We start from the raw sequence: 54,622 nt of genomic DNA on the forward strand, positions 1-54,622 counted from the left end.
CGATCGTACCAATGTTGCAATGCGGTTTCGTACGCTCAAACTTTGCCTTGGCCATCGCTCTATTCCTGTTGTCCGACCAGTTTCTGGCCGAAGTCCCCTGCGGGACCCCGGGTGGGTTGACGGGTGGCACCCGATCCTGCGCCGCGCCATTTCAGCGCCGTTCGCGTGACCGTTTGCCGCAGGCGGACCTCGCTTTACTCAACTGCGCGTCCGCCCAACAAGCTGGAGCGGGTGAAGGGAATCGAACCCTCGCAACCAGCTTGGAAGGCTGGGGCTCTACCACTGAGCTACACCCGCCGCTTCGCGTTACTCCTCAAGACACTCTACTAACCCTTTGACGCCTAAGCGTTTCCTGGTCAGCGCGGAGAATGGTGGAGGGGGCTGGATTCGAACCAGCGTAGGCGTACGCCAACGGATTTACAGTCCGTCCCCTTTAGCCACTCGGGCACCCCTCCAACCGGGCCCCCCGACTACCGAAGGGATATCCGCATGTCAATGGATAAACGCGACAAAAGCACCACCATCGCCCCCCAATCCTCAAACTTTTGAGGTGGGCGGCAATGTTGTTGCTTCTACCGCACCAAACTATAAGGGGCGCCATGTCTAGACGCAAGCCGGACGCCCGGAACCCCACCCGCCCCGCCGCCAAAGGCGGCTCCTCTCATTCCAAATCCCGGGACAAGCGCCCCGGAGCGGGGTCCGGCGAGCCCGGCCGCGCGAATCAGGCCCACGGCAAGGTCGCCTCCAAACCCGCCGGTTCCAAGCCCTATGGCGCCAAGCCCCGCCCCTACGGGTCGCAGGGCAAGCCGACCCGGGAAAGCCGCCCGGAAGGTCGGCCGGAGGGGCGCTCTGACCGCAGGGATGAGCGCCGGGACGACCGGCGCGAAAGCGGAAAACGGGACTTTGCCCCCAAACGGCCCGAAGGCCGCCCGGAGCGAGATTCGGGGCAGGCTACAGGACGGGATGCCGGCCGTGGCCAGGAGCAGCGTCATGGCGACCGCCATGGCGCCCATACCTCGGGCTACGGCGGCGATAAATTCGCTCCGCGCAACCGGGAATACCGCGGCGACCTGCCGGTCTGGCTCTATGGCAGCCATGCGGTGCTGGCGGCCCTGGAGAATGAGGAGCGCCTGATCCGCCGCATCCTGCTGACTCGCGAGGCCCGCGAGGCTTTGCAGGACCGCCTGCCCCGGCTCAGCCAGCAGCCGGAAACCGTCGACAAGCTGAAGCTCGACAACCTGCTGCCGCCCGGCGCCGTGCACCAGGGCATCGCCATGCTGACCGATCCGCTGGACGATCCCGGCGTCGAGTCGCTGAAAGAGCCGCTCGATGAAGAAGGTGGCCGCGAGGTCGTGCTGCTGCTCGATCATGTCACCGATCCGCGCAATGTCGGCGCCATCCTGCGCTCGGCCGCTGCTTTCGGCGCCCGCGCCGTGATCGTCACCGACCGCCATGCGCCGGAAGCCACCGGTGCGCTGGCCAAGGCGGCCTCGGGCGGCCTGGAAGTGGTGCCGCTGATCCGCGTGACCAATCTGTCGCGCGCGCTGGACCTGCTGGCCGAATACGGCTTCTGGCGTGTCGGCCTGGAAATGGAAACCGAGAAGAGCCTGGCCGAGGCGGTCAGCGACATCAAACGCGTGGCACTGGTGCTGGGCGCCGAGGATGAAGGCCTGCGCCGGCTGACGCGCGAGAAATGCGATTTTCTCGCCAGGCTGCCGATGACCGGTGCGGTGGAAAGCCTGAACGTGTCGGCCGCCGCGGCCGTCGCGCTCTATGAATGCGTGCGCGGCTGATCGCTACGCCAGGCGCAAGCCTGCCGCAAACAAAAAAAGGCCGGAGATCATCTCCGGCCTTTTTCATGTCCGTCGCGCCGATGTTACGACGGCGAGCCCTCGCCCATCTGCGACTGCAGGTAATTCTGCAGGCCGACCTTGTCGATCAGATCGAGCTGGGTCTCCAGATGATCGATATGCTCCTCGGTATCGTCGAGGATTTCGGTGAGGATTTCGCGACTGACGTAATCCTGCACGTTTTCGCAATGCGCGATGGCGGCGATCAGATCGACGCGGCCCTTGCGCTCGAGATCCAGATTGGCCGACAGGCCTTCCGGCACCGTCTCGCCGATCTTCAGCTTGCCGAGGTCCTGCAGGTTGGGCATGCCGTCGAGCAGCAGCACGCGCTCGATGATCTTGTCGGCGTGCTTCATCTCCTCGATCGATTCTTTGTATTCGTGATGGCCGAGCCGCTCGAAGCCCCAGCTCTTCCACATGCGGGCATGCAGGAAATACTGGTTGATCGCGGTCAGCTCATTCTTCAGCACGCCGTTGAGATGCTGGATGACCTTCTTGTCGCCCTTCATGGGAGGCTCCTCATGCTGAAAGGCGCGACTCGCTAACGAGCGCGCGGACTGGCACGAGGCTTACGCCCGGGTTTTCAAAGGCTCAAGAAAAATGCGTGAAATTACGAGTTAGTCGCAAAGAAAACCGCGATGCCCTCAGTATCTCTGCGACTTCCTCTCAATCGCTGCGCGACTGCGCATCATGCGCAGGACGATACGCGTGGAGAGCACAATGCCAAGGCTGGCTGCGGCAAACAGAACGAGTTCCAGCATGCTGCTGCCCATCAATCCGCCCCTTCCATTTCGGCAAAAGCACCGGCGGGGATCAGCGCGGCGGCGCCGTGCTGGGCCTCGCGATGTTCATGCAGCATGCAGCGCACGTCGGGCACGCATTTGCCGCATTGCGGGCGGTCGGCGAGATGACGATAGACCGCCGCCACCGATTTGCAGCCGTGCTTGATGGCGCCGCGCACATCGCCGTCCGTGAAACCATGGCAGAGGCAGATATACATCGGTCGCCTCCGTCAATGCAGACGCATGGCGACAGGCCGCGACAGCTTGGTCGTGCCGCGCGCCGCATTATTTGGACGCGTGCGGTACGGCAGGTCGTGGCCGCTGCCGGTCAGGCAATCGGCGAAATCTTCCAGGGCGGCGGTGAAACCGTCGACGCCCTCGCCGCGCATCAGCCATTGCGCCATCGCGCGGGCGGCGGCAGTGGCATCGTTCTGCAGGGCGGCGACGATGGAGATGATGCAGACTTCATCGGCGCCGAGGCAGGCGCAGCAGGGCTGATGATAGACGATGGTGCGGCGGGCATGCCGCGTCAGGCCGATCAGGGCGGCATCCAGCGCGATCAGGGCCGGACGAGCTTCCACCTGACGGAACTGGCGGTCGAATTCGCGCGCCAGCATCGGCAGGTGCTCGTGGCCGGACACCCAGCGCCGGAAGGCCCAGAGCACCAGGCGCTCGCCTTCGCTCAGTTCCTGCACGCTGGTCGGCCAGTGGCCGGATGCCTTGTGCTCGATCTGACTCTCGGCCCCGACAAAATCACGCATTGACACGCGGCACCCCATCGCAAATCAGAATCGTCTTGCAACTCATTCGCAGAGACAGTTTTAGCTTTATTGCGAGTGATTATCAAGTGCCTTGTGCAGCCCGGAAACCGCCGTTTTTCTCCCCGGGCCCATGTCAGAAGCCGGTTTACCAGACTCCGAACAGCATGCCGCGCGCCTTGGCCGTGCCGGTGCGCTTTTCCACCTCGGCATCCGACAGCGTGGTACGGATGCGGCGCTGGCGCAGCCAGTCGAACAGCCGGGCGGCCAGATCCGCGCGGATCGCCGCATGGTCTGGGCTCTCGCCCAGGTCGGTGTATTCGCCCGGATCGTCCCGCAGATCGAACAGCTGCGGCCGGAAACCGTCATAGGCGATGTATTTCCAGCGGTCGGTGCGCACCATGTAGGCACGCGCGCGGTCGGGCGGCAGGTTCAGGGTTTGCCGCGCCGGACGGAAGGCATAGTCGCATTCGCTGAAAGCAGCATCGCGCCAATGCGCCGCGCCCTGTCCGAACAGGCGCGGCAGCAGCGAGCGGCCCTCCAGCCGGTGCGGCTGCGGCGCACCGCCGGCCGCTTCAAGAAAAGTGGGAATCAGGTCGATGGCCTCGACGAAGGCATGATCCACCCTGCCCCGCGTCGCATCGGCAGCGGCGTCGGGATGACAGACGATCATCGGAATGCGCACGCTTTCCTCGTGGAACAGTTCCTTCTCGCCAAGCCAGTGATCGCCAAGATAGTCGCCATGGTCGCTGGTCAGCACAATCAGCGTATCCTGCATGCGGCCGGAAGCTTCGAGGAAAGCGAACAGGCGGCCGAGATGGTCGTCGAGTTGCTTCACCAACCCCATATAGGCCGGGATCACGGTCTCGCGCACCTCGTCGCGGCAGAAATTCACCGACTCCTCATGCTGCATGAAAGCTTCGACCACCGGATGCGGATTCTGCCGCTCGGCCTCGCGCCTGTGCGCCGGCAGAATCTGGTCGATGCCATACATGTTGTGATACGGCGCCGGCGCGATATAGGGCCAGTGCGGCTTGATATAGCTGAGATGCAGGCACCAGGGTCTGTCACCGGACTCGCGGATGAAATCGATCGCCCGGTCGGTCATGTAGGGCGTTTCGGAATCCTCCTCGCGGATTCGCGCCGGCAGATTGGCATTGCGCATGTACCAGCCGCTGAGGATTTCGCCATCCGGCCCTTCGGCGGCATTGGCGAAATCATGCCAGGGATTGTCCGAGACATAGCCCTTGTTGCGCAGCCAGGTGTTATAGGCCAGGTCGGGATCGAGCAACTGGTTCGGATGCAGGCCGTCGTCGCGCTCGACAGGCTCGAATCCGCATTCCGAGATCAGCACGCCGAGCGAGGACTTCGGATCGACGCCGAGCCGCTTCATCCCCTCGTCGTCACTTTTCATATGGGTCTTGCCGACCAGCGCCACGCGATAGCCGAGCGGCCGCAGATAGTCGCCCAGCGTCAGTTCCGTGGCACGCAGCGGCACGTTGTTGTAGGTCGCGCCATGGCTCGTCATGTAGCGGCCGGTATAGAAAGACATGCGTGACGGACCGCAGACCGGCGCCTGGCAATAGGCGCGGTCGAACAGGACGCCACGTTTCGCCAGTGCATCCATATGCGGTGTCTGTAATGTCGGATGCCCCGTGCATGAGAGGTAATCGGCCCGCAACTGGTCGGCCATGATGAACAGGATATTACGAACGGCAGCCATGATCTCGCACGCGTGATACTGGATATGAAGGCAGTGGCGCCGGTCAGTTCTCCGGCTTGAAACCCGATGCCGCCACGGCCGGAGCCCAGGCGGCGGAATCGCGCTGCAGGATCGTGCGCAGTTCCTCCGCGCTGGTGCCGGTGGGCTGCAGGCCGAGATTGGAGAGTTTGTCTCGTAGTTCGGGCGTCTTCAGGGCGGCGATGAGAATGTCACTGAGACGTTTGATAACCTCGACCGGCGTACCCGCTGGCGCAAACATGCCATACCAGGTATCGCCCTGGATTTTATAGCCGCTCTCGATGAAGGTCGGCACATCGGGCAGGAAGGGCGACCGCGCTGTGCCGGAGGTGGCGATGACGCGAATCTTGCCCGCCTTGTGCAGACTCATCAAATCGGGCGTGGTGCTCAGCACCATCGGCAGCTGGCCGCCGGCCAGGTCAGCGATGGCGCCGGCCGAGCCCTTGTAGCTGACATGCTGCAGGTCGATGCCCGCCGCCTGGCCGACCAGCACCATGAAGAAATGCGGCAGTGTGCCGGCGCCGGGCGTGCCGTAATTGGCCTGCGCCGGATTGGCCTTGCACCAGGCGACCAGCTCCTTGACCGATTTCACCGGCAAGGAGGGGCCAACCGCCAGCGCGAAATCCATCGTGCTGACCTGTGAGATGGGCATGAGATCCTTGATCGGATCATAGCCGAGGTCGCGATAGACATGCTGGTAGACCGCGACCGGCGCGATCGGCGTCAGCAGCAGCGTCTTGCCGTCGGGCGCCGCCGATTTCACCGCCTGCACACCTATCCTCCCTGCCGCGCCGGTACGATTGTCGACAAGCACCGGCTGATCGAGGCCAATGCGCAGCTTGTCCGCCAGCAGGCGTGCCAGCGCATCGCCGGAGCCTCCCGCGGTAAAGGGAAAGACGATCCGCATCGGCTGCGCCGCGAGCTGGGCCATGGCGCGGCCTGCAACCGATACAGTGGCCGCAGCAGCTGCCGTATAGGCCATCAAGGATCGACGGTTGATCATGGTTATTTCCTCCCTGTCATGCCGTCTCGCGCGGCTGTGGCGAAAGAGTGGACCCGGCTCCGGAGAAGCGGAACCCTCTTCCACCGGAGTTTCACCTGGTGTAACACTGCAGGAAACAAAATAAGGGAGGACTTGTGCAGGTTCGGGTGAAATCAGTGCGCGCACTCGCGCGCGGGCTGGATGTGTTCAAAGCGCTGCACAACCATCGCAGCGCCAGCCTGCAGGACCTGCATGACGAAACAGGGCTGGCCAAGCCAACCCTGCTGCGCATCCTGAAAACACTGGAGGAAGGCGGCGTTGCCCGCCGCTCGTCCAGAGACGGCCGTTATCGCGTCAGTGCCAGCGTGCGTTTCTTCGGACAGAATCTCGGCGTGGAAGACGCCATCGCCGAACAGGCCGCTCCGGTGCTGGACCGGCTGTGCCGCGACATGCTCTGGCCCTCGGACATCGCCGTCTACAAGGATGGCGCCATGGAGATCCTTGAAAGCAGCCGGCACCAGACACCTTTCATGGTGAATCGCGACCGCATCGGTTTTCGCGTCCATATGCTGATGAGCGCCATGGGGCGGGCCCATCTCGCTTTCAGCCCGGCTGCCGAACGGCGCGCGATCCTCACGCGGCTGAGCCGCTCAGGCGACCCGTATGACCATGCCGCCCGGAATCCGTCTGCCGTGCTGGCCGATCTGGCGAATGATCGCACGCGTGGCTATGCCGTGCGCGAGACCGGCTATGGCCGCTGGGGCATCGCCGAACGCAGCCAGGCCGATGCCATCGCCGTGCCGGTTCTGCAGGGCAGACGCGTGCTGGCCTGCCTGAGCCTGGCCTGGGCCGCCGGCGCCACCACGCGGACCGAGATGGTGGCCAGGCATCTTAGCCGATTGCAGGATGCCGCCGCCGAAATCGCCGGCCGCATTGCCGCCCCGGACCAGTGACCGGCACCACGAAGACGACGGAATTTTGCGATTTTCCCGCCACTGCCGCCGGATCGGCTTGCCCGCCGCCAGCAGCTCACGTAAACAGTCGCCGGACGCAGTGTCCGGGCCGGATTAGCTCAGCGGTAGAGCAGCGGTTTTGTAAACCGAAGGTCGGGGGTTCAATCCCCTCATCCGGCACCATTTTCCGCCAAATCTTCAGCATCCAGCACTGGCTCGCCCATGACGAACCAGGCGCGGGCGATCTTCGGCACCGGGTCGCTGCCGTCCCCGACCAGCTCATAGATCGCGATCACATCCACCCTGCCCGGCCCTTCCGGAAATGTGCGGCTCACCACCTCGCGGTCGACCACGGTATTGCCGACCACCATGCGCTGGAGCAGCCGGCCGAACAGGTTGGGTTCCTGGAACCGCAGCACATGCCGCGCGCGGATCGCAGCCGCACCATCGGCCAGCAGGGTCGCAGGATGGACATAGACCTGCGCATCGCCAGCCCAGAAGGCCATGAAGGCGTCGATATCCTTCGCGTTATAGGCATCGAGTTGTCCCTGCACCACGGCTTCGGCGACGGCGGGATCGATCGGCAATGTCATCGGGCGGTCCTGGAATCGAGGTCGTCCGTATTGTAGCGATGACGGCGAAGCGCCAGAACCGATGAATTGTCGGCATGCAATCATCGTCGCCGAAATGCCACATTGCATTGCTTAGCTGTCGGCATGCCGGATCGCGCGCATCTCACTGCTCTGTCGATTACACTGCTGCTGGCGTCGCTGCAGCCGGCAGCAGCGTCGACGCCTGCCGCCTGGCAGGGCCTGTTCGCCGAAGCCGGCCGGCGCTGCGCCGCCGCCAGCGGTCTGCTGGATGCGGCGGCCCTGGCACAGCCGGCGGATTTCGGCGACGAAGTGCTGGTTCTGGTCGGCGGGATGTGTGGCCGCAGCCGCATATGAAGCAGGCGCCGGCGCATCTGCTCTGCCGCTACAGCAAGGCCAGCGGCGAAGCGACGCTGATAGAACTGCCGGCCGACTGGCGCGTGCAGTTGCGCTGACACGGCGCTAGTCGCCCAGCAGCAGGTCCTTGGCGCGGTTGATCTGCGCCGCCAGGAAGGTCGAGCCGCCCTGGTCGGGGTGGAATTTTTTCATCAGCCGGCGATGCGCCGCGCGGATCTCGGCGTCCGCAGCGCCCGGCTGCAGGCCCAGCACCTCCCAGGCCTGTTCGCGGGTCATGGCGCCATTGGCAGCCGGCGATGCAGTTTCGCCGGCATCACCGCTGGCGGCGCGTTCGCGCCAATCCTCACCGATGCTGCGATCCAGATAGGCCTCCAGCAGGGCGGCAGCCTGATTGTCGCTGCCGCGGCAATCGCGCAGCAGCAGAATCAGTTCCTCAAAACCCAGCGACGACAGGCGCCGCCCGGCATGGCGGCCCTGCAGCACATCGCCATCCATGCGGCCGGTGGCATGATCGAGCTGCATGCGCAGCCAGCCGGTTTCCACCGTCGACTGCTGGCCGGAGCCGCTGCTGCCCCGGCCATCGATATCGTCCTGGCCGGTCCGCGCTTTCTGCCAGCCGCTGCCCAGGCCGCGACCGCCGAACAGGTTACTGAAAGGCAGAAGGCTGCGCGGCAGATAGCCCAGCGCGGCGGCCGCCACCGCCCCCAGCATCATCGCCATGTCGAAACGGCCGCGGACGAGAAAAAACACTGCCAGCCCGCCACAGATCACAGCGGCAGCGATCTTGAGTATCCTGGCGAGGAATTTCGGATCGGCATTGACGAAGCCGCGCGCGCCCAGCAGCAGCAGGATCACACCGACGACGCCGAGCGCGAGATAGGCGATCATGGCTACCGCATCTGTCCGATCAGGGCCCGGACTTCGCGACCCGAGCCGGCGGCAAAATTCTCCAGCGCGCGATAACCGCCGGCGGCATAGACCGCCACAGCCGAAAGCAGTTCGCGCAGGGTTGCGGCGCTGGAGGCATCGAAGCTGCAATAGGCACCCCGCGTCAAACGGGCCATATCCTGGAAGCAGGCCCTGGCGCGCGGTTCCGCCCCTTCCTGGAAGGCGAAGATCGGCACGCCGAGCAGGCCCAGTTCGCCGGCCCGCATGGCGACATCGTCCGGGCTTTCCTCCAGGCAATCGCCGACATAGACCAATGCATTGATCCGGCGCTCGCGCCCTTCGGCCAGGGTGTGCTTGAGCACGCGCTCGACCTGGGTATGGCCGCCGACGCATTCGACCTGACGCATCAGCCGCAGCATGGCATTGGCTTCCGACACCCAGGCAGACGCCTTGCATTCGCCGAGGCCGCGGAAAAAAACGAGCTGGATATCGAGACCGCCAAGCGCCGCCGTGGTGCGGAACATCTCGGCCTGGATACGCTGCGCTTCGTCCCAGGTGGCGCGGCGGCTGGCGGTGGCATCCATGGCAAAGACCAGCCTGCCGCGGCCATCGGCCGCCGGCGCTGCCCGCGGGCTCAAAGCCACCTGGCGCAAAAACGCCTCGACCTCATGGGTCGAGGCCCGGGTCGGCATGCGATTGTCCTTGTCCATAGCCCTCAGGATATAGGGTGCGTCACGCTAAAGCAAAACACCCCGTAAACCGGCGCCGGGAGGTTTATTTGCTGGCGGGCCCGAACAGCAGGTCGGGCAGCCAGGTGGACATGATCGGGACGTAGGTCGTGATAATCAGGAAGACCAGCAGAATGGACAGCCAGGGCAACGCCGCACGCACCACCTGCAGGATCGGCATTCCGGTGATTCCGGAGGTGACGAACAGGTTCAGTCCGACCGGCGGCGTGATCATGCCGATCTCCATATTCACCACCATGATGATGCCCAGATGCACCGGATCGATGCCCAGTTCCATGGCGATGGGAAACAGGATCGGCGCCAGGATCAGGATGATCGCCGAGGGTTCCATGAAATTGCCGGCGATCAGCAGCAGGATGTTGACCACGATCAGGAAGGTCCAGGGCTGTAGCCCCCAGGCCACGATGGTTTCGGTGATGGCCTGCGGAATCCGTTCGGTGGTCAGCACATGAGCAAAGAGGAAGGCATTGCAGATGATGAACATCAGCATCACCGTGGTCTTGCCCGCCTCGAGCACCACACGCGGCACGCGCGCGAAGGACATGTCCTTGTACACGAACACCGCCACGATAAAGGCATAGACAGCCGCCACTGCCGCTGCTTCGGTAGGCGTGAAGATGCCACCATAAATGCCGCCCAGGATGATGACGATCAGCATCAGCCCCCAGCTGGCGTCGCGGCCGGTGCGCAGCCGTTCCGCCCAGCTGGAGCGCTGCTGACGCGGCAGATCGAGAATCCGGGCCGAAACATACACCGCCGCGATCAGCATCAGCCCGAGCAGAATGCCCGGGATCACACCCGCCATGAACAGGCGACCGACCGAGGTTTCAGTGGCGGCGCCATAAACCACCATCACGATCGAGGGCGGGATCAGAATGCCGAGCGTGCCGGCATTGCAGATCACGCCAGCCGCATATTCCTTGCTGTAACCCGTACGCACCATGCCGGCGATCACAATGGAGCCGACGGCCACCACGGTGGCCGGCGAGGAGCCGGATACGGCGGCAAACAGCATGCAGGCGATCACCGAAGCGATGGCCAGGCCGCCATAGGTATGGCCGACGCAGCTGATGGCAAAATCGATCATCCGGCGCGCCACGCCGCCCGTAGTCATGAAAGCGCCGGCGAGAATGAAAAAGGGAATCGCCAGCAGGGTATACAATTCCATCGTCGCAAAGAATTTCAGCGACAGCGAGGCCAGCGAATCCTGGGCGAACAGCATGATGGTCAGCACACTGGACAGGCCGAGCGCGATACTGATTGGAATACCGAGCGCCATGAAGACGAACAGGGCGACGAACAGGAAAAGCGTGGTCATCGGCCGGGCCCCTCGTCTTTCTGGCCCTCGTCCTTCAGCCGGGCAGCTTTTTCGGCTTCATATTCGGCGGCATGGGCGCGCAGCACTTCCGCCGCCTCATCGCCCAGCAGCTCCGTCTGGTGTCCGCGCAGAATGCGCCAGGTCGTCTGCAGCAGACGCCAGCCGAGCAATCCGAAACCGATCGGCAGGATGATGGCCAGCAGCCAGCGTTCGACCGCGATATCCTCGGCCTCCACGCCCAGCATGTGCATGGTATCGACGTAGCGATAGCTGCCGATCAGCAGGATCACGGCATAGGCCAGGCAGAGCAGGCTGGCGAGCAGCCCGATATGGCGCTGCGCCCGTGGCGGCAGCAGCTTCACCACCACATCGATGCCGATATGGAACCCGACCTTGACGCCGTAGGAGATGCCGATCAGCACCAGCCAGGCGAACATATAGGTGGTGACTTCCAGCGCCCAGACGAAGCCGGAATTGAACACATAGCGCGCCACCACCTGGGCGAAGGTAAGCAGCGTCATAGCGGACAGGAGGAGGATGATCATCCCCTCCTCCAGCCGGTTCATGATTTTTTCAATCACAGCTTATTCCCGGTCCCTGCATGCCGAATCGCGGTGTCGCATCCCCCCGGGCGACACCGCGTCGGAATCAGCTTGCCTTGTTGGAGGCGAGCGCTGCGTCCAGCAGGTCCTTGCCGATATCGGGCTCGAACTTCTGGTAGACCGGCGTCATTGCCTTGCGCCAGGCGAGCTGCTGCTCCTTGGTCAGGGTGACGATCTCGGTTTTGCCGGAATCGATGATACGCTTCTTGTCCTGCTGGTTGATGTCTTCCGCCAGCTTGTTGGCAAAGACGGTGGCATCCGCCATGGCCTTTTCGACCACCGGCTTGACGTCCTTGGGCAGGCCATCCCAGAACTTGGTATTGGCGACCACCATATAGTCGATCACGCCGTGGTTGGTTTCGCTGATGTATTTCTGCGCTTCGTGGAATTTCTGTGAATAGATGTTCGACCAGGTGTTTTCCTGACCATCCACGGTGCCGGTCTGCAGCGCCTGATAAACTTCGGCGAAGGCCATCTTCTGCGGGTTGGCGCCGAGCGCCTGGAATTGCGCCAGCAGCACATCCGACGGCTGGATGCGGAATTTCAGGCCCTTGGCATCCTCCGGCGCCCGCAGCGGCTTGTTGGCCGACAACTGCTTCATGCCGTTATGCCAGTAGGCCAGGCCGGTATAGCCCTTGCTCTTCATCGAGCTGAGCAAATCCTGCCCCATCTTGCCCTTCTGGAACCGATCGATCGCGCTAATATCGTCGAACAGGAAGGGCAGATCGAAGACCTGCAGCTTCTTGGTGAATTTGTCGAATTTGGACAGCGACGGCGCGATGATCTGCACATCGCCGAGCAGCAGGGCTTCCATCTCCTTGGCGTCGCCGAACAGCTGCGAGTTGGGATAGACCTCGACAACGACCTTGCCCGGCAGCCGCTGTTCGACCAGACGCTTGAATTCCAGCGCGCCCTTGCCCTTCGGGGTGGCATCGGCAACCACATGGCTGAACTTGATCTTGATCGGATCGGCCGCCTGGGCCACACCGCTTGCCGCACCAACGGCCAGCACTGCCATCATGGCAATTGCGTATCGCATCCTGTTTCCTCCCGCTTTTCACGCGGCATGGCCGGCGTGAAGCTCTCGCTGTTGGCGATGATTTGCGCTCCCTGACACCCGGGTCACCCGGTGCGTCGGGGCAACAATACCAGATGGAGAAGCCCGGGCAACCATACTAATTATGCTTGGTCTCCATGCTGCACATGCACAGGCCTGGCCGCATAAAAAAAACGCCGCCGGGATCAACCGGCGGCGTTGGTGACGTTGCAGAAGATCGCGCTTCAGCCCTCTTCGGTAAAGGCCTCGTCGCGTTTTTTCCGGATCGAGGGCAGCAGCACCACGATCAGGCCGATCACGGCCATCGCCAGCATGGTGGCGCTGATCGGCCGCTCGATGAAGACCATCGCATCGCCGCGCGACAGCACCATGGCGCGGCGCAGGTATTCCTCCATCATCGGACCCAGAATGAACCCGAGCAGCAGCGGTGCCGGCTCGCAGTCCAGCTTCGACAGCACATAACCGAGCACGCCGAACACCGCCATCAGGTAAATGTCGAAGCCGGAATTGTTCAGCGAGAACACGCCGATCGCGCAGAACACCAGGATGGCCGGATAGAGCAGGTGATAGGGCACGGTGAGCATCCGCACCCACAGCCCGATCATCGGCAGGTTCAGCACCACAAGGAAAAAGTTGCCGATCCACATCGACACGATGATGCCCCAGAACAGTGCCGGCTGTTCGGTCATCACCTGCGGACCGGGCTGGATGCCCTGGATGATCATGGCGCCGATCATCAGTGCCATCACCGGATTGGACGGAATACCGAGCGTGAGCATCGGGATGAAGGACGTCTGCGCGCCGGCATTGTTGGCCGATTCCGGCGCCGCGACACCTTCGATGGCGCCCTTGCCGAACATCTTAGAGTTCTTTGAAACCTTCTTCTCCAGCGAATAGGCTGCAAAAGACGCCAGCATGGCGCCACCACCGGGCAGGATACCGAGCGCCGAGCCCAGTGCAGTGCCGCGCAGCACTGCCGGCGTCATCTGCTTGAAGTCGGCCCATGTCGGCAACAGGCCGCTGATCTTGCGGGTAAAGACGTCGCGAACCTCTTCGTTCTCCAGATTGCGGATGATTTCGCCGAGACCGAACATGCCCATGGCGACGATCACGAAATTGATGCCATCGGCCAGTTCCGGCACATCGAAGGTGAAGCGCGGCGTACCCGAGGTTACATCGGTGCCGACCAGGCCAAGCAGCAGGCCGAGCAGGATCATGGCAATCGCCTTGGGCAGCGAGCCGTGGGCAAGCACCACCGAGGCAACAAGCCCCATCACCATCAGCGAGAAGTATTCGGCCGGACCGAATTTCAGCGCGACCTCGGCCAGCGGCGGCGCGAACAGCGCCAGCAGAAAGGTCGCCACCGTACCGGCGAAGAAGGAGCCAAGCGCTGCGGTCGACAGAGCAAGACCCGCCTTGCCCTGTCGCGCCATCTGATAGCCATCGAGGGCTGTCACCACCGAGGATGCTTCGCCCGGCAGATTGATCAGGATCGCCGTGGTCGAACCGCCATACTGGGCACCGTAATAGATACCGGCGAGCATGATCAGCGCCGAAACCGGCGGCAGGCCGAAGGTGACCGGCAGCAGCATGGCGATGGTGGCGGTCGGGCCGAGACCGGGCAGCACACCGATCAGGGTGCCGACGAAGACGCCGCCCAGGCAGTACAGCAAGTTGATCGGCGTCATCGAGACTTCGATGCCGATCATCAAATTGGAAAGCAGTTCCATGGCTCGTTCTCCTCAACCACCAAGCCACGGCCCGCGAACCGGCATCGGCAGGCCCAGAGCGTAGACAAAGACAACAACACAGAACACCGCCATGCCGATGGCCAGCACCAGTGTCGGCTTCCAGTTGAAGCGCTGGCTGGCAAAGGCGCTGATGGCGACCAGCAATGCCGTCGCAAGCGGCACGCCGGCATTGCGCACCAGCAGGCCGAACAGCAGCGTGGACGCGATCACCAGCACCAGGCCTTTGAGCGTAAAGCCGCGCATCGGCTCCTCGGCAACCGCGATACCGCGCGCAGCGATGAAGATGCCGATGGCGATCAGAATGCCGGACAGGATGATCGGGAAAAAGGCCGGGCCCATGCGGCGCGCCGTGCCGAAACCATAGTCCTGCGCGATCCACATAAAGGCCGCACCGAATACAATGAACAGCAGACCAGAGTAGAAATCCTTCTGGTTGCGTATACTTAAACCCGACATTCCTTCCCCCTGTACCGGCAACTGCAGTGGCGGATGTTGTACAAGGGGCGCCCTGCCGCAGAAAGGCAGGGCGCCCCAAGTTTTACGCGAATGCTATGCGTCGATCAGTCGGCGTATTCGCCAGCCGCCTTGATGACCGGCGCCCATTTGGCAATCTCGGCCTTGAGATGCGCACCCAGCGCCGCCGGGGTCGCACGATCCTGCGCCACCGGTTCGGTGCCCAGTTCGGCAAACCGCTTCACCACAGTCTCATCTTTCAGCGCCACCTTCAGGGCTGCCGACAGCTTGTCGATGGCGGCCTTCGGGGTGCCCTTCGGCGCGTATACGCCATGCCAGATGGAGACTTCGAAGCCCTTGATGCCGGCCTCGTCCATGGTCGGCAGATCGGGCAGCGACGGCACACGGGTCTTGGTGGTCACCGCATAGGCCTTGATCTTGCCGCCCTTGATCTGACCGGTGGTGTTGGTGGTCTGGTCGCACATCAGGTCGATCTGGCCGCCGAGCAAATCGTTCATTGCCGGGCCGGTGCCCTTATAGGCCACGGTGGTCATCTGGGCCTTGATGGCGCTCATGAACATCAGGCCGCAGAGATGCGAAGCGGCGCCGATGCCGGCATTGCCATAGGACACCTTGTCCTTGTTCTGCTGCACGTAAGCGACGAGTTCCTTGAAATCCTTCGGCGGCAGATCCTTCTTCGCCACCATGGTCATCGGCACGTCGGTCACCAGACCGACCGGCTCGAAGTCGTTGATGGTGTCGTAAGGCAGCTTGCGATACAGCGTGGCGCTGGTGGCATGGCCGATATGATGCAGGAGGACAGTGTAGCCATCCGGCGCGGCGCGGGCTACCCGGCCGGCACCCAGCGTACCGCCGGCACCGCCGACGTTTTCAACGATCACTTGCTGCTTCAGCGCAGTACTCATCGCCTGGCCGACCAGGCGAGCGACAGTATCAGTCGGACCGCCGGCGGCGAACGGCACCACGATGGTGACGGTCTTGTTCGGAAAATCCTGAGCATGGGCGGTGGCGCCGGTCAGCATCAGTGCGGCACCGGCAAGCAGCGATAGTGTCGTCTTCATAGGTTCTCCCCGTAAGAACTGCGTTCGGAACACGTCCCGAATTGATCGCTGTATAAAGCACAGATCGGGTACTTCCTCCAAGGGAAAGCAAGGCGTTTTCTATATCTTGTGAAGCCGAATCCCGTCGCTTGTGCAGTGCAGCATGCCGCTGTTTAAGGCAGATCAGTCTTCCGTGATCAGGTTGAGGCCGAGCAGCAAAGCTCGCACTTCCTGCCGCGCAGCTGCCTGCGCCATGTTCAGCCCCGCCGCGGTGCCCGAAAGGCTGGCGCGATCGAGGTCCATCAAGGTCAGGCCACTGAGAAAAAGTTCGCGGAAAATCACACGTTCCGACAGGCCGGGTAAAAAGCGGAAACCGATCCGCTTCTCCAGCGCCTGCAGCACATGACCGACATTGCGCTTGTTGCGGGCATCGAGATGCGACAGGCGGTTGCGGATCACCACCCAGTCGACGCTCTGGCGATCACGCGCCAGGCGCTGCTTGCGCTGTTCCCAAACCATCACGGCATACCGGCTCGGCCTGATCACCTTCAGCGTGTCGGGATCGACACTGGCCAGCAAATCCACATCAATGAAACTGTCATTTACCGGAGTCACCAGCAGATCGGCATGGGAATGGCCGACCCGCGCCAGATTGGTATCGCTGCCCGGGCAATCGACCAGGATGAAATCATGCCGGACCGACAATTCCTCGATCGCGGCAACGAACCGCGCGGCTTCGTCTTCGGCCGCCTCGGCCTTCAGCGGCAGATCGCTTTCCATGATCACCCGATGCACAGGCATGGCGAGCGGCAGGTTGTGCCTGGCAATGAAGGCCTGCCGGTTTTCCAGGTAGCGGGTCAGGGTGCGCTGCTTGCCATCCAGATCGATGGCGGCAATCCGCCCGCCCTCGGCCAGCACGGCGATCAGGATATGCATCGCCGTGGTCGACTTGCCCGAGCCGCCCTTCTCGTTGCCGACAACAATAATGCGCGGCCGCTGAGCGGTCATGGCGACTCCGGAACTGACAAACGGGACGCTTTGATATTACAGCAGGCCGAGATCGCGCAACTCGGCCAGAAGTTTCGGCGGCAGGTCGGCGGCCCCCTTGCCGGCATCGGCCACATCGGGCGGTGCGTCTTCCGCCTCCAGGTAGCGCCAGCCCTGATGCGGCCGGCGCGGCAGCGGCAGCACCGGAATCAATTGCGTCTTCATCACGATGCCGCAATGCGGCCCCTTGTTCTCCAGCACGGCCTCTTCCAGCCGCACGATGGGGCAACGCACCGCAATGGCGCCCTTGACGATCCAGTAGAGCGAACCGCCGTCCAGCACTTCGGCCGCGCGTTTGGGCATATGGCGGGTGTAATGCGTGAAGGTTTTTCCGGCCTTGCGGCGCACCTTCATGCGCTCGCGGAAATGCTCCAGGCTTTCGATGCCGACGGCGATCTTGAGAAGATGGACTGGCACCAGACACTCACAGGCATTTGGATTTGAGCGCGCGCGCAACGCGCGACACCGGCGGGCGGCCCAGCCGATCGGAAATCCACCAGGCGGTCTGCACCAGTTTTTTCAGATCGACGCCGGTTTCGATACCCATGCCATCCAGCATGTAGACCAGATCCTCGGTGGCGACATTGCCGGTAGCGCCCGGCGCATAGGGGCAGCCGCCAAGGCCGGCCACCGATGCGTCATGCCGCGCGATGCCGCATTCCAGCGCCGCCAGGGTATTGGCCAGTGCCTGACCATAGGTATCGTGGAAATGGCCGCCGAGTTTGTCCACCGGCACCAGTTTGGTGCAGGCCTCGATCATCGCCTTCACCTTGCCCGGCGTGCCGACGCCGATGGTATCGCCGAGGCCGACATCGTCGCAGCCCAGATCGATCATCTGCTTCGTCACCTTAGCCGTCTGTTCCGGCGCGATATCGCCCTCGAAGGGACAGCCGACCACGACCGAAACGAAACCGCGCACCTTGACGCCATCGCGCTTCGCCGCCTCGACCACCGGGCGGAAACGCTCGATACTCTCATCAATGCTGCAGTTGATGTTCTTCTTCGAGAAGCTTTCGCTCGCGGCGGCGAATACGCCGATGGCTTCGGCCCCGGCGGCGCGCGCACCCTCGTAGCCTTTCATGTTGGGCGTGAGTACCTGATAGATCACGCCGGGCCGGCGCGTCATCTGCGCCATCACCGCCTCATGGTCGCCCATCTGCGGCACCCATTTCGGCGATACGAAGCTGGTCGCCTCGATATGCGTGAGGCCGCACTCGGCCAGGCGGTCGATCAGTTCGACCTTCACCTCGGTCGGCACCACGCCCGGCTCGTTCTGCAGCCCGTCGCGCGGCCCGGCTTCCCACAGAATCACTTTGGGCGGCATTGCCATCTCAGCTCTCCGCCTCGATCTGCAGCAGCGCGGCACCTTCCGGCACCTGTTCGCCGGCGCGGAAATTCACCTTGGCGACCACGCCCTTGCCCGGTGCACTGATGGTGTGTTCCATCTTCATCGCTTCAAGGATCATCAGCGCCTGGCCCTTGTCGACTGTGGCGCCCTCTTCGACCAGCACCTGCACGACCTTGCCCGGCATTGGCGCGGTCAGCTGGCCGCTGCCTGCCTCGTCCAGATCGCCGGCCGCACGCGGATCGACAATGGTGAGCCGATGCGTCTCGCCCGGCAGCAGCACGATCACATCGTCCTCCTGCCGCACGATGCCGGCACGCAGGCGGCGGCCGTCGATCACGGCATCCAGGCTGCCATCGCCGTCAAGATCACCCTGCACCAGCACATGCCCTTCGGGGCCATGCACACGCAGGGCACCGCCGGCCAGATATTCGATGCGGCAGACGATATCGGTATCGCGTTCGCGCACCGCCAGTTCATCCCAGCCCCGGTCATTCAGACGCCAGCCATCGACGGCGGCCCAGGGCGACCAGGGATCGCCGCTCTGCGTCGCACGGCGGGTCACTGCCTCGCGGCGCTCCAGCGTCACGGCAAGGGCCGCGAGTGCCAATATAGCCGTCGAAGCCTGCGTCGGCGGCGGCAGCAGGTCGGCACGGAAGCGTTCGATGAAACCGGTATCGAGATCGCCGTCAACAAAGGCTTTATGCCCGGCCAGCGCGATCAGGAAAGCCGTATTGGTGGCAACGCCGGCGATCTGATACTGCGCCAGCGCCTGGCGCAGACGGCGCAGCGCCGCGCGGCGGTCGGTATCCCAGACGATCAGCTTGGCGATCATCGGGTCGTAATACGGCGTGACGGAATCGCCCTCGCGCACGCCGGTATCGACGCGCACATGGGCATCCTCGGCCGGCGCGCGCAGGCGATGCAGGGTGCCGACCGACGGCAGGAAATTCTTCTGCGGGTCTTCGGCATAGATGCGCGCTTCGACCGCATGCCCGCTGATCTCCAGCGCGTCCTGGGCCAGCGGCAGCCTGCCGCCGGCGGCGACATCCAGCTGCCAGGCAACCAGATCCTGGCCGGTGATCATCTCGGTGACCGGATGCTCGACCTGCAGACGGGTGTTCATTTCCATGAAGTAGAAGCGGTCGGGCCGAAGTCCATCCGACACATCGGCGATGAATTCCACTGTCCCGGCGCCGACATAGCCGATCGCCTTGGCCGCCGCCACGGCGGCCTCGCCCATCGCCTTGCGCATGGCCGACGGCATGTCCGGGGCCGGCGCCTCCTCCAGAACTTTCTGGTGGCGACGCTGCACCGAACAGTCGCGCTCGAACAGATGCACGGCATTGCCGTGGCTGTCGGCGAAAACCTGGATCTCGATATGCCGCGGCTTGATCAGATACTTTTCCAGCAGCACCTTGTCGTCGCCGAAGGCATTGGCGCCTTCGCGCTGGGCGCCGGCCAGCGCGGTCGCGAATTCCTTTGCGCTGTCGACCCGGCGCATGCCCTTGCCGCCGCCGCCGGCCACCGCCTTGATCAGTACCGGATAGCCGATCCGCTCGGCTTCCTTCGCCAGCAGCTCGGGCGACTGGTCGTCGCCGTGATAGCCCGGCACCACCGGTACCCTGGCTTTTTCCATCAGCGCCTTGGCGGCGCCTTTCAGGCCCATCGCCTCGATGGCGGTCGGTGGCGGGCCGATGAAGACGATGCCCGCCTCGGCGCAGGCGCGGGCGAAAGCGGCATTCTCCGACAGGAAGCCATAGCCGGGATGGATCGCCTGCGCGCCGGTCAGCCTGGCCGCATTGATGATCCGCTCGGGCAGCAGGTAGCTCTCGCGCACCGGCGCGGCGCCGATATGCACCGCCTCGTCGGCCATGGCGACATGACGCGCATTGGCATCGGCATCGGAATAGACCGCCACGGTGGCGACGCCCATCTGGCGGGCGGTGCGGATCACCCGGCAGGCAATCTCGCCACGATTGGCAATCAGGATCTTGCGGAACACGATACGATCGCCCCTCTTATGACTGCGCCCAACCGGGCTTGCGCTTGTCGAAGAAAGCCGCCAGCCCTTCCTGGCCTTCCGCGCTGGCGCGGCGGTCAGCGATATTCTGCGCAGTGAACTGCATCAGCTCTTCGTCCACGCTGCGGCCGGTCACGCGGCTGACCAGTATCTTGCTGTCGCGGATCGCGCCGGGCGCCCCCTGTAGCAGCATGCCGATCAGCTCGACGCCGCGGGTTTCCAGCGCGCCTTCGTCGGCGACCACCTCATGGATCAGGCCGATCCGGCAGGCGTCGTCGGCGCCGAAGCGCTCGGCGGTGAGAAAATAGCGCCGGGCCTGGCGCGGACCGATGGCAGCCACCACATAAGGCGAGATCGTCGCCGGGGTCAGGCCGAGCCGCACTTCGGTGAGCGCGAACTGCGCGCCCCTGGTCGCCACCACCATATCGGCAGCCGACGCCAGACCGGTGCCGCCAGCCATGCAGTTACCATGCACCAGCGCCAGTGTCGCCTGCGGCAGGTCGTTCAGCTTTTTCAGCATGCGCGCCATGTTCATGGTGCTGGCGCGGTTCTGTTCCGGCGTCGCCTGGCCGGATTTGCGCATCCAGTCGAGATCACCGCCGGCGGAAAAGCTCTTGCCCGCGCCCTTCAGCACCACGACCCGGACATCCTTGCGCACGGCCAGATCGTCCCAGATCCTGGTCAGGCCGAGGATCACATCGTCGTTGAAGGCATTGTGTATCTGCGGCCGGTTCAGTGTCACGGTGGCGACACCGCGGCCGTCGATATCGAACAGGATGATCTGGTCGGTCCCGAGTTGATCTGTCATGGGCGCGGCCTCACATCCGGAAGACGCCGAACTTCGTCGGCTCGATGGGCGCGTTATGCGCGGTGCTGAGGCCGAGCGCCAGCACGGTGCGGGTATCGACCGGATCGATGATGCCATCGTCCCACAGCCGGGCCGAAGCATAGTAGGGATGGCCCTGGCGGTCGTACTGGGCGCGGATCGGATTCTTGAAGGCCTCTTCCTCGTCCTTCGACCAATCGCCGCCACCGGCCTCGATACCATCGCGCTTCACGGTCGCCAGCACGCTGGCCGCCTGCTCGCCGCCCATCACCGAGACGCGGGCATTGGGCCACATGAACAGCAGTCGCGGGCTGAAAGCCCGGCCGCACATGCCGTAATTGCCGGCGCCGTAGGAACCACCGATGATGACGGTGAATTTCGGCACGCGCGCCGTCGAAACGGCAGTCACCAGCTTGGCGCCGTCCTTGGCGATGCCACCGGATTCGTATTTCTTGCCGACCATGAAACCGGTGATGTTCTGCAGGAAGATCAGCGGGATGTTGCGCTGACAGCACAGTTCAATGAAATGCGCGCCCTTCAGCGAGCTTTCCGAGAACAGGATGCCGTTATTGGCGATGATGCCGACCGGGTAGCCGTGGATACGGGCGAAACCGCAGACCAGCGTGGTGCCGTACAGCTTCTTGAATTCATCCAGTTCGGAATCGTCGACGATGCGCGCGATGATTTCACGGACGTCGAAGGGGATGCGGCCGTCCTTCGGGATCACGCCATAGAGTTCTGCCGGGTCATAGCGCGGCGGCAATGGCGCGCGCACATCGCCCGACACCTGCTTCACGGTGTTGAGATTGCCGACGATCTTGCGGGCCAGGCCAAGCGCATGGGCATCATTCATGGCGTAGTGATCGCTGACGCCAGAGGTGCGCGCATGCACATCGGCGCCGCCGAGGTCTTCGGCCGACACCACTTCGCCGGTCGCCGCCTTCACCAGCGGCGGACCAGCCAGGAAGATGGTGCCCTGGTTGCGCACGATGATCGACTCATCCGACATGGCCGGCACATAGGCGCCGCCAGCGGTGCAGGACCCCATCACCACGGCGATCTGCGGGATACCGGCCGCCGACATATTGGCCTGGTTGTAGAAAATACGGCCGAAATGCTCGCGGTCGGGAAACACCTCGTCCCAGGTCGGCAGGTTGGCACCGCCGGAATCGACCAGGTACAGGCAGGGCAGCCGGTTCTGCAGCGCGATCTCCTGCGCCCGCAGATGCTTCTTCACGGTCATGGGAAAATACGTGCCGCCCTTCACGGTGGCATCGTTGCAGACGATCACGCATTCGCGGCCCATCACCCGGCCGATGCCGGTGATCACCCCTGCCGCAGCGATATCACCGCCATACATGTCATAAGCGGCGAACTGGCTCAGTTCCAGGAAGGGCGAGCCGGGATCCAGCAGCGTCCGCACGCGGTCGCGCGGCAGCAGCTTGCCACGGGCGAGATGCTTTTCGCGGGCCTTGTCGCCGCCGCCCTGCTTGATCTGGTGGACTTTGGCTTTCAGGTCGTCGACCAGCGCCTGCATCTGGGCGGCATTGTCGCGGAAAGCGGCCGAACGGGTATCGAGTTGGCTGGTGAGCGCGCTCATGGCAAGGCGTCTGATTCTCGTTCTCGGGCGGTGATGGCAACGACCATGCCAGCGCCCCCGCAGGGCTGCAAGGGGTGCCGGCCGAAAAGGATGCGCGGTGCAGGACAACCTGTTAATTTCACCACTCTATCTATTGGCTGCATCGATAAAAACTATGGAGGAACCATGGCCGGCAAAGGCTTCGATCTCAGCGGCAAGGTTGCGCTCGTCACCGGCGGCAATGGCGGCATCGGTCTGGGGATGGCCGAAGGGCTGGCGCAGGCCGGCTGCGGCCTGGTGATCTGGGGCGGCAACCCGGACAAGAATGCGGCAGCCGAAAAGAAACTGAAGGCCTATGGCCACCGCGTGCTGGTGCAGAAGGTGAATGTCGCCGACGAGGCACAGGTCGAGGCCGGGTTCGCCGAGGCCCTGAAGCAGATGGGCCGCATCGACGGCTGCTTCGCCAATGCCGGCGTCAGCCAGAAACGCGCCGCCTTCCATGAACTCAGCACCGAGGAATGGCGTCGCGTTCTGTCGGTCAACCTCGACGGGGCCTTCTTCTGCCTGCGCGCCGCCGCCCGCCACATGGTCGAGCGCAGCAAGAATGGCGACACCGCCGGTGGCCGCCTGGTCGGCATGGCCAGCACGGCTTCCGTGCATGGCGCGGCCCGGGCGCAGTCCTATGCCGCCAGCAAGGGCGCGATGGTATCGATCATTCGCGCACTGGCGGTGGAAATGGCGCGTTATGGCGTGACCGCGAATTCCATCCTGCCCGGCTGGATCGAAACCGAGATGACGGCGGCCGGCGTGGCCGATCCGAAATTCAGCGGCAATGTGCTGCCGCGCATTCCGGCGCGGCGCTGGGGTCAGGGGTCGGATTTCGCCGGCATCGCCACCTACATCATGAGCGAGACCAGCCAGTATCACACCGGCGACAGCTTCGTGATCGACGGCGCCTACACCATCTTCTGAGCGGCTGCCTTCTGACGGGCCTGGGCGGCCTGCACGCCCAGCCACTGCATGCGGATCACGCCGGCGAGGATCAGCACCCCGCCGGCGACCTGCTGCAGGGTGATTGTGCTGCCGAAAAACAGCGCTGCCACCACCACCGAGAAGACCGGCGCCAGGCTGGTGTAAAGCGTCGCCACCGGCACGCCGACATGGCTGACGCCGTAATTCCAGAACAGAATCGCCAGCCCCGCCCCGCCGATGCCGACCCAGGCCAGCATGCCGAGCGCCGCGGGCGATGGCATCTCGGTCGGCAGCCGCGCCGGCGTGATGGTCGCCAGCACCACGAACAGGCCGCAGATCAGCAACCCGCCGGCCAGCGAGGTCAGGCAGGTGATGCGCATGTTGCTCCAGCCCAGCGGGGCGAGCCATGCCTGCACCTTGAGCGAATAGAAACTCCAGCTTGCCATGGCGCCGACCAGCATGGCCTCGCCCAGGTAGCTGAATTCACCCGGGCCGCCGGCTTTCGGGCGTACCGCATCCAGCGCCACCAGCGCCGCGCCGATCACGGCGCAGATCGCGGCCGGCCAGAAACCGCGTGCCAGCGGCACCCGCAGCATCAGCTTGGTCATCAGCGCCGCCACCAGCGGGCCGCAGCTCATGGCAATCGCCGCCCGCACCGGCTCTGACAGCATGATGCCGACGGTATAAAAAATGGAGAAGCAGGCCATGACGAAGCCGAGCTTCGCCACCACAGCCCAGGGCACCGGCGCGCGGAAGGGCGAGGCGCGGTCGAAGACCAGAACCATGCCGATCAGCAGCGGCGCCGGAATCAGGTAGCGGATCGCCGACATGAAAAACGGATCGATATGCTTCGTCGCCAGCACATGCGTCATCGGGATCATCGCGCCCCAGAGCAGCGCCGTGGCGATCAGGCCGGCGACGGCGAGCGCGCCGCCGGCAGCTTTGTCTGTCATCGTCAGGGTTACTTCTTATGGGCCTGCGTCAGCCAGCGGTCGATATGGTCGATGCGATCCGAACCCCAGAACATCTCGTCATCGACAATGAAGGTCGGCGTGCCAAAGGCCTTGAGTTCAATCGCCTCGGCGGTGGCATCCAGCACCGCCTGGCGTGCGTTGGCGTCTTCGGCCGCCTTCGCGATCTCGGCTTCGGGCACACCGGCCACATGCACCACGGTCTTGAGGTGTTCGGGCGTGGCGATGTCCTTCCCCTCGCCCCAGTATTGCTTGAACGCCGCCTTGGCGAAGGCCACCGCCTTGGTCGGATTCTGCTCCTTCAGCCGATAGAACAGCAGGCGCGGCAGCTTGGCATCGGTGGGAAACGGAGTGGGCGTGGTGACAATGGGCAGGCCGGCGAGTTTGGCCGAGCGCGTCCAGTCATGCTCCATGTAATCCATCTTCACCTTCGGAAACGGCGTGCGATCCGGAATCGCCTTCCACAGATGGCCGATCGAAACCGGCCGCCAGTCGACACTGCGATTGTGCTTGCGCGCCACCGCCTCGATCAGGTTGGCGCCGATATAGGCGTAAGGCGAGGTGAAATCCCAGTAGAAAATGATCTGCTTGGCCATGGCGAGGTTTCCTCTGTTTTCTTTGTTATGGGTTACCAGCCGCCGCGTGACAGCCAGCGGTCGATCTGGTCAAGACGGTCGGCGCCCCAGAAGGGTTCGCCGTCGACAAAGGTATAGGGCGAGCCGAAGACACCGCGATGCTGGATCGCGTCTTCGGTCACCTCGCGCAGCTTCGCCTTGATCTCCGGGCTTTCGATCCCGGCCAGGAAAGCCTTGCGGTCGATGCCGAGTGCGGTGGCGATATCGGCCAGCACCTCCGCCGAGGAAATATCCTGCCCCTCCACGAAATAGGCGGCATAGACCGCCCTGGCAAAGGGCACGGCCTTGTCCGGGGCCGCCTGTTTCAGCCAGTAGGTGCCGCGACATGCCCCCTGCGTGGGCAGCGGAAAGACCGCCGGCATGTGGAAGGCGATACCATGTTCGCGCGCACTGCGCTTGAAATCATGCGTCGAGTATTTGCCCTTGAGCGGATAGTCGGTGAGCGGCTGGGTGCCGGCGACCTTGAACACGGCACCGAGCAGCATCGGCCGCCAGTCGACACTGCGGCCATGCTTGGCTGCCAGCGCATCGATGCGCTGCGCGGCGATATAGCCGTAGGGCGAGGAAAAATCGAAATAGAATTCCAGTGGCGCGGCCATCCGGGCCTCCCTTGCGTTTTTTTTACAATTCAGTCGAACCCGAAAGCCCGGCGGAAGCCGCGCAGGATCGGATGCTCCTCGGGTTCCAGTTCGATGCCGACCGAGGTGATGCGGTCGTTACGGATTTCGCGCACCACCAGTTCCACCGGGCCCCAGCGCAGGCGGTCGCCGACCACCGGCCGGTGGCGCAGGCGACGGCGCACATAGGCGCCGACCGGCTCGTTGCGATCCTTCTCTTCCACCGGCAGGCCGTAAAGCAGGGCCACCTCACCCAGCAGCGTATCGCCGGTCAGCACGAACTCGCCGAACACCTCCTCGCCGCGTTCGCGCCGCTTGCGCTGGCGTTTCGACGGCTCGCGCGCGGTGAACAGGCGGTCGAGCGAAAAGAACTGCTCGGCCGGCGCCAGCACCAGCAGGTAGTCCCCGGCCTCCAGATGCTCCAGCCTGTTACGGTCCATCACGGTGCCGTCGCGGATCACGGTGATGATGCGGCAGCGTCGCGGCAGCGGGATCTCGTTGAAGCGATAGCCCAGTGCCGGCGCTTCCGCCTCCAGCCGGTAGCTGGCGACATCGCGGTCGGCGGTGGAGCCGAGATCGAGATCGGTGCGGCTGACGGCCTCCGGCTTGGGCGGCAGTTCAAGACCGAAGAAGCGTGCCACCGGTGCAATCGTCCAACCCTGCAGGGTGAGCGAGGCCAGCACGCAGACGAAGGCGGCCGTCACATACAGCTCGGAATTGGGCAGGTTGGCCAGCACCGGAATGGTGGCCAGGAAAATCGGCACCGCGCCGCGCAGGCCGACCCAGGAGATGAAGCCGATCTCGCGCATGGTGTAACGGAACGGCAGCAGACAGAGCAGCACCGCCAGCGGCCGCGCCAGCAGAATCAGAATGCCGGCAACGACGCCGCTGCCGGCGGCATAGGGTTTCATATCCTCCGGCGTCATCAGCAGGCCGAGCAAAAGGAACATGACGATCTGGCTGAGCCAGCTCAGACCGTCGTAAAAGCGCAGGATCACCTGCGCGCCGCGATGGCGCCGGTTGCCCAGCACCAGGCCGGCGACATACACCGCGACATATCCGGAAGCATGCACGAAATACGCGCCTGAGAAGATCAGCAGGGCCGCCGCCATGGCGACGATGGGATACAGGCCGCCGGCGACCGACACCCGGTTGAACAGCGCCACCAGCAGGAAACCGCCGACCAGGCCGACGAGCAGACCGCCCAGCATCTCGGCGACGAACTGCAGCAGCAGTTGCAGCGTGTCCGGCGGCTGGCCGTGCCGCAGCAGCTCTACCGCCATCATAGTGAGGAAGATCGCCATCGGATCGTTGATGCCGGACTCGACTTCCAGCGTGCCGCTGACGCGTTTCTGCAGCGCCAGGCCCTTGGTGTTGAGCAGGAAGAATACGGCCGCCGCATCGGTGGAGCCGACGATGGCGCCGACCAGGAAGGATTGCAGCAGGTTCAGGTCGAAGGCGTAATGCGCCGCCAGCCCGACGATGGCAGCCGTGCCGACCACACCCACGGTGGCCAGTACGAAGGCCGGCCCCACGACCAGCCGCACGGTGGCGAAATGCGTACGCAGCCCGCCATCGAACAGGATGATGCCCAGCGCCGCGGACCCGACCGAGTAGGTGAGCTGGTAGTCGCGAAAGACGATGCCGCCGGGTCCGCCCTCGCCGGCCAGCAGACCAAGGCCGAGGAAGACCAGCAGGAAGGGAACGCCGAAACGGCTCGACGCCGACCCGGCGAAGATGCTCACCAGGACCAACAGGGATGCGATAAACAGAATCTCGTTGGCCTGGTACAACTGTCCTCTTTCCCGTTCCCTAGCTTCCGGCGGCGTTTCCGGCGATGGCGCGGCTGATCACCAGCCGCTGCACATCGCTGGTGCCTTCGTAAATCTGACAGACACGGACATCCCGGTAGATGCGCTCGACCGGAAAATCGGCCAAATAGCCGTAACCGCCGTGAATCTGGATGGCGTCGGAGCATACCCGTTCGGCCATTTCAGACGCAAACAATTTGGCCATGCTGGCCTCTTTCAGGCAGGGCTGACCGGCATCCTTCAGCCGCGCGGCGTTCAGCAGCAGCTGATGCGCCGCCTCGATGCGGGTCGCCATGTCGGCGAGCCGGAAAGCCACCGCCTGGTGATTGATGATGGCGGTGCCGAAAGCCTCACGCTGGCCTGCATACAGCCGCGCCGCGTCGAAGGCGGCCCGCGCCATGCCGGTGGCCTGGGCGGCGATGCCGATGCGACCGGATTCCAGGTTTGCGAGTGCGATGCGATAGCCCTCGCCCTCGGTGCCCAGCAGGGCATCCTCGGGCACGGTCACATCCTCCAGCACGATCTGGCAGGTATCGGAGCATTTCTGGCCCAGCTTGCGCTCGATACTGGCCACGCGGTAGCCTGGCGTATCCGTCGGCACCAGGAAGCAGGAGATGCCACGCTTGCCCTGGCCCGGATCGCTGACGGCGAAGACCAGCGCCAGTTTGGCGATCGAGCCCGAGGTGATGAACTGCTTCACCCCGTTGATGATCCATTTGCCGCCCTCGCGCCGGGCGCGCGTCTTCAGCGCCGAGGCATCCGAGCCGGCCTGCGGCTCGGTCAGGCAGAAGGCGCCGATCCATTCGCCGCGCGCCAGCGGCTTCAGATAGCGCTCTTTCTGCTGCAGCGAGCCGTAGCGCAGCAGGGCTGCGCAGACAGGGGAGTTGTTGACGGACATGATCGTGCTGACGGCACCATCGCCGGCGGCGATCTCTTCCAGCGCCAGCACATAGGCGACGAAATCGGCCCCTGCCCCGCCCCATTGCTCCGGCACGCCCATGCCCATCAGGCCAAGCTCGCCCATGGCGCGCAGCAGGGCGACCGGGGGGTCTGCCGTCTGGTCGCGCGCGGCGGCACCGGGCGCCAGCTTCTCCTGGGCGAAATCCCGCGCCATGTCGCGGATCATCTGCTGCTCTTCGGTCAGCATGATGTCTCTCCCTTATGCCTGTCTGCGGGCGGTCACTTCGATTTCCAGCTTCATCTTCGGATCGATCAGCTGGCAGAGCAGCGCGGTGGCTGCCGGCAGCGCCTTGGCGAAATGCCGGCCGCAGATCGGGGCGATCAGCTCGAAGATGCTCGCATCGGTCAGGTAGTAATGCACCCTCACCACATCATCCAGGCTGCTGCCGGCCTGGGCCAGTGCGGCGGCGATATTGCGGAAGATCTGTTCGCACTGCGCCACCGGATCGTCGCTGATCGTCATGGTGGCGTAATCGTAACCGGTGGTGCCCGAAACATGAATCCAGTCGCCGTCGACCACGGCGCGCGAATACCCCATGGTCTTTTCAAACGTCGATCCCGACGAAATGCGGCGCCGTTCGCTCATCTCTATTCCTTCCGTAATACCAGTTTCACGCCGGCGGCATAGACCAGCACCTGTTCCGCGGTCAGCGGCCGGCCCGCCGCGGCGCAATAGACGCCGTCGAGGCGCTGGCTGCCCTCCGTCAGCGGCTCGTCCTTGGCCAGTTTGGCCTGACTGCTGGCGACCTGCGGCTGCGCATAGAAGCCAAGCGCCACGCATTGCCGCGTGCCGAGATCGAAACGCCGGCTCAGCACCGCACCATTCGGCGTCGCGATTTTCGCGTCCTGTGCCTGACTGGCTTGCGGCTTCGGCGCTTCCAGCCCGTTCAGCACCGTGGTGGCGAAGCGGATCAGGTCGACCGGGCCACTGAGGAAATGATCCTCCTCGCTCAGGTCGCGCAGCACCGCGATGGCGAAACTGCCGGCCGGCTTCTGCGCCTTCCACAGATAACGCTCCAGCCGGTATCCCAGCGGCGAAGAAAAGGACTCCGCAATCTGCGGCGCCGCAGTCAGGCCTTCGGCCTCCCAGCGCACACGCTGTTCTGCGGCCCCGATAGCCTCCCAGCGCACATCGGCTTCATCGGACGCCCGGGCAGACAGTGGTGCCAGGGCCAGACAGGCGACAGCAATACGGTAAAACAGCTTCACTTCGTCTCCTCGAAGATTTCGCGACCGATCAGCATCCGCCGGATTTCCGAGGTGCCGGCACCGATCTCATACAGCTTGGCATCGCGCAGCAGGCGGCCGGTCGGATAGTCGTTGATATAGCCATTCCCGCCGAGAATCTGGATCGCATCCAGCGCCAGCTTGGTGGCCTTTTCGGCGGCGAACAGGATGGCACCGGCGGCATCCTTGCGCGTGGTCAGCCCGCGGTCGCAGGCTTTCGCCACTGTGTAGACATAGGCACGCGCCGCATTCATCTCGGTATACATGTCGGCGACCTTGCCCTGGATCAGCTGGAAGCTGCCGATCGACTGGCCGAACTGCTTGCGCTCGTGGATATAGGGCAGCACCACGTCCATCGCCGCCTGCATGATGCCGAGCGGCCCGGCGGCCAGCACGGCGCGCTCGTAATCCAGGCCGCTCATCAGCACGTTGACGCCCTTGCCGACCTGGTTGAGTACGTTCTCTTCCGGCACCTCGCAGTCCTGGAATACCAGTTCGCCGGTATCGGAGCCGCGCATGCCCAGCTTGTCGAGCTTCTGCGCCGTCGAGAAACCCTTGAAACCCTTCTCCACCAGGAAGGCGGTGATGCCGCGGGCGCCGGCGGCCGGATCGGTCTTGGCATAGACCACCAGCACATCGGCGGTCGGTCCGTTGGTGATCCACATCTTGTTGCCGTTCAGGATGTAGCGGTCGCCCTTCTTGTCGGCGCGCAGCTTCATCGACACGACATCCGAGCCGGCATTCGGCTCGCTCATCGCCAGCGCGCCAAGATGCTCGCCGGAGATCAGCCTGGGCAGGTATTTCTTTTTCTGCGCCTCGTTGCCGTTGCGGCGGATCTGGTTGACGCAGAGATTGGAATGCGCGCCGTATGACAGCCCGACCGAGGCCGAGCCGCGGCTGACCTCCTCGACGGCAATGCAATGCTCCAGATAGCCCAGCCCGCTGCCGCCGTATTCCTCTTCCACGGTGATGCCATGCAGGCCGAGATCGCCCAGCTTGGTCCACAGGTCGCGCGGGAATTCGTTGGTCTTGTCGATCGCATCGGCGCGCGGCGCCAGCTCGTTGTCGACAAAGCCGCGCACCGACTGGCGCAGCATATCGGCAGTCTCGCCGAGCCCGAAGTCGAGCGTCGGATAGCTGTTGGAGATCATGGTTTTATACCCTTCTCGGAACGGACTCTGGCGGACTCTGAATCGGGGTGGCGGGAGTGTAGCGGATCGGGCGTCAGGATGCAGCCGTGCGGGGTGCGTCAGGACGCCCCAGCATGCACATCATGGTGGCCAGTCCCGTGGCGCAGTGCAGTATCTTCCCTGCTTTTTCGGCAAAGACGTCGAAACCCACGATGGTGAGCGTCTTGCCATGCCGGGTGACCTGGGCCCGGGCCAGCATCCGGTCGCCATCGGCCGGCGCCATCAGGTTCATCTTGTATTCCACAGTCAGCACCGTGGCATCGGCCGGGAACAGACTGTAGGCGGCGTATCCGGCGGCGGAATCGGCGATCATGCCGACAATACCCCCATGCACGAAGCCGTGCTGCTGGGTCACCTCCAGTTTGCGGGCCATCTCGACTTCGCAAAAACCGGGCTTCACCACGGTCAGCCGGGCGCCGATCAGGTGCATGGCCGGCTGGCGGTTGAAACTGTCTCGGCAGCGCGCCTCGAAAGCGGGATCGGCCGGCTTGAATTCGGACGGCATGTTCACGCGGCAGCCTCCTTTGGTGCCATCGGCGTGATGCCGAAGGTCTCGGCGACACGGGCGACGAAGCCGGATGGAAACGGCCGCGAGCGGCGCAGCACCGTATCGATGCAGACCCCGGTCAGCCGCGCCGACATCGCCAGTGTCTCGTCGCCCACGCGGATCAGGCGATGGCGGAACACGATCTTGCGCTCGCCGATGCTCTCCACCGTGCTTTCCATGCGTACCATGTCGCCACCACGCAGCTCGGCCCGGTAATCCACCTCGGCGCGCACCGCCGCCACCCCGGCATTCTCGGCCGCCGCCTGCTCGCGCGTCCAGCCATGCATGGCACTGAGACTGAAAGCCGCATCGCCGATCCAGCCCATGTAGAAACTGACATTCACATGGCCCAGATGGTCGCACTGCCAGGCCTGGGTCATCAGGCGCAGGGTTTCGACATAGCGCTCCGCCATGGCGCCCTCCTCTTGCTTGAACGGTTTCCTCTGCCTGCCGTGATAGCCCGGTTTATTGAATAGAGAAAATCAATTGTCTTTATATTCAAGATAGGTTTTCTCTATGCGGCATGAATCTGACCCTGATCCGCTATTTCATGGCCGTGGCCGAAACCGGCAGCTTCACCCGGGGTGCCGAGCGGGCCAACGTCACCCAGCCGACGCTCTCGGCCGGCATCAAGCGGCTGGAGGAATCGCTCGGCACCAGCCTGTTCGAACGCAGTCGCGCCCCGCAGCTGACCCCGGCCGGCGCCCGCTTCCTGCCGCGCGCGCGCCTGCTGCTGCAGGAATGGACCGCGGCCCGGCGCGAACTGCGTCAGGAAGGCCGGCCGGTCAGGCTGCGGCTGCGGCTCGGCTATATTCCCGGACTCCCCCAACAAAGACTGACCGCCCTGCTCGGCAGCTTCACGGCGGCGCATCCCGATATCGCGCTGGAAATCCTGGAAGCGCCGGCCGCGACGCTGACCCGCCGGCTCGATCTCGGCCGCATCGACGCCGCCATCCGGCCGCTCGGCGACGAGGATGAGTCAATCAGCCTGACGCTGTTCCGCCAGCGTTACCTGCTGGCCGTGCCGCCACTGCACCCGCTGGCGCGCCGCAACAGCGCCAGGATCACCGATCTGCAGGACCAGCCCTTCGTGATCCGGCCGCAGGCCGAGATCATGCCGGCGGCGGAGAAACTGTTCGACGGACTGAACGTGCGGCCGCGCATCATCGGCCGGGCCGAAAGCGATGCGGCCCTGCTGGCGCTGGTGCAGGCCGGCATCGGTGTCGCGTTATTGCCGCACTGGCTGGCCGGCGACGACGTGGCGACGCTCACACTGCCGGAGCTGCGCGACACGCACCGCATCGGCCTGCTCTGGCGCGACGGCAGCGGTGCGGCATTGCAGCAGCTCCGCGATTTCACCGCCGGGCACGACTGGGATGCGGCGGCCGGGCGGACCGTGCTGGGCCATTAGTCCGAGGCGCCGCGCCCCATCAACCCTTCGGCATGGTCCTGCGCATCGACCACGGCAACCGCGCTCATGTTGACCAGGCCGCGCACCGTGACATTGCGCGACACGATATGCGCCGATTTCGCCATGCCCATCAGGATCGGGCCGACATAGAAGCCCTGCTCCATCTGGCGCACCAGGTTGGCCGAGATATTGGCCGCATCCAGGCTGGGCATCACCAGCAGGTTGGCGCTGCCCTTCAGGTTGTTGTCGGGCATCAGCTTTTCGCGGATCGCTTCCGAGACGGCGGCATCGGCCTTCATCTCGCCCTCGATCTCCACGCCCGGCATCAGCTGGTGCAGACGCTGGGTCGCCTCGCGCATCTTGCGCGCCGACGGTGCCGAGGAGGTGCCGAAATTGGAATGCGACAGCAGGGCGATCTTCGGCGCCAGACCGAAACGACGCACTTCGTCGGCAGCCATCTGGGTAATCGCCACGATCTCGTCGGCGCTGGGATCGAGGTTCACATTGCTGTCGGTGATGAACAGCATGCCATGCGGCAGCACCAGCAGCTGCATCGCCGCCGGCAGCGACACGCCAGACCGCAGGCCGATCACATCGGCGATATGCGGCAGATGCTGGTCGTACTGCCCCACCGCGCCGCAGATCAGCGCATCGGCCTCGCCGCGCTGTACCGCCATGGCGGCAATCACCGTGGTGCTGGTGCGGATGACGGTGCGGGCATCGTCGGGGGCCACGCCCTTGCGCTTCATCAGCGCCAGATAGCCGGTCCAGTATTCGTGGTAGCGGTCGTCGCGCTCGGGGTCGATCAGTTCGATATTCTCGCCGATCTTGAGGCGCAGGCCGAGGCGCTCGATGCGCTTCTCCACCACGGCGCGACGGCCGATCAGGATCGGCAGCGCCACCTTGTCGTCCAGCACGATCTGGGCGGCACGCAGCACACGCTCGTCCTCGCCCTCGGCATAGATCAGCCGCATCGGCTTGCGCTTGGCGCGCTCGAAGGTCGGCCGCATGACAAAGCCGGTGCGATAGACGAAGCGCTCCAGGCCTTCGCGATAGGCCTTCATGTCGGCGATCGGCCGCGTCGCCACGCCGCTGTCCATCGCCGCCTGGGCCACCGCCGGCGCGATCTGCAGGATCAGGCGCGGATCGAAGGGCTTGGGGATGAAGTATTCCGGACCGAAGCTCAGATTTTCGTCGTTGCCGTAGGCGCGGGCGACGACATCGGAGATTTCCGCCATCGCCAGGTCGGCAATGGCGCGCACGGCGGCCAGTTCCATCGCCGTGTTGATCGTGGTGGCGCCGACATCCAGCGCGCCGCGGAACAGGAACGGGAAGCACAGCACGTTGTTGACCTGGTTCGGATAGTCCGAACGGCCGGTCGCCAGGATGGCATCGGGCCGCGCCTTCTTGGCGACTTCTGGCAGGATTTCCGGCGACGGATTGGCCAGCGCGAGAATCAGCGGCTTCGGCCCCATCTTCTCGACCATCTCGGCCTTCAGCACATTGGCCGCCGAGAGGCCGAGGAACACGTCGGTGCCGACGATGGCGTCGCCGAGCGTGCGGTGGTTGGTCTGGCGCGCATACCGCGCCTTGAATTCGTCCATCTGCTCGGTACGGCCCTCGTAGACCACGCCGACGATGTCGGTGACGACGATATTCTCCTTGCGCACGCCCAGCTCGACCAGCAGGTCGAGGCAGGCCAGCGCGGCGGCGCCGGCGCCCGAGGCGACCAGCTTGACCTCGTCCATCTTCTTGCCGACCACGCGGAGCCCGTTCAGCACCGCGGCGGCCACGGTGATCGCGGTGCCGTGCTGGTCGTCGTGGAAAACCGGGATCTTCATCTTCTGGCGCAGCGCGCGCTCGACCACGAAGCATTCCGGCGACTTGATGTCTTCCAGGTTGATGCCGCCAAAGGTCGGCTCCAGCGCCGCGATGATGGCGATCAGCTTGTCGGGGTCGGTTTCGTTGATCTCGATATCGAATACGTCGATGCCGGCAAACTTCTTGAACAGCACCGCCTTGCCTTCCATCACCGGCTTGGACGCCAGCGGGCCGATATTGCCCAGGCCGAGCACGGCGGTGCCGTTGGAGATCACGCCGATCAGGTTGCCGCGCGCGGTCAGTTCGGCGGCCTGGGCCGGATCCTCGACAATGGCATTGCAGGCGGCGGCGACCCCGGGGCTGTAGGCCAGCGCCAGGTCGCGCTGGGTGCCGAGCGGCTTGGTCGGGGTGATTTCGAGTTTACCCGGCTTCGGCAGCCGGTGGTATTCCAGGGCCGCGCGGTCGAGATCGGATTTCATCAATGTACTCGCAGGATCTGTACGATCAGGGCGCCGACGCACAGGATGTCGTCGGGGAAATCAGGCTTACAACAGCCTGCCATGCGAGGAAAGTGGGACGGCCCGATCCCGGAGGGGTTTGTCGACCAGAAAGGGCAATCGAATGGTGCGGTCGAAAAGACTCGAACTTTCACGGCCTTTCGGCCACAGCCACCTCAAGGCTGCGCGTCTACCAATTCCGCCACGACCGCATTTTCGGGCGACGCGGGGGAATAGCAAATCCCGGTGGGGTATTCAAGGCCGCGCCAGAGGTTAATACGGCCCTAGTCGTCCGACATGGTGTCGGTGATGGAAACCGCCACCTTCTCGCCGGAAATGACGATTTCGCCCCGGGCGATCAGCTTGTTGTTGGCGAAGATCCAGGCATGGTCGTCGACGCTGGCATCCAGCTCGATGACGGCGCCGCGGCCGACCTTCAGCACCTGATGGATCGGCATGGTCGCCTTCCCCAGCACCACGGAGATTTCGACCGAGACATCGTTGACGGCGGTATTGCTCGCCATGCCACACCTTCCTTCGGGCCACTACAGGCTTTAAGTAACCCGGGCAAGGTTAGCACAGTCTTAAGGTCCATGCCCCTCCTTCCGCCCCCGAACCAGATCATCGCCACCCCGGCCGGCCCGGTGCAGTGGATCATCAGCGACGCCCCGGTTCCGTATCCGGATGCGCTGGCCGCCATGGAGGCCCGGGTGGCCGAAATCCGCGCCGGCACCGCGCCCGAGGCGATCTGGCTGCTGGAGCATCCGCCGCTCTACACCGCCGGCACCTCGGCCAAAGCCGCCGACCTGCTGAACCCGCAATTCCCGGTGTTCGAGACCGGACGCGGCGGGCAGTACACCTATCACGGCCCCGGCCAGCGGGTGGCCTACCTGATGCTGGACCTGGGCCGGCGCGGCCGCGACGTGCGCGCCTTCGTCTGCCGGATGGAAGACTGGGTGATCGCCAGCCTGGCCCGCTTCAATGTCAAAGGCGCGATCCGGGACGGCCGGGTCGGCGTCTGGGTCGAACGGCCCGACCAGGGTCCCCCTTCTGAGAAGGGACCGGGCCGGGAGGACAAGATCGCCGCCATCGGTGTGCGGGTCCGGCACTGGATCACCTTCCATGGCCTGAGCCTGAACGTGGAGCCTAACCTGGACCACTATGGCGGCATCGTCGCCTGCGGCATCCAGAAGACCGCGGCCGAGCCCTTCGGCGTTACCTCGCTGGCCGATCTGGGCCTGACGCCGACGCTGCCCGAGGTCGACCTGGTGCTGCGCGACACGGTGGAGGCGGCCCTGCTCGACCGCCTCGGCGCCAGTTGCCAATCCTGATCAGGTTCTAGTTCTAACTCACTGAATCAGAATTATTTATTCTTCCGTTCATGCGCGCGGCGCTGCTGCCGGGTCATGCCTGCGGTCGAGACCACCTGCGGCTCGGCCGCGCCCTTGCGCGCCTTCAGCACCAGCACGAAACAGGCCGTGAAGATCACCACCGTGCCCAGACCGACCCACTGGCTGCCGGTGGCCCACCAGCCCAGGCCGCCGAACCCGACCGCGCCGGCATAGCACAGCGCCCATTCCTTCAGGCTCATTCTGTATTGTTTCTTTGTAACCATAATCTTATTCGATCTTTCTTAATTTATTGATCAACCCGAGACCGTCCCTGCCGGCGCCCCATTCTGCGGCATTCCGGTGCAGGGCACCACAGCCTGCTCCTGTCCGGTTCGTTTTGCTTCATTGGTGTTCGTTTCGGTTCGTTCAGGTTCGTTGGATACTCGTTCGGCTTCGTTGGTGTTCGTTTGGCTTCGTTGGTGTTCGTTCCGGTTCGTTTCGACTTCCCGGAGATTGCCAGGCCAGAGTTACAATCAAAAGAACACATAGGGTACATTTTCTGCAGATCAAGGCTGGCGCAATCCCCCATCACGCCCGTGCCTGCGGGAGCCCAATTCACCGGTTTGAGGGAGTCCTTCTGGCGCGGGCGTGACGGTAGGGGGCGAGGCCCCCCTTACCCTCCCGGTCTGCGACCGGGGCCCTCCCTCTCCCCGCCTGGCGGGAGAGAGTAAAGCCGGCTCTGTGACTGCCGCTCCTGTGACCCCGTCTTTGTGACAGCCGGCATGGCCCGCCGCGCCGGCCCGGCTATGATGAACCCCGTTCTCTTCAGCCCGGGGCTTTTATGAACATCCTGATCTTCGGCGCCACCGGCATGGTCGGCCAGGCCGTGCTGCGCGAATGCCTGCTCGACCCCGGCGTGGCCCGGGTGGTCGCCATCGGCCGCAGCCCGGCGAAAGGCGTCACCCCGATGGGCCGCCTGCCCGAGGCCGCGACGAAGCTGGAAGACCTGATCCACGCCGACCTGTTCGACTATGCCGGCATCGAGGACCGGCTGACCGGCTTCGAGGCCTGTTTCTTCTGCCTGGGGGTCAGCGCCGCCGGGATGAGCGAGGCGGCCTATACAAGGGTGACGCACGACCTGACGCTGGCCGCCGCCGCCACGCTGGCCCGGCTCAATCCGCAGATGGTGTTCACCTACATCACCGGGCGCGGCACCGACAGCACGGAACGCGGCCCGGTGATGTGGGCGCGGGTGAAGGGCCGCACCGAGAATGCCCTGCTCGCCCTGCCCTTCAAGGCGGCCTATATGTTCCGCCCCGGCGCCATCGAGCCGCTGCACGGGATCAAACCGAAAAGCCGGGTCTACCGGCTGGCCTATCTGCTGCTGATGCCGGTGCTGCCGCTGGTGAAGCGGCTGTGGCCGGAAAGCCTGACCACTACCGAACAGGTGGGCAAGGCGATGCTCGCCTGCGCGCGCGCAGCGAAGCCGAAACGGATTCTGGAAGTGGCGGATATCAACGCGCTGTAGATGAGCGGATCGGCACCGAAATCGATTGGTGCTGCACCGCCGATTTTCCCGAAAGCCTTTATTCGTGGGGTGTCTCCACAGAATGAAAGGCCTCAACAGTGCTCGTCATCCATCATCTCGGAATTTCGCAGTCGGACCGGATCGTGTGGCTTTGCGAGGAGCTTGGGATTCCCTACGAGCTCAAGCGCTACGCGCGCGATCCGCAGACCCGGATGGCGCCGGCCGACTACCGGGCGCTGACGCCATTCGGCACCGCCCCGGTGATCGACGACGGCGACCTCAGGCTGGGAGAGTCGGCTGCGATCATCGAATACATCGCGCAAACCTACGGCGATGGCCGCCTGCTCATCCGGCCCGGCGCGCCCGGCTATGCCGATTTCCTCTACTGGTTCCATTTCGCCAACGGGTCGTTCATGCCGGCCGCCCTGATCGATTCGCTCTGCAACCGCCTGCCCGGCGGCGCCGGGGCGATGACAGCGCTCCGCGCCCGGCTCGACCGCGCCTACGATCAGATCGAGGACCGGCTCGGCCGGGTGCCGTTTCTGGCGGGAGCGGCGTTCAGCGCGGCCGACATCATGACGCTTTTCCCGCTGACCACGATGCGGGTTTTCTCGCCGCGCGACATCGGCCCCTATCCGCAAATCCGCGCCTATCTGCAGCGCATCGCGGCGCGGCCGGCCTTCCGGCGCGCCATGCAGAAGGCCGATCCGGGGTTTGATCTGCCGCTGAGCTGACCATGGGCGCGGCATCGCCTGCACCGGAGCAATCAACCGCTTCCACCGAACCGTCATGACCCGCATAGTGACCGCATGAGCGCAACGCCGGACGACAAAGGCAAAGCCCTTCTGGCCCGCCCCGGGATCGGACTGACGGCGCGCGTCGTCCAGCGCAGCGACCTGCGGTTCAGCCGGATCGTCGTCGACCGCCCGGCGCTGATCCTGCTGCGCCACGGCACGAAACTGCTCGAATCCGCCCGCGGGCAATGGTCCCTGAAGGGCGGCGAAGCCATTGCCATCGCCGGCGGCCAGACCTTCGACGTGACCAATCGCCTGTCCGACAGAGGCCTCTATGAAGCGCAATGGCTGGTCTGGGATCCGTCCGTCATCGCGCGTTTCGAGCGGACGGCGACCGGGGGACATCACCTGGAGGGGGGCGCGGCGCTCGGGAAGGTCGATGCCGAGTTTGCCTCCGCCTTCGACCGCGCGCGCGACGCCATCGCGGATGTGCGGCATGTTCCGGACGATGTCGCCGCGCACAGGCTGACCGAGATGCTCGTCTGGCTGTCCCTGCGCGGCATCCATTTCTCCGCAGCGGAGAACCCCAGCCTGGCGGCGAAGGTGCGCCGGCTGCTCGAGACCGCCCTCGCGGAGCCGTGGACAGCCCCGGTTGCAGCGAAACGCCTGGCGCTGAGCGAGGCTACGCTGCGGCGGCGCCTGGCCGCCGAAGGCACCAGCTTCGGCGACCTGCTGACTGACGTCCGCATGTCCTACGCCATGCTTCTGCTGCAGTCGACGGAGTATGCGGTCAACCGCATCGCGCTGGAGGTCGGCTATGAATCGGCCTCGCGCTTCGCCATCCGGTTTCGCGAACGCTTCGGCTTTCCGCCCACGGCGATCAGGGGACATGCCCGCGATTGCCCGCCCGATGGCGGATCGGTTGTGCGGAACGGGAGCGATCAGGCGGTCACAGAGCTAAACTAGCGTGCGCGGTAAGTTGTCTGGCAAAACGGCATTAACAGCCAAAAGGGCTCTGGCTCTCGCGGAAGCAACTCAAGAAAAAACTATAATTCCAGCGAGAGTGAGAATCCGGACGATGGATCAGCTCAGCGTATGCGCTTTAGCTTGAAGTTGACGTGAACCGGCTCGTTGAGAACCCCGTCCGCCAAAACTTCCTATGCTACTTATTATAATGCCTAATTAGCATAGACTGGAATCGGTCTATATCTCGCTTTATGCCTGCTACTTTGGATGACGTCACATCAACTCCAGCTTCCGTCATCCAACCGCCAGCTTCTATAAAAGTGAGAATTTTTTCGCAGCCCGTGATGTGCCGTTGAATTAATTCTCTTGGGAAAGGCATCGCTATTCTCCTGTTGAATTCACGCATCAGCGCGAAGATTCTTAACGCCCCCCAATGGTGTGTTCACGAGGTAGCAAAAATAAGCCCTCGCGCAAAGTGATTTTTGTTATTAACAAGTGAAGTGGGGATTGCTTCCTACTTCACCATTTCTGACCATCGTGGCCGTTGATAGTCGCTGATAGATTTTTGTAGTCGTTTTATAAAATGTGCCGGACCCGAAGGTCGCTCAAACCACATACCTATTCGCGGTATCATTGTTGTTCAGGCGGCGGGGCGGTTAGATGTAAAATCCGCTACAGCGTCGGCGTCTGCGAGAACTTGGTCGCGCCGGCGGCGAGTTCGGCTTCCTCGGGCGTCACCGCGCCCTGCTCCACCACCTGCACTTCGGCCGTATCGGGCCCGGTCTGCAGCGCATGTTCCAGCGTGTCGAGATCGGCGGTGTCGCCATAGGCCAGCACTTCGACGCGGCCGTCGCGCCGGTTGCGCACCCAGCCGACCAGGCCGAGCTGGCGGCCGCGCGTGGCGGTCCAGTAGCGGAAGCCCACGCCCTGCACCCGGCCGGAAACGAAGAAACGCCGCGCCATTTTTGCCATGCGCCAGCTTAGCCCGGCGCGACGCGGCCGGCCAAGGGGGCAAAACCCGGCCCTGCCCGCGAAAAATCGCGGGATAACCGCGCGCGGCCTCAGGCCGGGAGGCGGATTTCCTCCGGCGCGTAGCCGGCCTGCGCGATGGCCGCCTTCACCGCCTCGGCGTCGGCCGTGCCGGTGACCGTGACGCGCCTGGCCGGCCGGTCGAATGCGATGGCGTCGATGCCGCCGAGCTGGCCGAGCGCCTGGCGGATCGAGGCTTCGCAATGGCCGCAGGTCATGTCGGGAACGGAAAACACCGCCATGGAAAACTCCTGGTCTGACCGGTCGGCAGCCGTGTCACTCGGCCGGCTTGAGCGGGCAGGTGTTGATGCCCAGCAGGGTATAGGCCGGGCAGAAGCGGAACAGGCCGGTGGCCAGCGGCACCAGGCCGATCAGGCCGAACCAGCGTTCCGGGCCGGGATAGACGGCGACGAAGGTGAGCAGGATCAGGCCCGCGACGATGCGGAGGATGCGGTCGAGACTGCCGACATTGCTTTTCATGACAGGGCTGCTTTCTGTGCGGGTTCGGTTTCCGTGCGGGGTTCAGTGTTGCGCGGCGATGCGCTGGCGGCCGGCAACCGGCGACGGTTCGGTATCGCCATCGACCTCGCGGCCGAGTTCCTCCTGCCACGGGCGCCAGCGTTCCAGCACCACCAGCAGGGCGACGATCAGCGCGGCAAACACCAGCGCCACCAGCCAGAAGGGCTGGCCGACCAGATGATCGAGCGTGAGCTTGCCCGGGCCGCCGTCGATCCACGGCCGCAGCGTGGGTTCCAGATAGCCGAAGGCCAGCGCGCCGCAGAGGCCGCCGAGCAGGGTGGCCCAGGCATCGCGATAGCCGGCGCCGATCTGCGCCAGCACGGTGCCGGGACAGCCGCCGGCCAGCGTGATGCCGACGCCGAGGATCAGGCCGCCGGCGATATCGGCGGTGTAGAGCGTGGCCTTGGGCGACAGCTTGATCAGGCCGAAGCCGTTCAGCGCGGCCAGCACCACCAGGCCGGTGGCCACGGCGCTGAGGAAGACCTTGAGCATGGTGAAATTGCGCAGCTGCATCTGGCCGACGATGACGCCGGGCTCGAAGACGCGCGATTTCTCCAGCGCCAGGCCGAAGACCAGGCCCATGACGAGGCCGGTGAGAATGGCTGACAGAACGCTCATGGCGCCCTCCTCTGGTTACACGCGGCGCAGCAGCATCGCGGTGGCGATGCCGCCGGCGAACATGGCGGTGACGGCGGTGAAGGATCCGATCGACAGCTGGGCGATGCCCGAGAGGCCATGACCGCTGGTGCAGCCATCGGCGATGCGGGCGCCGAACAGCATGATGAAGCCGGCGACGAAAGCCAGCGGCAGGCGCTGCTGCAGGCTGCCGATGCCCATGCCGCGCGACCAGACATAGGACATCGCCGGACGGCGCGCGCCGGACAGCCGCGAGGACAGGAAGGCGCCGAGCGCCACGCCGACCACCAGCGCGACCTGCCACCAGTTCTTGGCGCCGGCGAGATGTTTGGCGATGTAGTCGATCTTCACGGCGCCCGGGTCGACCAGCGCGGCGAGGTTGCCGGCGACGGTGACATAGGAGGACGAGGCGCCGAGCGCGGTGTTGATCAGCAGGAAGGCCGGAATCTGCAGCAGGCCGATCAGGATGCCGGCCGCATAGGGCGACCAGGCCTTGTCGCGTAAGGACATCATTGTGCACCTCCGAAGGTCAGCGAATCTCGGGAGCAATTTATACAGTCCCGAAGTGTTTTTACTTGATATGGATCAAGCCGGCTTGACGCGGTGCCGGACGGGCACTACGTTATTCGTCGAATGACGAATGGAGCGCCCGATGGCGACCAGGACCAAAACCCCCAAAAAACCCAAAGCCGCCATTGATAAAGCCGGGGCCGTCTGCTGCGATCCGGGCCTGTCGGCCGCGCCGATCCCGGCCGATCTGGTGGAACATGCCCGCGCCGAGGATGACGAGCTGGCCGAGCTGGCCAAGGCCGTTGCGCATCCGGTGCGCGTGCTGATCCTGCGCAACCTGCTGCGCATCGGCACCTGCTATTTCGGCAAGCTGGCCGACCTGCTGCCGGTGGCGCCGTCGACCGCCTCGCAGCATCTGAGCATCCTGAAAGACGCCGGCCTGGTGCGCGGCGAGATCGGCGACGCCCGCCCCTGCTACTGCGTCGATGTGCCCAGGCTGCGCCGCCTGCAGCAGCTGATCGGCAACCTGTAGGTCCCCACCTCTTTTTTTGATTATCGCATTCGTATTTCGACGAAGACCGAAGGAGCCCCGCCATGAACGCCATCAACACCGCACTCGCTCTCCCTGTCGCCGTGATCGGCGCCGGCCCTGTGGGTCTGGCCGCCGCCGCGCATCTGCTGGCGCGCGGGATGACGGTGAAAGTGTATGAGGCGGCCGACGACATCGCCGCGCATGTGCGCGACTGGGGCCATGTGCGGCTGTTCTCGCCGTGGTCCTACAATATCGACAAGGCAGCGCGCGCCCTGCTGGAACCGACCGGCTGGCAGGCGCCGCCGATGGGCGTGCATCCGACCGGCGCGGAGCTGTATGCGCAATACCTGAAGCCGCTGGCGGCGACGCGCGAGATCGCGGGCGTGCTGGAAACCGGGGTGCGCGTCACCGCGATCAGCCGCGCCGGCTTCGACAAGATGAAAAGCGCCGGCCGCGACAGCGCCCCCTTTGCGCTGACCGTGCAGACGAAAAGCGGCGCGCGGCAGGACCTGGCGCGCGCGGTGATCGACTGTTCGGGCACCTGGAGCCAGCCCAATCCGGTCGGCAGCAACGGCTTGGCCGTGCCGGGCGAGCGCGAGCAGATGGCACGGATTGCCTATGGCATCCCCGATGTGCTGGGCCGCGATGCCGATACTTACGTCGGCAAGCGCGTGCTGGTGCTCGGCGCCGGACATTCGGCGGCCAATGTGCTGCTCGATCTGGCCAAACTGAAAGGCCGCGTGCCCACTACCGAGATCGTCTGGGCGGTGCGCGGCGGCAGCCTGGCCCGCTTGTTCGGCGGCGGCAGCAATGACAAGCTGGCGGCGCGCGGCGCACTGGGCCGCAGCCTCGAGGACCAGGTGAAGGCCGGCGGCATCGATCTGCATATCAACAGCAGCGTGACGAAGATCGACGGCGGCACGGCTCTGCAGGTGACGCTGCAGCAACCGGGCGGCACGACCGAGGCGGTGACGGCGGACCGCATCATCGTGGCGGCCGGGCAGCGGCCGGCGCTCGACATGCTGCGCGAGATTCGCCTCGACCTCGATCCGGCCACCGAAAGCCCGCGCGTGCTGGCGCCGCTGATCGATCCCAATGTGCATTCCTGCGGCACGGTGCGGCCGCATGGCCATCGCGAACTGGCGCAGCCCGACAGCGGCTTCTATATCGCCGGCATCAAGAGCTATGGCCGCGCGCCGACCTTCCTGCTCGCCACCGGCTACGAACAGGTGCGTTCGATCGCAGCGGCTTTGGCCGGCGACATGATCGCGGCCGACGACGTGCAGCTCGACCTGCCGGAAACCGGCGTGTGCAGCAGCAGCCTGGTGACGACACACACGACTGCCGCATCGGGTTGCGGTACGGCCAAGCCACGGGTTGCGGTGACGGCGGCAACCAAGGCAGGCTGCTGCTGATGCAGATTTCGAAGCAGCACCGCCTCGCCGTCATTCTCGCGCTCGGCACGGCGCAGACACTGGGCTGGGGGTCGACCTATTACCTGCCGGCGATTCTGGCCGGGCCGATGGCGGCCGAGTTCGGCGTCTCGACCAGCTGGATCTACGGCGCCTTTTCGGTGGCGATGCTGCTGACCGCCTTCATCGGCCCCGGCGTCGGCCATCGCATCGACCGTTTCGGCGGCCGCAACATCCTGACGCTGTCGAGCCTGATCTTCGCCGCCGGACTCGCCCTGCTGGGCGCGGCACAGCATCTCGCGGTGTTCGTCGCCGCCTGGCTGCTGATCGGCTTCGGCATGGCGATCGGGCTGTACGAGGCCGCCTTCGCCACGCTGACCGCGATCTATGGAAAAGAGTCGCGCAGCGCCATCACCGGCATCACGCTGCTCGCCGGTTTCGCCAGCACGGTGTGCTGGCCGATCTCGGCGCTGGTGGATGCCGAATGGGGCTGGCGCGCCACCTGCTATATCTGGGCCGGCGCGCATCTGCTGATCGGCCTGCCGCTCAACCGTTTGATGATCCCGCGCGAACTGGGCGCGCATATCACCGCGCCGGAGAAAGCCGACGGCAGCGGCGAGATCGCCATCTTCACCCGGCCGATGCTGCTGCTCGCCTTCGCCTTCGCCGTCACCTGGATCACCAGCACGGCGATGGCGGCGCATCTGCCGCGCATCCTGGAAGCCGCCGGGGCCAGCAAGACAGCGGCGATTGCCGCCGCGGCATTGGTCGGCCCGGCGCAGGTCGCCGCGCGCGTGCTGGAACATACGGTGCTGCGGCGCTTCCATCCGCTGCTCTCGGCCCGCATCGCCTCGATCACGCATCCGATCGGCGTCGGCCTGCTGCTGATCTTCGGTGCGCCGGCGGCGTATCTGTTCACCCTGCTGCATGGCGCCGGCAACGGCGTGATGACGATTGCGAAAGGCACATTGCCGCTGGTGATCTTCGGCCCGGTCGGCTACGGCCGGCGCCAGGGCTGGCTCGCCGCGCCGGCACGTTTCGGCCAGGCCGGTGCGCCGTTTGTGTTCGCCCTGCTGCTCGAATGGTACGGCCAGCATGTGCTGCTGTTCACCGCCGGACTCTGCACCGCGGGCCTGATCGCCATGCTGCTGCTGCGCACCGCGGAACCTGAAGCGGCCGGCGCGCGAATCTGACCCTGTCATCACCCTTGTCATCAAAGTTTCACTGGCCGGCGGTCTATATTTCGATATATCTGGAAATATGGAAAAGATGACCGACGGACTTGCCGTGCAGGCCTTCGCCGCGCTGGCGCAGGAGACCAGACTGGCGATCTATCGCCGCCTGGTCGAGGCCGGGCCGATGGGCCTGCCGGCCGGTGCGCTCGCCGAAGCGCTGGAGGTGCCGGCCCCCACGCTGTCGTTCCATCTGGCGCAGCTGCGCGGCGCCGGGCTGATCACGCAGCGGCGCAGCAGCCGTTCGCTGATCTATGCCGTCGATGTCGGCCGCATGACCGACGTCATCGCCTTTCTCTCCGACCGCTGCTGCAGCGGCCAGCCCGAACTCTGTCTTCCTTCAACCCGGACCCGCACCGATGCCCGACCAAGACGCAAAGCCGTTTAACGTCCTCTTCCTCTGCACCGGCAATTCGGCGCGCAGCATCCTGGCCGAAGCGATCATGAACCAGCTCGGGAGCGGCCTGTTCCACGCCTACAGCGCCGGCAGCTTTCCCAAGGGCGAGGTGCATCCGATGGCACTCGACCTGCTGAAAAAGAGCGGCCATGACATCAGCGGCCTGCGCTCGAAATCCTGGGATGAATTTTCCGGCGCCGACGCGCCGGCGATGGATTTCGTCTTCACCGTCTGCGACAACGCCGCCAACGAGGTCTGCCCGATCTGGCCGGGCCAGCCGATGACCGCCCATTGGGGCCTGCCCGATCCGGCGGCCGTCGAGGGCAGCGAGGTCGAGCAGCGGCTGGCTTTCGCCGACACCTATCGCATGCTGAGCAACCGCATCCGCGCCTTCACCAGCCTGCCGCTCAAGGCGCTCGACGGGATGACGCTGCAGCACCGGCTGAACGAGATCGGCCGCGACCAGTCGAAAGCCTCATAGGATGGCAATCACGATCTATCACAATCCGGCCTGCGGCACCTCGCGCAATGTGCTGGCGCTGATCCGCAACAGTATTCCCGAGGGCGGAACGGAGCCGCAGGTGATCGAATACCTGAAAAACCCGCCGGATCGCGCCACGCTGGAAGCGCTGATCGCGCAGATGAGCATCGGCGTCCGCGCCCTGCTGCGTGAAAAGGGCACGCCCTTTGCCGAGCTTGGCCTTGACGATCCAGACCTGGACGATGCGGCACTGCTCGATGCCATGATGCAGCACCCGATCCTGATCAACCGTCCGATCGTGGTGACGCCGCTGGGCGTCAGGCTGTGCCGGCCGTCGGAGACCGTGCTCGACATCCTGCCCGATCCGCAGCGCGGGCCGCTTACGAAGGAAGACGGTACGCCCCTGATCGATGCCGGCGGCGCCCGCGTCGCCTGATCGCAACCCGCTCCAGACAGGAACATTATGTCCGCAGACACGGCCATCGGCCAACCGGCCAAACCGGCAATGAACACCTTCGAACGCTATCTCACGCTGTGGGTGGCGCTGTGCATCGTCGCCGGCATCGCGCTCGGCCACTGGCTGCCCGGGCTGGTACAGGTGGTGGCCGGCGCCGAGGTGGCTAAGGTCAACCTGCCGGTCGCTGTGCTGGTCTGGCTGATGATCATTCCGATGCTGCTGAAGATCGACTTCGCCAGTCTGGGCGAGGTGCGGCAGCACTGGCGCGGCATCGGCGTCACGCTGTTCATCAACTGGGCGGTGAAGCCGTTTTCGATGGCGCTGCTCGGCTGGCTGTTCATCGGCTGGCTGTTCCGCCCGTATCTGCCGGCCGAGCAGATCGACAGCTACATCGCCGGCCTGATCCTGCTGGCGGCGGCGCCCTGCACGGCGATGGTATTCGTGTGGAGCAACCTGGTCGACGGCGAGCCGAATTTCACGCTGAGCCAGGTGGCGGTCAACGACCTGATCATGGTGGTGGCCTTTGCGCCGCTGGTCGGCCTGCTGCTCGGCATCTCGGCTATCACCGTGCCCTGGGATACTTTGCTGCTCTCGGTCGGCCTTTATATCGTCGTGCCGGTGCTGATCGCGCAGCTCTGGCGCCGGTCGCTGCTGCGCCGGGGGACGCAGGCCCTGCAGCATGCGCTACGCCGTCTCGCGCCGCTGTCGCTGCTGGCCCTGCTCGCCACCCTGGTGCTGCTGTTCGCCTTCCAGGGCGAGCAGATCGTGGCGCATCCGCTGGTGATCGCGCTGCTGGCGGTACCGATCCTGATCCAGGTCTATTTCAATTCGGGCCTGGCCTACTGGCTGAACCGCCAGTGCGGCGTGGCGCATTGCGTCGCCGGACCCTCGGCGCTGATCGGTGCCAGCAATTTCTTCGAACTCGCCGTCGCCGCCGCGATCAGCCTGTTCGGCCTGCAGTCCGGTGCGGCGCTCGCGACTGTCGTCGGCGTGCTGATCGAAGTGCCGGTGATGCTGTCGGTGGTGCGCATCGTCAATGCCAGCAAAGGCTGGTACGAACGGCACTGAACGGCATCGGATTACGGTTGCATGCAGCGCCTGCTGCTTTCACGCGATCGTCAACTCGGCGCAGGACCTCTAGCCCCTCTGTGGTATTCTGCCCGCCACGCAATCCGCGATAGCATTAGCCGCAAGGCAATGCAGATGAACGGGGGATGGCATGATCCGTTGGCGCGTGGGCACGAAAATCATCAGCATCGGGATTATCGTCCTGATCGCCTTTGCGGCGATCGCCGGCTTCTACAGTTATCAGAGCCGCCAGGTCGATGCCCTGCTGGTGGAGGATCGCGAGGCCACCGCGCATGTCGAGCGCACCGCCAAAACGCGCGACTTCTTCCTCAAGGCCCGCATCGCCGAACGCAATTTCGATGAATCGCCCGACGCCAGGCATGCGCAGGCGACCGGACAGATGGTGGCCGGCGCGCAGGCCGAACTGCGCGCCATGGAAACCAGCACGGTGCAGCCCGACGAAAAGCGCGAGGTGACCGCCGCGATCGACGCGCTGGCCGCCTATGCCCAGCGGTTCGAGGCGTTGCGCAGCCTGTGGGAGAAGCTCGGCTATAACGAAAACAGCGGCCTGCAGGGGTCGCTGCGCAAGGCGGTGCATGAAATCGAGACAGCCTTGGGCAGCAGCGCACCCGAACTCTCAGCGCTGATGCTGACGCTGCGCCGCAATGAGAAGGATTTCATCCTGCGGCGCGACCGCAGCTATCTGGAGCGGTTCGAGAAGAACGCCGATATCTTCCGTGCGGCCCTGGATAAAGACGGCCGCGCGGCGCAGTTGCAGCTGCTGGCGACCTATCGCCGCGATTTCGCCGCCCTGGTCGAGGGCACGCTGGCAGTGCGCGGCGCCAATGCGGCGCTGGAGGCGGCCGGCGAAACTTTCCTGCCGCAGATCGATGCGCTGTTCACCCGCAACCTCAATGAAATGAACGCCGCCAAGACGGCAGCGGCCGAGATGCGGGCGAAATCCGAAATCGGCACCACGCTCGGCCTGGCCACTGTGGCGATCTTCAGCCTGATCGTCGCCGCCGTGATCGGTCGCGGCATCGGCCGGCCGCTGGCGCAGATGACCGGGCTGATGACGGCGCTGGCCGCCGGCGACCTGAGCAAACCGGTGCCGGAGCTGAAACGCTCCGACGAGGTGGCCGATATGGCGCGCGCACTCGAAGTATTCAAGCGTAACGCTGTAGAAAAGGCGCGGCTGGATGCCGCCGAGAAAATCCGGCTGGAAACCGAACAGCGCGAAGCCAGCGAAGCGCGCGAGCGCGATGCCCGTATCAGCCGGCAGATTGCCGAATTCTGCACCGCTATCGGTGGCGGCGCACTGGATCGCCGCGTCGAGACGACCGGACTGGACGGCGTGTTCCGCGACCTGGCGCAGCAGATGAACGGCCTGGCCGGCATGCTGCAGGACATGGCCGGCGAACTGGCCGCGATGATGGGCGCCATGGCCGACGGCGATCTGAGCAAGCGCGTGGCCGGCGACTATGGCGGCGTGTTCGGCGAACTGAAATCGAGTTCAAACCGCATGAGCGACATCCTGCGCGACTTCGCCGGCCGCCTGTCGGACAGTGCCAGGGCCGCCAAGATGGCTTCGGCGGAAATCTCCGCCGGCAGCCTCGACCTGGCGCAACGCACGGAGAGCCAGGCCGCCAGCATCGAAGAGACCGCGGCTTCGATGCACGAGATCACCACCACGGTGAAGCAGAATGCCGACAACGCCCAGGCCGCCAGCCAGCTGGCCACGGCGGCGCGCGATACCGCGGAAAAGGGCGGCGCGATCACCAGCAATGCGGTTCAGGCCGTGACCCGCATCGAAGACAGCGCGCGGCGGATTTCCGACATCGTCGGCCTGATCGACGAGATCGCCTTCCAGACCAACCTGCTGGCGCTGAATGCAAGCGTCGAGGCGGCCCGCGCCGGCGAGGCCGGCAAGGGCTTTGCTGTCGTGGCGCAGGAAGTCCGCGCGCTCGCCCAGCGTTCGGCCAATGCCTCCAAGGACATCAAGGCGCTGATTACGGAGTCGAACGCGCAGGTCAGGAACGGCGCCAGCCTAGTCAACCAGACCGGCGCCTCGCTGACCGAGATCGTGACTGCAATCAAGAAAGTGTCGGACATCGTCGCCGAGATCGCCGCCGCAAGCCGCGAGCAGGCCGGCGGGCTGGAGCAGATCAATACCGCCGTGGCGCAGATGGATGAAATGACCCAGCGCAACGGCGCGCTGGTGGAAGAAACCTCGGCCTCGGCGCAGCAGCTCGCCAACCAGTCGGCACAACTGGCCGAACTGGTCTCCTTCTTCAGGACGTAGCGGCGAGGCGCCGATCCAGGCTGTCGTGAAACCAGGCGCAGGCCTGCTCGAAGCGGCCGAAGGTGACATGCGTGTTGGCGCCGGAGCGAAAGCCGGCCTGGATCGCCTGGCCCATCTGGAAATCCTCGTCCAGTGCATCCCAGAAGATTTTCACATTCCGGTCCCAGTAGGCCTCCGCCTTCTCGGTGGCGGGCGGTTGCGGGATCAGCGCGCCGCCATGCACGCTGCAGGCATCCGTCCCCTGCGGAAATACGGTCATCACCGTGGCATGGTCCGGCTGCACCAGGATGATCAGATTGGGGAAGATATAGTAGAGCGGATTGCCGTAGTCGCGCAGGTTGCGCCCCTCAACGCCCTGCTCCACCAGCTCGGCGGCATTGCGCTTGGTGAAATAGAGTCGCGCATGCGGGTCCAGCCGGTCGGCCACCGCGACATTGTCGGCGAACATCGGCGCGATGGTTGTCTTGTGCGCGAAGGGGACGTGATAGGTTTCCAGCCCGCCCTCGATCACGACTTTCCAGTTGCATTTCAGACCGATCTCGCGCTCGTCATGCAGCACATGGCTGCCGAGCCCGAAGCTTTCCAGATCCTCGCGCACACCAGCCAGGAATCCGGAGAAGTCATAGCCGTCGTGCGGCTCGGGTAAGACGAAAACCAGCCCGAAGGCCTGCGCCACCGGCAGGCGAACGAGATTGTGCTGCGCCCTGTCGATGCCGGCGAAACCTGCTTCATGCGGGATGCCGCGCAGCTTGCCGGTGAGGTCGTAGCTCCAGGCATGATAGGGACAGGTGAAAGCGCGCTTGCCGCAGCCGCCCCTGTCCCAGACCAGCTTGGCGCCGCGATGACGGCAGACATTGAGGAAGGCCTGCAGCTGCCCGGCGGTGTCGCGCAGCAGCAGAATCGGCAGGCCGAGCAGATCATGCGTGACGTAATCGCCGGGCTTCGCGAGTTTGGACGCGAAGGTGACGGCGATGGGCGACCGGCGCAGCAAAGCCTGTTCGGCCGTCAGTCGCTGTGGATCGATGTAGCGCGCCACATCGACACGGGCGACATCCTCGGCCATATCGGTTGTGCGCGCTGCCATATGGCTGCGGACGCGATCGAGCCATGCGGCCTGTTGCGCCGGCTGCATCTCAGCGACCTTTCTTCTTCGCGGCGGGCTTCAGCCGGATCGGTTTCAACTGGGCCGGTTTCAATCGAGCCGTGCCGGCAATGAAGGACCAGAGCTGTTCGGTCAGGCGATCACGGCCAGGACGCTTGCCCCGGTTCGTTTCCTGGCCGAGCGCCTGGCCAATGGCCTGGCGCAACCCGCCGAGAATCATGGCGCCAAGCAGATGGGCATCGAGATCGGCCGGGATCTCGCCCTTCTGCTGCGCCAGTTCGACATTATGCGCGGCGAGGTCGATATGCCGCGCCAGCCGCGCCGCCTCCACGGCAGCGACGTCCGGCGTACGACTCAGCCGGGTCAGGATCAGCGGCGCCAGCGGCTCGGCGTAATGGAAATCGACCATGCGCTCCAGCCGCAGCCGCTCACGCTCGCCCCAGCCGGCGCCGGGCTTGGGATTCACGTCCATCACCGCGGCTTCGAGCCGGTCGTAAAAGGCTTCCACCACCGCGGCGATCAGCCCGGCCTTGGAGGTGAAATAATGGTAGCTCAGCCCGGCCGAGACGCCGGCGGCACGGGCCACATCGGCGATCTCGCACTGGCCGTCGCCGGCAATCAGCACCTTCGCCGCCGCCGCCAGGATGCGCTCGCGGGTTTCGCCGCCGCGCGCCGAAGCCGGCAGTTCGGGCGGCAGGAGCGACGCAGCGGTAACGCGCAGGCGTGGTGTCGTGGGACGGGTGGCCATGGCCGGGATTATATTGAATTCAATTCAATTTTCAACCAAAACCGCCGGCCGCAAACAAATCCGTGGGCAGCGCATTCGCGCCGCTTTAGAATACCGCCACGGCGGGGGGTTCCCGCTGCAGGTAACAACAAGAAGAGACGATGCTGATGACCTTCACCCGGACATTCCTTGCCGCCGCCGCCGCCGCACTGCTGCTGGCACCGGCCGCCCCCTCCGCTTTCGCGCAGGCCTATCCGACCAAGCCGGTCAAGGTGGTGGTGCCCTTCCCCGCCGGCGGCACCACCGACATTCTCGCCCGCCATATCTCGGCCAAGCTGAGCGAGCGGCTCGGCCAGCAGTTCGTGGTCGACAACCGCGCCGGCGCCGGCGGCAATATCGGCACCGAATTCACCGCCAAGTCGGAGCCCGACGGTTACACGATCATGATGGGCACCATCGGCACCCATTCGATCAACATCAGCCTGTATTCCAAACTGGGCTACGATCCGGTGAAGGATTTCGCGCCGGTCTCGCTGGTCGCCATGGTGGCCAATGTGCTGGTGGTGCATCCGAGCGTGCCCGCGAAAAACGTGCAGGAATTCGTCGCGCTGGCGAAGTCGCAACCGGGCAAGCTGAATTTCGGCACCCCGGGCAACGGCACCTCGGGCCATCTCTCGGCCGAGCTGTTCAAGACCATGACCGGCACCGACATGGTGCATGTGCCCTATCGCGGTTCGGGCCCGATGCTGACCGATCTGCTCGGCGGCAACGTGCAGTTCACCTTCGACAATCTGCCCTCGGCCCTGCCGCATATCCGCTCGGGCGCCCTGCGCGCCCTCGGCGTCACCACGCCGAAGCGCTGGCCGTCCACGCCGGATATCCCGACCATCGCCGAACAGGGCCTGCCGGATTACAGCGCCACTGCCTGGTTCGCCATGTATGCCCCGGCCAAGACGCCGGCGGCCATCGTCGCGAAGCTGAGCGATGAGATCGATGCGATCCTGAAGACGCCGGAGATGAAGGCGCAGTTCGACCAGCAGGGCGCCGATCCCGTCGGCGGCAAGCCGCAGGTGCTGGCCGACCTGATGAAGACCGAGATCGACAAATGGGCCAAGGCCGTGAAAGCCTCGGGCGCCAGGATCGACTGATCTGACGACATTCCGACAATGGAAAGGCGGCTGTCACGGCCGCCTTTCTTTTTTTGCCTGCATCTCGATACCCCACCACCGTCATCCTCGGGCCCAAGAAACTCTCTTGGCCGAGGATCCATCCCAACCCTCCGCGCATCGGAACGCGCAGATGGACCCTCGACAAGCCCGAGGGTGACGATTTGTGTTGAACCCGGGCCCGCGCCCTTCTGTCCTTACATCTCCATCCCCGCCGGCAGATGCCGGAACGGCAGAACCGCGAGATCGAGCGCCGCCGGGCCCGGCGTGTCGACATCGACGATCACCGCCGCGCGGTCGATAAAGGCGGCGCGGAAATGGTTCTTGGCCTTGGCGGCGATCAGCCGCGTGGTGGCCAGGTCGATGCCATGCAGGCGGAAATAGGCCGGGTCGATGCCGGCCTGGCAGCTGGAGGTGACGATTACTTTCACGCTGCCTGTCTTCAGCACCGCCGTTTCGCCCAGATCGACCGCCATGCCGGTCTCGAACGGGCCTTCGTTGATGAAGCGGCCGTCGGTGAGCGCCACCACTTCAACAGTCGCAGCCACTGGCGCACCGAAATGCGGCGCGATCCGCCCGCCGAGCTTCGCCGCGATGCGATTGCCGATGCCGGCGGCTTTCGCCTGCTGCACCAGCGCCGGATCGTAGAGAAAGGCGAAGACCGCCTCGCCATCGATGCCGGTCTCCAGCAAAGCATGAAGGAGTCCGGTGGTGTCGCCGATGCCGCCGGACAGCGGATTGTCGCTCGGCTCGACCACGCAGACGAGGCCCGGGGTGGCCAGCGCCTGGGCCAGCCCCTGCGCCGGTGTCGGCAGCGCGGCATGGAACTGCGCACGACGGGCATAGAGTTTTGCCGCCATGATTTCAGCCACCTGTGCGGCCTGCACCGCCGTTTCGGCATAGCTGAGGATGCCGGCGCCGGCATCGGGACTGTCGCCCCAGACGAAACCACCGAAGACCGTGACGTCCTTCACGCCGTCGCGGCACAGCGCCTTCGCCTCGTCGACCGTGTCTGCCATCGGGCCGGCCGCCGTGCGCATGTTGAAGCTGTGCAGCAGCGCCGGAATCTTTTTCACCGCGCCATGCAGCTTTGTACCACCTCCAGCCAACCGTTCCAGTTCG

At 64.8% G+C, this 54,622-nt stretch carries 59 protein-coding genes and 4 tRNA genes (1 of these 63 cut by a window edge); 19 read left to right on the forward strand and 44 right to left on the reverse strand.

Annotated features, from left to right (window positions below):
- Positions 1-223 precede the first annotated feature (223 nt).
- Together OJJ21_RS00800 and OJJ21_RS00805 are read right to left on the reverse strand one after the other, a co-directional pair.
- A tRNA-Gly gene (locus OJJ21_RS00800) sits at positions 224-297 on the reverse strand.
- Between the two features lie 72 nt (positions 298-369).
- Positions 370-455: transfer RNA gene (locus OJJ21_RS00805), tRNA-Tyr, on the reverse strand.
- A 144-nt stretch (positions 456-599) separates the two neighbouring features.
- Between OJJ21_RS00805 and rlmB the strand changes: the two genes are divergently transcribed.
- Positions 600-1,793: a 23S rRNA (guanosine(2251)-2'-O)-methyltransferase RlmB gene (rlmB, locus tag OJJ21_RS00810; RefSeq protein ID WP_297682367.1), complete on the forward strand. Its 1,194-nt coding sequence runs from the start codon at positions 600-602 to the stop codon at positions 1,791-1,793.
- Between the two features lie 83 nt (positions 1,794-1,876).
- On the opposite strand, the gene bfr is transcribed toward rlmB, so the two are convergent.
- The 5 genes from bfr to OJJ21_RS00835 form a co-directional block, all read right to left on the reverse strand.
- Positions 1,877-2,359 carry a bacterioferritin gene (gene bfr, locus OJJ21_RS00815; RefSeq protein ID WP_297682369.1) on the reverse strand — a complete coding sequence of 161 codons (483 nt, stop codon included), beginning with the start codon at positions 2,357-2,359 and terminating at the stop codon, positions 1,877-1,879.
- Positions 2,360-2,622: 263 nt separating this feature from the next.
- Entirely contained in the window at positions 2,623-2,850 is a 228-nt protein-coding gene (locus tag OJJ21_RS00820; protein WP_297682371.1) for a (2Fe-2S)-binding protein, read from the reverse strand.
- Between the two features lie 12 nt (positions 2,851-2,862).
- Positions 2,863-3,393, reverse strand: a complete 531-nt coding sequence (locus OJJ21_RS00825) for a hypothetical protein (protein WP_297682373.1) — start codon at positions 3,391-3,393, stop codon at positions 2,863-2,865.
- Between the two features lie 145 nt (positions 3,394-3,538).
- Positions 3,539-5,113: an alkaline phosphatase family protein gene (locus OJJ21_RS00830; RefSeq protein ID WP_297682375.1), complete on the reverse strand. Its 1,575-nt coding sequence runs from the start codon at positions 5,111-5,113 to the stop codon at positions 3,539-3,541.
- 43 nt (positions 5,114-5,156) lie between these two features.
- Positions 5,157-6,134, reverse strand: a complete 978-nt coding sequence (locus OJJ21_RS00835; RefSeq protein ID WP_297682377.1) for a Bug family tripartite tricarboxylate transporter substrate binding protein — start codon at positions 6,132-6,134, stop codon at positions 5,157-5,159.
- Positions 6,135-6,289: 155 nt separating this feature from the next.
- On the opposite strand from OJJ21_RS00835, the gene OJJ21_RS00840 reads away from it, so the two are divergent.
- Positions 6,290-7,066, forward strand: a complete 777-nt coding sequence (locus OJJ21_RS00840) for a helix-turn-helix domain-containing protein (RefSeq protein WP_297682379.1) — start codon at positions 6,290-6,292, stop codon at positions 7,064-7,066.
- 108 nt (positions 7,067-7,174) lie between these two features.
- Positions 7,175-7,249: transfer RNA gene (locus OJJ21_RS00845), tRNA-Thr, on the forward strand.
- Here OJJ21_RS00845 and OJJ21_RS00850 read toward each other — a convergent pair.
- Positions 7,237-7,659, reverse strand: coding sequence for a nuclear transport factor 2 family protein (locus OJJ21_RS00850; protein ID WP_297682381.1), 423 nt, complete (start codon positions 7,657-7,659; stop codon positions 7,237-7,239). The two genes, OJJ21_RS00845 and OJJ21_RS00850, sit on opposite strands and share 13 nt — an antisense overlap.
- 123 nt (positions 7,660-7,782) lie before the next feature.
- Between OJJ21_RS00850 and OJJ21_RS00855 the strand changes: the two genes are divergently transcribed.
- Positions 7,783-8,013, forward strand: a complete 231-nt coding sequence (locus OJJ21_RS00855; RefSeq protein WP_297682383.1) for a hypothetical protein — start codon at positions 7,783-7,785, stop codon at positions 8,011-8,013.
- A gap of 105 nt (positions 8,014-8,118) precedes the next feature.
- On the opposite strand, the gene OJJ21_RS00860 is transcribed toward OJJ21_RS00855, so the two are convergent.
- From OJJ21_RS00860 to OJJ21_RS00925, 14 genes are all read right to left on the reverse strand, one after another.
- Positions 8,119-8,901, reverse strand: coding sequence for a DnaJ domain-containing protein (locus OJJ21_RS00860; RefSeq protein ID WP_297682385.1), 783 nt, complete (start codon positions 8,899-8,901; stop codon positions 8,119-8,121).
- 2 nt (positions 8,902-8,903) lie between these two features.
- A complete protein-coding gene (locus OJJ21_RS00865) occupies positions 8,904-9,593 on the reverse strand; it encodes a VWA domain-containing protein (protein WP_297682387.1) in 690 nt (229 codons plus the stop codon).
- 82 nt (positions 9,594-9,675) lie between these two features.
- Positions 9,676-10,968: a TRAP transporter large permease gene (locus OJJ21_RS00870; RefSeq protein ID WP_297682389.1), complete on the reverse strand. Its 1,293-nt coding sequence runs from the start codon at positions 10,966-10,968 to the stop codon at positions 9,676-9,678.
- Positions 10,965-11,513, reverse strand: a complete 549-nt coding sequence (locus OJJ21_RS00875; protein WP_297682391.1) for a TRAP transporter small permease — start codon at positions 11,511-11,513, stop codon at positions 10,965-10,967. Before OJJ21_RS00875 ends, OJJ21_RS00870 begins: the two co-directional genes overlap by 4 nt.
- A gap of 103 nt (positions 11,514-11,616) precedes the next feature.
- Positions 11,617-12,609, reverse strand: coding sequence for a TRAP transporter substrate-binding protein (locus OJJ21_RS00880; RefSeq protein WP_297682393.1), 993 nt, complete (start codon positions 12,607-12,609; stop codon positions 11,617-11,619).
- 242 nt (positions 12,610-12,851) lie between these two features.
- Positions 12,852-14,357, reverse strand: a complete 1,506-nt coding sequence (locus OJJ21_RS00885) for a tripartite tricarboxylate transporter permease (RefSeq protein ID WP_297682395.1) — start codon at positions 14,355-14,357, stop codon at positions 12,852-12,854.
- 12 nt (positions 14,358-14,369) lie between these two features.
- Complete coding sequence (locus tag OJJ21_RS00890; RefSeq protein WP_297682397.1) at positions 14,370-14,834, reverse strand: tripartite tricarboxylate transporter TctB family protein; 465 nt, start codon at positions 14,832-14,834, stop codon at positions 14,370-14,372.
- Between the two features lie 104 nt (positions 14,835-14,938).
- Positions 14,939-15,913 (reverse strand): tripartite tricarboxylate transporter substrate binding protein BugD, encoded by a 975-nt coding sequence (locus OJJ21_RS00895; RefSeq protein ID WP_297682399.1) that lies wholly within the window; start codon positions 15,911-15,913, stop codon positions 14,939-14,941.
- 162 nt (positions 15,914-16,075) lie between these two features.
- Positions 16,076-16,900, reverse strand: coding sequence for a division plane positioning ATPase MipZ (locus tag OJJ21_RS00900; RefSeq protein WP_297682401.1), 825 nt, complete (start codon positions 16,898-16,900; stop codon positions 16,076-16,078).
- A 36-nt stretch (positions 16,901-16,936) separates the two neighbouring features.
- Entirely contained in the window at positions 16,937-17,356 is a 420-nt protein-coding gene (locus OJJ21_RS00905; RefSeq protein ID WP_297682403.1) for a DUF1489 domain-containing protein, read from the reverse strand.
- 7 nt (positions 17,357-17,363) lie between these two features.
- On the reverse strand, positions 17,364-18,269 hold the full coding sequence (locus OJJ21_RS00910) for a hydroxymethylglutaryl-CoA lyase (protein WP_297682405.1): 906 nt from the start codon (positions 18,267-18,269) through the stop codon (positions 17,364-17,366).
- Between the two features lies 1 nt (position 18,270).
- Positions 18,271-20,289: an acetyl/propionyl/methylcrotonyl-CoA carboxylase subunit alpha gene (locus OJJ21_RS00915; RefSeq protein ID WP_297682407.1), complete on the reverse strand. Its 2,019-nt coding sequence runs from the start codon at positions 20,287-20,289 to the stop codon at positions 18,271-18,273.
- 16 nt (positions 20,290-20,305) lie between these two features.
- Positions 20,306-21,115 carry an enoyl-CoA hydratase/isomerase family protein gene (locus OJJ21_RS00920; protein WP_297682409.1) on the reverse strand — a complete coding sequence of 270 codons (810 nt, stop codon included), beginning with the start codon at positions 21,113-21,115 and terminating at the stop codon, positions 20,306-20,308.
- A gap of 10 nt (positions 21,116-21,125) precedes the next feature.
- Positions 21,126-22,733 carry a carboxyl transferase domain-containing protein gene (locus OJJ21_RS00925; RefSeq protein WP_297682411.1) on the reverse strand — a complete coding sequence of 536 codons (1,608 nt, stop codon included), beginning with the start codon at positions 22,731-22,733 and terminating at the stop codon, positions 21,126-21,128.
- 165 nt (positions 22,734-22,898) lie between these two features.
- Between OJJ21_RS00925 and OJJ21_RS00930 the strand changes: the two genes are divergently transcribed.
- The gene (locus OJJ21_RS00930; protein ID WP_297682413.1) at positions 22,899-23,684 is read left to right on the forward strand and encodes an SDR family oxidoreductase; all 786 of its coding nucleotides are present in this window, start codon (positions 22,899-22,901) and stop codon (positions 23,682-23,684) included.
- Here OJJ21_RS00930 and OJJ21_RS00935 read toward each other — a convergent pair.
- The 10 genes from OJJ21_RS00935 to OJJ21_RS00980 all read right to left on the reverse strand — a co-directional run bounded on the left by OJJ21_RS00935 (position 23,669) and on the right by OJJ21_RS00980 (position 32,055).
- Complete coding sequence (locus tag OJJ21_RS00935) at positions 23,669-24,637, reverse strand: DMT family transporter (protein ID WP_297682415.1); 969 nt, start codon at positions 24,635-24,637, stop codon at positions 23,669-23,671. The two genes, OJJ21_RS00930 and OJJ21_RS00935, sit on opposite strands and share 16 nt — an antisense overlap.
- An 8-nt stretch (positions 24,638-24,645) precedes the next feature.
- Positions 24,646-25,251, reverse strand: a complete 606-nt coding sequence (locus OJJ21_RS00940; protein ID WP_297682417.1) for a 2-hydroxychromene-2-carboxylate isomerase — start codon at positions 25,249-25,251, stop codon at positions 24,646-24,648.
- A 32-nt stretch (positions 25,252-25,283) separates the two neighbouring features.
- Positions 25,284-25,889: a 2-hydroxychromene-2-carboxylate isomerase gene (locus tag OJJ21_RS00945; RefSeq protein WP_297682419.1), complete on the reverse strand. Its 606-nt coding sequence runs from the start codon at positions 25,887-25,889 to the stop codon at positions 25,284-25,286.
- A 29-nt stretch (positions 25,890-25,918) separates the two neighbouring features.
- Positions 25,919-27,700, reverse strand: coding sequence for a potassium/proton antiporter (locus OJJ21_RS00950; RefSeq protein ID WP_297682421.1), 1,782 nt, complete (start codon positions 27,698-27,700; stop codon positions 25,919-25,921).
- 19 nt (positions 27,701-27,719) lie between these two features.
- On the reverse strand, positions 27,720-28,868 hold the full coding sequence (locus tag OJJ21_RS00955; protein ID WP_297682566.1) for an acyl-CoA dehydrogenase family protein: 1,149 nt from the start codon (positions 28,866-28,868) through the stop codon (positions 27,720-27,722).
- A gap of 9 nt (positions 28,869-28,877) precedes the next feature.
- Positions 28,878-29,264 (reverse strand): RidA family protein, encoded by a 387-nt coding sequence (locus OJJ21_RS00960; protein ID WP_297682423.1) that lies wholly within the window; start codon positions 29,262-29,264, stop codon positions 28,878-28,880.
- 2 nt (positions 29,265-29,266) lie between these two features.
- Entirely contained in the window at positions 29,267-29,887 is a 621-nt protein-coding gene (locus OJJ21_RS00965; RefSeq protein ID WP_297682425.1) for a hypothetical protein, read from the reverse strand.
- Positions 29,884-31,056, reverse strand: a complete 1,173-nt coding sequence (locus tag OJJ21_RS00970) for an isovaleryl-CoA dehydrogenase (protein WP_297682426.1) — start codon at positions 31,054-31,056, stop codon at positions 29,884-29,886. The genes OJJ21_RS00965 and OJJ21_RS00970 overlap by 4 nt, the downstream gene beginning before the upstream one ends.
- A gap of 73 nt (positions 31,057-31,129) precedes the next feature.
- The gene (locus OJJ21_RS00975) at positions 31,130-31,600 is read right to left on the reverse strand and encodes a PaaI family thioesterase (RefSeq protein ID WP_297682569.1); all 471 of its coding nucleotides are present in this window, start codon (positions 31,598-31,600) and stop codon (positions 31,130-31,132) included.
- A gap of 2 nt (positions 31,601-31,602) precedes the next feature.
- Positions 31,603-32,055: an acyl-CoA thioesterase gene (locus OJJ21_RS00980; RefSeq protein ID WP_297682428.1), complete on the reverse strand. Its 453-nt coding sequence runs from the start codon at positions 32,053-32,055 to the stop codon at positions 31,603-31,605.
- A 110-nt stretch (positions 32,056-32,165) separates the two neighbouring features.
- Here OJJ21_RS00980 and OJJ21_RS00985 point away from each other — a divergent pair, with 110 nt between their 5' ends.
- On the forward strand, positions 32,166-33,053 hold the full coding sequence (locus tag OJJ21_RS00985; RefSeq protein ID WP_297682430.1) for a LysR family transcriptional regulator: 888 nt from the start codon (positions 32,166-32,168) through the stop codon (positions 33,051-33,053).
- Here the strand turns inward: OJJ21_RS00985 and OJJ21_RS00990 are convergent.
- The 3 genes from OJJ21_RS00990 to OJJ21_RS01000 form a co-directional block, all read right to left on the reverse strand.
- Positions 33,050-35,353, reverse strand: a complete 2,304-nt coding sequence (locus OJJ21_RS00990) for an NADP-dependent malic enzyme (RefSeq protein WP_297682432.1) — start codon at positions 35,351-35,353, stop codon at positions 33,050-33,052. The genes OJJ21_RS00985 and OJJ21_RS00990 overlap by 4 nt on opposite strands.
- A 143-nt stretch (positions 35,354-35,496) precedes the next feature.
- Positions 35,497-35,583: transfer RNA gene (locus OJJ21_RS00995), tRNA-Leu, on the reverse strand.
- Positions 35,584-35,655: 72 nt separating this feature from the next.
- Entirely contained in the window at positions 35,656-35,895 is a 240-nt protein-coding gene (locus OJJ21_RS01000; RefSeq protein ID WP_297682434.1) for a FliM/FliN family flagellar motor switch protein, read from the reverse strand.
- A gap of 120 nt (positions 35,896-36,015) precedes the next feature.
- Here OJJ21_RS01000 and lipB point away from each other — a divergent pair, with 120 nt between their 5' ends.
- The gene (lipB, locus tag OJJ21_RS01005) at positions 36,016-36,702 is read left to right on the forward strand and encodes a lipoyl(octanoyl) transferase LipB (RefSeq protein WP_297682571.1); all 687 of its coding nucleotides are present in this window, start codon (positions 36,016-36,018) and stop codon (positions 36,700-36,702) included.
- A 32-nt stretch (positions 36,703-36,734) separates the two neighbouring features.
- Here lipB and OJJ21_RS01010 read toward each other — a convergent pair whose 3' ends face one another.
- The gene (locus OJJ21_RS01010) at positions 36,735-36,962 is read right to left on the reverse strand and encodes a hypothetical protein (RefSeq protein ID WP_297682436.1); all 228 of its coding nucleotides are present in this window, start codon (positions 36,960-36,962) and stop codon (positions 36,735-36,737) included.
- 581 nt (positions 36,963-37,543) lie between these two features.
- On the opposite strand from OJJ21_RS01010, the gene OJJ21_RS01015 reads away from it, so the two are divergent.
- The 3 genes from OJJ21_RS01015 to OJJ21_RS01025 all read left to right on the forward strand — a co-directional run bounded on the left by OJJ21_RS01015 (position 37,544) and on the right by OJJ21_RS01025 (position 39,930).
- Positions 37,544-38,230 carry a hypothetical protein gene (locus tag OJJ21_RS01015; protein ID WP_297682437.1) on the forward strand — a complete coding sequence of 229 codons (687 nt, stop codon included), beginning with the start codon at positions 37,544-37,546 and terminating at the stop codon, positions 38,228-38,230.
- 98 nt (positions 38,231-38,328) lie between these two features.
- Complete coding sequence (locus tag OJJ21_RS01020; protein ID WP_297682439.1) at positions 38,329-38,964, forward strand: glutathione S-transferase family protein; 636 nt, start codon at positions 38,329-38,331, stop codon at positions 38,962-38,964.
- A gap of 75 nt (positions 38,965-39,039) precedes the next feature.
- On the forward strand, positions 39,040-39,930 hold the full coding sequence (locus OJJ21_RS01025) for a helix-turn-helix transcriptional regulator (RefSeq protein ID WP_297682441.1): 891 nt from the start codon (positions 39,040-39,042) through the stop codon (positions 39,928-39,930).
- A 672-nt stretch (positions 39,931-40,602) separates the two neighbouring features.
- Here the strand turns inward: OJJ21_RS01025 and OJJ21_RS01030 are convergent.
- The 5 genes from OJJ21_RS01030 to OJJ21_RS01050 all read right to left on the reverse strand — a co-directional run bounded on the left by OJJ21_RS01030 (position 40,603) and on the right by OJJ21_RS01050 (position 42,627).
- Positions 40,603-40,893, reverse strand: a complete 291-nt coding sequence (locus tag OJJ21_RS01030) for an acylphosphatase (RefSeq protein WP_297682443.1) — start codon at positions 40,891-40,893, stop codon at positions 40,603-40,605.
- A gap of 98 nt (positions 40,894-40,991) precedes the next feature.
- On the reverse strand, positions 40,992-41,201 hold the full coding sequence (locus OJJ21_RS01035) for a heavy-metal-associated domain-containing protein (RefSeq protein WP_297682445.1): 210 nt from the start codon (positions 41,199-41,201) through the stop codon (positions 40,992-40,994).
- A 34-nt stretch (positions 41,202-41,235) separates the two neighbouring features.
- A complete protein-coding gene (locus tag OJJ21_RS01040; RefSeq protein ID WP_297682447.1) occupies positions 41,236-41,439 on the reverse strand; it encodes a DUF2892 domain-containing protein in 204 nt (67 codons plus the stop codon).
- A 42-nt stretch (positions 41,440-41,481) separates the two neighbouring features.
- Positions 41,482-42,096 carry a YeeE/YedE thiosulfate transporter family protein gene (locus tag OJJ21_RS01045; protein ID WP_297682449.1) on the reverse strand — a complete coding sequence of 205 codons (615 nt, stop codon included), beginning with the start codon at positions 42,094-42,096 and terminating at the stop codon, positions 41,482-41,484.
- A gap of 15 nt (positions 42,097-42,111) precedes the next feature.
- Positions 42,112-42,627 carry a YeeE/YedE thiosulfate transporter family protein gene (locus tag OJJ21_RS01050; protein WP_297682451.1) on the reverse strand — a complete coding sequence of 172 codons (516 nt, stop codon included), beginning with the start codon at positions 42,625-42,627 and terminating at the stop codon, positions 42,112-42,114.
- 139 nt (positions 42,628-42,766) lie between these two features.
- Between OJJ21_RS01050 and OJJ21_RS01055 the strand changes: the two genes are divergently transcribed.
- The 8 genes from OJJ21_RS01055 to OJJ21_RS01090 all read left to right on the forward strand — a co-directional run bounded on the left by OJJ21_RS01055 (position 42,767) and on the right by OJJ21_RS01090 (position 50,505).
- On the forward strand, positions 42,767-43,156 hold the full coding sequence (locus OJJ21_RS01055; protein ID WP_297682453.1) for an ArsR family transcriptional regulator: 390 nt from the start codon (positions 42,767-42,769) through the stop codon (positions 43,154-43,156).
- A gap of 62 nt (positions 43,157-43,218) precedes the next feature.
- On the forward strand, positions 43,219-44,571 hold the full coding sequence (locus OJJ21_RS01060; RefSeq protein WP_297682455.1) for an NAD(P)-binding domain-containing protein: 1,353 nt from the start codon (positions 43,219-43,221) through the stop codon (positions 44,569-44,571).
- Positions 44,571-45,761: an MFS transporter gene (locus OJJ21_RS01065; protein ID WP_297682457.1), complete on the forward strand. Its 1,191-nt coding sequence runs from the start codon at positions 44,571-44,573 to the stop codon at positions 45,759-45,761. Before OJJ21_RS01060 ends, OJJ21_RS01065 begins: the two co-directional genes overlap by 1 nt.
- Before the next feature lie 76 nt (positions 45,762-45,837).
- Positions 45,838-46,188, forward strand: a complete 351-nt coding sequence (locus OJJ21_RS01070; protein WP_297682459.1) for a metalloregulator ArsR/SmtB family transcription factor — start codon at positions 45,838-45,840, stop codon at positions 46,186-46,188.
- Entirely contained in the window at positions 46,160-46,678 is a 519-nt protein-coding gene (locus OJJ21_RS01075; RefSeq protein ID WP_297682461.1) for an arsenate reductase ArsC, read from the forward strand. The genes OJJ21_RS01070 and OJJ21_RS01075 overlap by 29 nt, the downstream gene beginning before the upstream one ends.
- Before the next feature lies 1 nt (position 46,679).
- On the forward strand, positions 46,680-47,114 hold the full coding sequence (arsC, locus tag OJJ21_RS01080; RefSeq protein ID WP_297682463.1) for an arsenate reductase (glutaredoxin): 435 nt from the start codon (positions 46,680-46,682) through the stop codon (positions 47,112-47,114).
- 27 nt (positions 47,115-47,141) lie between these two features.
- Positions 47,142-48,203 (forward strand): ACR3 family arsenite efflux transporter, encoded by a 1,062-nt coding sequence (gene arsB, locus OJJ21_RS01085; RefSeq protein WP_297682464.1) that lies wholly within the window; start codon positions 47,142-47,144, stop codon positions 48,201-48,203.
- Between the two features lie 151 nt (positions 48,204-48,354).
- Entirely contained in the window at positions 48,355-50,505 is a 2,151-nt protein-coding gene (locus OJJ21_RS01090) for a methyl-accepting chemotaxis protein (protein ID WP_297682465.1), read from the forward strand.
- On the opposite strand, the gene OJJ21_RS01095 is transcribed toward OJJ21_RS01090, so the two are convergent.
- Together OJJ21_RS01095 and OJJ21_RS01100 are read right to left on the reverse strand one after the other, a co-directional pair.
- On the reverse strand, positions 50,495-51,637 hold the full coding sequence (locus OJJ21_RS01095) for an aromatic ring-hydroxylating dioxygenase subunit alpha (RefSeq protein WP_297682467.1): 1,143 nt from the start codon (positions 51,635-51,637) through the stop codon (positions 50,495-50,497). The two genes, OJJ21_RS01090 and OJJ21_RS01095, sit on opposite strands and share 11 nt — an antisense overlap.
- 1 nt (position 51,638) lies before the next feature.
- Positions 51,639-52,355 (reverse strand): TetR/AcrR family transcriptional regulator, encoded by a 717-nt coding sequence (locus OJJ21_RS01100; RefSeq protein ID WP_297682469.1) that lies wholly within the window; start codon positions 52,353-52,355, stop codon positions 51,639-51,641.
- 146 nt (positions 52,356-52,501) lie between these two features.
- Here OJJ21_RS01100 and OJJ21_RS01105 point away from each other — a divergent pair, with 146 nt between their 5' ends.
- Entirely contained in the window at positions 52,502-53,482 is a 981-nt protein-coding gene (locus OJJ21_RS01105) for a tripartite tricarboxylate transporter substrate binding protein (RefSeq protein ID WP_297682471.1), read from the forward strand.
- A gap of 215 nt (positions 53,483-53,697) precedes the next feature.
- Here the strand turns inward: OJJ21_RS01105 and OJJ21_RS01110 are convergent, their stop codons facing one another.
- Positions 53,698-54,622, reverse strand: partial view of a M81 family metallopeptidase gene (locus OJJ21_RS01110; RefSeq protein ID WP_297682472.1) — the 3' portion only. The gene runs 533 nt beyond the window's last position; the window shows 925 of its 1,458 coding nt (coding positions 534-1,458); its start codon lies beyond the right edge, outside the window; the stop codon is at positions 53,698-53,700.

Origin of the sequence: Ferrovibrio sp., from assembly GCF_025869515.1 — a bacterium.
In the GTDB taxonomy this organism is placed as follows: Bacteria; Pseudomonadota; Alphaproteobacteria; order Ferrovibrionales; family Ferrovibrionaceae; genus Ferrovibrio.

Coding starts and splice junctions, on each gene's coding strand:
- rlmB (WP_297682367.1), top strand. CDS start 600: ATGTCTAGACGCAAGCCGGACGCCCGGAACCCCACCCGCCCCGCCGCC.
- bfr (WP_297682369.1), bottom strand. CDS start 2,359: ATGAAGGGCGACAAGAAGGTCATCCAGCATCTCAACGGCGTGCTGAAG.
- OJJ21_RS00820 (WP_297682371.1), bottom strand. CDS start 2,850: ATGTATATCTGCCTCTGCCATGGTTTCACGGACGGCGATGTGCGCGGC.
- OJJ21_RS00825 (WP_297682373.1), bottom strand. CDS start 3,393: ATGCGTGATTTTGTCGGGGCCGAGAGTCAGATCGAGCACAAGGCATCC.
- OJJ21_RS00830 (WP_297682375.1), bottom strand. CDS start 5,113: ATGGCTGCCGTTCGTAATATCCTGTTCATCATGGCCGACCAGTTGCGG.
- OJJ21_RS00835 (WP_297682377.1), bottom strand. CDS start 6,134: ATGATCAACCGTCGATCCTTGATGGCCTATACGGCAGCTGCTGCGGCC.
- OJJ21_RS00850 (WP_297682381.1), bottom strand. CDS start 7,659: ATGACATTGCCGATCGATCCCGCCGTCGCCGAAGCCGTGGTGCAGGGA.
- OJJ21_RS00855 (WP_297682383.1), top strand. CDS start 7,783: ATGCCGGATCGCGCGCATCTCACTGCTCTGTCGATTACACTGCTGCTG.
- OJJ21_RS00860 (WP_297682385.1), bottom strand. CDS start 8,901: ATGATCGCCTATCTCGCGCTCGGCGTCGTCGGTGTGATCCTGCTGCTG.
- OJJ21_RS00865 (WP_297682387.1), bottom strand. CDS start 9,593: ATGCCGACCCGGGCCTCGACCCATGAGGTCGAGGCGTTTTTGCGCCAG.
- OJJ21_RS00870 (WP_297682389.1), bottom strand. CDS start 10,968: ATGACCACGCTTTTCCTGTTCGTCGCCCTGTTCGTCTTCATGGCGCTC.
- OJJ21_RS00875 (WP_297682391.1), bottom strand. CDS start 11,513: ATGATCATCCTCCTCCTGTCCGCTATGACGCTGCTTACCTTCGCCCAG.
- OJJ21_RS00880 (WP_297682393.1), bottom strand. CDS start 12,609: ATGCGATACGCAATTGCCATGATGGCAGTGCTGGCCGTTGGTGCGGCA.
- OJJ21_RS00885 (WP_297682395.1), bottom strand. CDS start 14,357: ATGGAACTGCTTTCCAATTTGATGATCGGCATCGAAGTCTCGATGACG.
- OJJ21_RS00890 (WP_297682397.1), bottom strand. CDS start 14,834: ATGTCGGGTTTAAGTATACGCAACCAGAAGGATTTCTACTCTGGTCTG.
- OJJ21_RS00895 (WP_297682399.1), bottom strand. CDS start 15,913: ATGAAGACGACACTATCGCTGCTTGCCGGTGCCGCACTGATGCTGACC.
- OJJ21_RS00900 (WP_297682401.1), bottom strand. CDS start 16,900: ATGACCGCTCAGCGGCCGCGCATTATTGTTGTCGGCAACGAGAAGGGC.
- OJJ21_RS00910 (WP_297682405.1), bottom strand. CDS start 18,269: ATGGCAATGCCGCCCAAAGTGATTCTGTGGGAAGCCGGGCCGCGCGAC.
- OJJ21_RS00920 (WP_297682409.1), bottom strand. CDS start 21,115: ATGACAGATCAACTCGGGACCGACCAGATCATCCTGTTCGATATCGAC.
- OJJ21_RS00925 (WP_297682411.1), bottom strand. CDS start 22,733: ATGAGCGCGCTCACCAGCCAACTCGATACCCGTTCGGCCGCTTTCCGC.
- OJJ21_RS00930 (WP_297682413.1), top strand. CDS start 22,899: ATGGCCGGCAAAGGCTTCGATCTCAGCGGCAAGGTTGCGCTCGTCACC.
- OJJ21_RS00935 (WP_297682415.1), bottom strand. CDS start 24,637: ATGACAGACAAAGCTGCCGGCGGCGCGCTCGCCGTCGCCGGCCTGATC.
- OJJ21_RS00940 (WP_297682417.1), bottom strand. CDS start 25,251: ATGGCCAAGCAGATCATTTTCTACTGGGATTTCACCTCGCCTTACGCC.
- OJJ21_RS00945 (WP_297682419.1), bottom strand. CDS start 25,889: ATGGCCGCGCCACTGGAATTCTATTTCGATTTTTCCTCGCCCTACGGC.
- OJJ21_RS00960 (WP_297682423.1), bottom strand. CDS start 29,264: ATGAGCGAACGGCGCCGCATTTCGTCGGGATCGACGTTTGAAAAGACC.
- OJJ21_RS00970 (WP_297682426.1), bottom strand. CDS start 31,056: ATGATCTCCAACAGCTATCCGACGCTCGACTTCGGGCTCGGCGAGACT.
- OJJ21_RS00975 (WP_297682569.1), bottom strand. CDS start 31,600: ATGCCGTCCGAATTCAAGCCGGCCGATCCCGCTTTCGAGGCGCGCTGC.
- OJJ21_RS00980 (WP_297682428.1), bottom strand. CDS start 32,055: ATGGCGGAGCGCTATGTCGAAACCCTGCGCCTGATGACCCAGGCCTGG.
- OJJ21_RS00985 (WP_297682430.1), top strand. CDS start 32,166: ATGAATCTGACCCTGATCCGCTATTTCATGGCCGTGGCCGAAACCGGC.
- OJJ21_RS00990 (WP_297682432.1), bottom strand. CDS start 35,353: ATGAAATCCGATCTCGACCGCGCGGCCCTGGAATACCACCGGCTGCCG.
- OJJ21_RS01000 (WP_297682434.1), bottom strand. CDS start 35,895: ATGGCGAGCAATACCGCCGTCAACGATGTCTCGGTCGAAATCTCCGTG.
- OJJ21_RS01010 (WP_297682436.1), bottom strand. CDS start 36,962: ATGAGCCTGAAGGAATGGGCGCTGTGCTATGCCGGCGCGGTCGGGTTC.
- OJJ21_RS01015 (WP_297682437.1), top strand. CDS start 37,544: ATGAACATCCTGATCTTCGGCGCCACCGGCATGGTCGGCCAGGCCGTG.
- OJJ21_RS01025 (WP_297682441.1), top strand. CDS start 39,040: ATGAGCGCAACGCCGGACGACAAAGGCAAAGCCCTTCTGGCCCGCCCC.
- OJJ21_RS01030 (WP_297682443.1), bottom strand. CDS start 40,893: ATGGCGCGGCGTTTCTTCGTTTCCGGCCGGGTGCAGGGCGTGGGCTTC.
- OJJ21_RS01035 (WP_297682445.1), bottom strand. CDS start 41,201: ATGGCGGTGTTTTCCGTTCCCGACATGACCTGCGGCCATTGCGAAGCC.
- OJJ21_RS01040 (WP_297682447.1), bottom strand. CDS start 41,439: ATGAAAAGCAATGTCGGCAGTCTCGACCGCATCCTCCGCATCGTCGCG.
- OJJ21_RS01045 (WP_297682449.1), bottom strand. CDS start 42,096: ATGAGCGTTCTGTCAGCCATTCTCACCGGCCTCGTCATGGGCCTGGTC.
- OJJ21_RS01050 (WP_297682451.1), bottom strand. CDS start 42,627: ATGATGTCCTTACGCGACAAGGCCTGGTCGCCCTATGCGGCCGGCATC.
- OJJ21_RS01055 (WP_297682453.1), top strand. CDS start 42,767: ATGGCGACCAGGACCAAAACCCCCAAAAAACCCAAAGCCGCCATTGAT.
- OJJ21_RS01060 (WP_297682455.1), top strand. CDS start 43,219: ATGAACGCCATCAACACCGCACTCGCTCTCCCTGTCGCCGTGATCGGC.
- OJJ21_RS01065 (WP_297682457.1), top strand. CDS start 44,571: ATGCAGATTTCGAAGCAGCACCGCCTCGCCGTCATTCTCGCGCTCGGC.
- OJJ21_RS01070 (WP_297682459.1), top strand. CDS start 45,838: ATGACCGACGGACTTGCCGTGCAGGCCTTCGCCGCGCTGGCGCAGGAG.
- OJJ21_RS01075 (WP_297682461.1), top strand. CDS start 46,160: ATGCCCGACCAAGACGCAAAGCCGTTTAACGTCCTCTTCCTCTGCACC.
- arsC (WP_297682463.1), top strand. CDS start 46,680: ATGGCAATCACGATCTATCACAATCCGGCCTGCGGCACCTCGCGCAAT.
- arsB (WP_297682464.1), top strand. CDS start 47,142: ATGTCCGCAGACACGGCCATCGGCCAACCGGCCAAACCGGCAATGAAC.
- OJJ21_RS01090 (WP_297682465.1), top strand. CDS start 48,355: ATGATCCGTTGGCGCGTGGGCACGAAAATCATCAGCATCGGGATTATC.
- OJJ21_RS01095 (WP_297682467.1), bottom strand. CDS start 51,637: ATGCAGCCGGCGCAACAGGCCGCATGGCTCGATCGCGTCCGCAGCCAT.
- OJJ21_RS01100 (WP_297682469.1), bottom strand. CDS start 52,355: ATGGCCACCCGTCCCACGACACCACGCCTGCGCGTTACCGCTGCGTCG.
- OJJ21_RS01105 (WP_297682471.1), top strand. CDS start 52,502: ATGACCTTCACCCGGACATTCCTTGCCGCCGCCGCCGCCGCACTGCTG.